Origin of the sequence: Pseudomonas sp. ANT_H4, from assembly GCF_008369295.1 — a bacterium.
GTDB lineage: Bacteria > Pseudomonadota > Gammaproteobacteria > Pseudomonadales > Pseudomonadaceae > Aquipseudomonas.
This window is the reverse complement of sequence record NZ_VOBG01000013.1, coordinates 1-55,991: the sequence shown is the minus strand read 5'-3', so window position 1 is coordinate 55,991 and position 55,991 is coordinate 1. Positions and strand designations below refer to the sequence as shown.

Sequence of the window (55,991 nt, the reverse complement as noted above, 5' to 3'; positions counted from 1 at the left end):
TACCACGGTGATCACGGCCAGCACGATACGTACGGTCAAGGCAGTGACGAGGCGGTTGGAGTTGCCCTCGTCCTTGACCAAAAAGAATAAGCCACTGAACAGGCTCACAACGGTAGCGATCAGCATCAGGGCAATAGCTGCTTTGAGCATGGTCTGGCTCCTGGACTCTTTATTTGGAGGGGCGGGCAATGAGATTCAGTATAGCCAGCGCAGTGTCGACCTTTGCGGCAACGCCATGAAACGTTTTCGCCCCGGGATTGCGCCGACGCTGGTGGTGTTTGTGCTGCTGCCTCTGATGGTGTGGCTCGGCTTCTGGCAATTGTCCCGTGGGCAGGAAAAACAGGTGCTGCTGGAAAGCTACGCCGAGCGCCGTGCTGGCGAGCCGATGAGCAGTGATCAATTGAGCGCCAGTGCTGATCCGGCCTTTCGCCGTGTACATCTGCGCGGACAGTTCGACGCCGCCCACAGCGTGCTGCTGGATAACCGCATGCGCGACGGCAAGGTCGGCGTCGAGTTGCTGCAACCCTTTCATGACCAGGCGAGCGGTCTTTGGCTGCTGCTCAATCGCGGCTGGCTGCCTTGGCCGGATCGACGCACGCCGCCAGCCTTCACCACGCCCGAACAACCGTTGAATGTCGATGCCTGGGTCTATGTTGCTCCTGGCGCGACCTTCCAGCTGCACGCGGACCCGGCGGGTGCGCAATGGCCGCGACTGCTGACAGCGCTGCATCCCGACACGCTATGGGCGGAGTTGGGGCGTAGCGGGTTTACCTATGAATTGCGGGCTGAAGAGGGTCCTGCGACCTACGAAACCAACTGGCCTGTTGTCGCCATGGGGCCGGAAAAACACCTGGGATATGCCGTGCAGTGGTTCGCCATGGCGGTGGCGCTGTTCGGTCTTTACCTCTACCTCGGATGGCACAACGCAAGGGAGAAGCACCATGGGAGCGGCCATGAATCCACTCAACATATCTGACGCGTCGCAGTTGCCCGGTCGTAGCAAGGGGCGTTGGCAACTGATCCTGATCGTGCTGATGGTGATCGGCCCGATGGTGCTGGCCACCTTCATGTACAAACTGCAGTTCTGGGTACCGGAAAACCGCAGCTATCACGGTGAACTGATCGGCAATGGCCAGACCCGCGCCGACATCGGTGTGCAGGCAAGCGAGGAGCGCTGGCAGTTGCTGGTCACCGCGCCTGCGGCTTGCGCTAACGATTGCCAGCAACTGGTGTACCTGGCGCGCCAACTGCAAATCGGCCTGGGTCGCGATGCCTCCCGCGCCAGTCATGCCTTGGCCGTCGCGCAACCGGTGAGTACCGAGTACGAGGCAAAGCTCAAGGTTGAGTACCCACAATTGCAGCGCTACCCGCTGGACCTGCCGACCTTCAACAAGGACGCTGCGGCCCAGGGCAGCGGTGATGCCCAACTGTGGGTAGTTGATCCCCACGGCAACCTGGTGTTGCGCTATGACGCTCGGGTCAAGGGCAAGGATTTACTGAACGACCTGCGCCTGTTGTTGAAACTGTCGAATATCGGATAAGGGCATCGTCATGGCCAAACCTGGATTTCGCCTCGCGTTGTTTGCCACCTTGCTCGCACTGATTGTGGTGCTGCTGGGTGCCTATACCCGGCTGACCCATGCCGGCCTTGGTTGCCCGGATTGGCCGGGCTGCTACGGCTTTATCAGCGTGCCGAACAGCGAAGCCCAACTGGCTCATGCCGAGCTGCATTTTCCGGACGCTCCAGTGGAGGCCGACAAGGGCTGGAACGAGATGCTCCACCGCTACTTTGCCGGCACGCTGGGGTTGTTGATCGCCCTGCTGGCCGCGCGCGCCTGGACCCATCGGCGTCATCCGGGGCAGCCATTGAAGTTGCCGTTGTTTCTGCTGGCGGTGGTGATCGCCCAGGCGGCGTTTGGCATGTGGACGGTGACCCTCAAGCTTTGGCCGCAAGTGGTCACCGGGCACCTGTTGGGTGGATTTGCGACCTTAAGCCTGCTGTTTTTGCTGACCTTGCGATTGTCTGGTGTGTTGCCGGCGCTGATTGTGCCCAGGCGCCTGCAATATTGGGCCACCGCCGGGTTGGTTCTGGTGATCGGTCAGATTGCCCTGGGCGGTTGGGTCAGCTCCAACTATGCGGCGGTGGCTTGTATCGACCTGCCCACCTGTCATGGGGAGTGGTGGCCGGCCGCTGATTTCGCCAATGGCTTTCACCTGACCCAGCACATCGGCCCCAATTACCTGGGAGGGCAACTGGACAGTGATGCGCGCACCGCGATTCACCTGACTCACCGGATTGGCGCCGTGATAGTCGCGGTCGTGTTGCTGGGTCTGGCCTGGCAGCTCAGGGCGGTCGGCATGACGCGCTTGGCTGGTCTGCTGCTGGTGGCGTTGACGGCACAGATCAGCCTTGGCCTGAGCAACGTCTATTTCCACTTGCCGCTGCCGGTGGCAGTCGCTCATAACGCCGGCGGCGCAGCTTTATTGCTGACGCTGGTATTGGTCAATTATCACGCACGAACCAGTCTGGTCCGGGTCAGGCATCAACTGCCGTGGGGCTGGCGCTTCAGCCCGCGTCGACAGGTTTCGGGCCTCATAACTATTAAAGGAGAGATGCCATGGCGACCTTGATCGGCGAGCGCCACAGTCAGGCGATCTGGCGTGATTACCTGGAGCTGACCAAGCCCAAGGTGGTGGTGCTAATGCTCATCACCTCGCTGGTGGGCATGTTCCTCGCCACTCGCGCCGGCGTGCCGTGGACGGTACTGATCTTTGGCAATCTGGGGATCGCCCTGTGTGCCGGCGGTGCGGCCGCGGTCAATCATGTGGTGGACCGGCGCATTGATGCGGTGATGGCGCGTACTCACAAGCGTCCGCTGGCCGAAGGTCGGGTATCACCGGCCGCTGCCCTGACCTTCGCCATGGCACTGGCGGTGGGTGGGCTTGCGCTGCTGCTGGCATTTACCAATCCGCTGGCGGCCTGGCTGACGTTGGCCTCGCTGCTGGGTTATGCGGTGATCTACACCGGCTTTCTCAAGCGGGCGACGCCGCAGAATATCGTCATCGGCGGCCTCGCTGGCGCCGCGCCGCCGCTGTTGGGTTGGGTGGCGGTCACCGGCCACGTCAGCGCCGAACCGTTGCTGCTGGTGCTGATCATCTTCGCCTGGACTCCGCCGCACTTCTGGGCCCTGGCGATTCATCGCAAGGAGGAATACGCCAAGGCCGATATCCCGATGCTGCCGGTGACTCACGGCGAGCACTACACCAAGGTGCATATCCTGCTGTACACCTTCGCGCTGTTGGCGGTCAGCCTGATGCCCTATGTCATCCACATGAGTGGGTTGCTGTACCTGGGATGTGCACTGGTTCTGGGCGGTCGCTTTCTGCAGTGGGCCTGGGTGCTGTACCGTGGTAGTCGGCCGCACGCGGCGATCAACACCTTCAAGTACTCTATCTGGTACCTGTTTTTACTGTTTATCGCCCTGCTCGTAGACCACTACTTATTGTTGAACCTATGACTCGAACTCAAAAAACTGTCTTTATTCTGGTGGCCCTGGTGGCGTTGATCATGGGCCTGACCGTTAACAAAGTACTGTCTGGCAAGGGCCAGGGCGATCCGACGGCGTTGATCGACGCAGGGATTATCCTGTTGCCGCAAAGTCGTCAATTGCCGCCCGTGACCATGACCAACCAAGACGGCCAGCCGGTGGTGATCAACGAGTTGAAGGACAAGTGGAGCCTGCTGTTCTTCGGCTACACCTTCTGCCCGGACATCTGCCCCACCACCCTCGCCCAGTTGCGGCAGATCAAGAGTGAGCTGCCCAAGGATGTGGTGGATAAGCTGCAGATTGTCTTGGTCAGCATCGATCCCCATCGCGACACTCCGGCGCAGCTCAAGCAGTACCTGGGTTACTTCGACCCGCAGTTCCTGGGTCTGACGGGCGCCAATGTGGACGATGTGCAGAAAGTGTCCAACGCCGTGAGCATCCCGTTTATTCCTGCTGATACCAGCAAGCCCAACTACACCGTCGACCACAGTGGCAACCTGGCGCTAGTCGGCCCGGACGGTACTCAGCGTGGCTTTATCCGGGCGCCGCTGAACAACCAGAAGCTGGTGGCGCAGTTGCCAGGTTTGTTGCAGCGTAAATAAACAAAACCCCATCCGACGTAAGTAGGATGGGGTTTTTGTTGTTTCAGCTTTGGATCAGAACGCTGGCAATACTGCGCCTTTGTACTTCTCAAGAATGAACGCTTTCACTTCTGGGCTGTGCAGGGCTGCGACCAGCTTCTTCATGGCGTCCGAGTCCTTGTCGTCCGGGCGCGCTACCAGGATGTTGACGTAAGGCGAGTCGCTACCTTCGATCACCAGGGCGTCCTTGGACGGGTCCAGCTTGGCTTCCAGGGCGTAGTTGGTGTTGATCAGTGCCAGGTCGACCTGGGTCAGCACGCGCGGGATGGTGGCGGCCTCCAGTTCGCGGAATTTCAGGCCTTTCGAATTTTCGGTGATGTCCTTGATGGTCGACAGGATGTTGGTCGAGTCCTTCAATTTGATCAGGCCGGCTTTCTCCAGCAGCAACAGCGCACGGCCGCCGTTGGTGGCGTCGTTGGGGATCACCACATTGGCGCCGTCTGGCAGCTCGGCCAGGGACTTGTATTTGCTGGAGTAGACGCCCAATGGCTCCAGGTGCACACCGGCAACGCTCACCAGGTTTGTGCCCTTGGCCTTGTTGAACTCATTCAGGTACGGCTGGTGCTGAAAGAAGTTGGCGTCCAGGCGTTTTTCGGCCACTTGCACGTTCGGCTGAACGTAGTCGGTGAAGACTTTGACCTTCAGATCAACGCCTTCCTTGGCCAGTGCTGGCTTGATGAATTCGAGGATTTCGGCGTGAGGCACCGGCGTCGCGGCGACTGTCAGGGTCTCGGCGGCGTGGGCGGAAAACGCGGCAACGGCGGCAAAAGCAACCAGTAGTTTTTTCATCCAGCAAGCTCCTTATTCGGACATTGGCCAACTTTTGGCCGGGAATGGCCGTTATTTTCGAGAAAAGTGCGTCACCAGCTTGTCGCCGATGGTTTGTAGAATTTGCACCAGCACGATCAGCATCACCACGGTGACAACCATTACGTCGTCCTGAAAGCGCTGATAACCATAGCGGATTGCCAGGTCGCCCAGGCCGCCGGCACCCACCACGCCCGCCATGGCGGTATAACCCACCAACGCGATGGCTGTGACGGTGATGGCCGCGATGATGCCGGGACGCGCCTCGGGTAGCAGGGCGTTCATGATGATCTGCCGGGTAGTCGCGCCCATGGCCTGCGTCGCCTCAATGATGCCTCGATCCACTTCGCGCAGGGCGGTTTCCACCAGCCGGGCGAAGAACGTCGACGCGCCGACCACCAGCGGTGGAATCGCGCCGGCCACGCCCAGGGAGGTGCCCGTAAGGAAGACGGTGGTGGGAATCATCACAATCAACAGGATGATAAATGGCAGGGAGCGTATCGCGTTAACCACGAAGGCCAGTACCGAGTAGGTAGTTTTCTGCTCCAGCAATTGTCGTGGGCTGCACAGGAACAGCAGAATGCCCAGCGGCAGGCCTACCAGCACGGTGAAGAGCAGGGAGGTACTGAGCATGAGCATGGTGTCGCCGGTGGCGACCCAGATGTCCGTCCAGTCAACCTGGTCGAAGTAATGCAGTAAATCGTCCATTAACGCAGGATCTCCATGTGGACATCGGCCGCGGTGAAGCGGGTGAACGCTGCATCCATGTCGCCGCCGGTGATGGCCAGGGTCAGTTGCCCATAGGGAGTGTCTTTGATGTGGTCGATACGGCCGGCGAGGATGCTGTAGTCCACGCCCGTTTCGCGAGCGACAGTACCGAGCAGCGGCGCGTAGGTTGCTTCGCCCTGGAACGTCAGGCGCACGATGCGGCCAGGAACGTGGGCGAAGTCATCACGCTGCTCGCCTTCGTTGACCTGTTCGGACTCTTGCACGAAGCGTTTGGTGGTCGGGTGCTTGGGGTGCAGGAATACGTCAGCCACGGAGCCTTGCTCGACGATGACGCCGGCGTCCATCACAGCCACCTGATCGCAAACCCGACGGATCACGTCCATTTCATGGGTGATCAGCACGATGGTCAGCTTCAACTCGCGGTTGATCTCGGCCAGCAATTGCAGGACTGAGGCGGTGGTCTGCGGGTCGAGGGCGCTGGTGGCCTCATCGCACAGCAGGATTTTCGGCTTGGTGGCCAGGGCGCGGGCGATGCCGACGCGTTGCTTCTGGCCGCCGGACAACTGGGCCGGGTACTTCTTGGCGTGGTCCGACAGGCCGACACGCTCCAGCAATTGAGCAACACGCTGGTTGATCTCGCGGCGCGACAATTCGCCCGCCAGGATCAGTGGCAACGCCACGTTGTCGGCGACAGTCTTGGAGGCCAGCAGGTTGAAGTGCTGGAAGATCATCCCGACCTGCTGCCGGAAACGGCGCAAACCGTTGGCATCCAAGGCGGTGACTTCTTCGTCATCTACCTTGATCTGGCCACCACTTGGCTCTTCCAGGCGATTGATCAGGCGCAGCAGCGTGCTTTTTCCCGCGCCAGAGTGACCAATCAGGCCGAACACCTGGCCATTCTCGACCCGCAGGCTGGTGGGGTGCAGCGCGGGGATATCCTTACCGGCGACCCGGTAGGTTTTGTGGACGTTATGAAACTCGATCACGTAGCGAACCTTGTGGGGCGCATTAAAAAGGGATCAGCGGTTAGCCGGGCGCGCATTTTAGCCTGTCCGTATAGAGGCTCTTAGCATTTATTTCGCATCCGACCAGCGATTTGGCAATAACACGATCAAAGGTCATAAAAAAGGAACGGTCCAAAACAGTGTCAGTCACTACTTAAGCAACTCGAAATACCCAGGTGCCGTGCCTGGGGTTTTGCTCAAAAAGAGCCGGGGATCGCTCTGGCCTACGCAAACGAGGAGTTTTTGTCTGATGAGCACTAAAAAACCAGTGACCCCGCCCAAGAGCGAACTGGCGGGTACCGACACCCTGGACCGTGGCAACACCAATGAGAAGCTGCGCAGCCTGGAAAAATTCCGCTCCGACGCAACGGGCCAGGCGCTGCGTACCAATCAAGGTGTAAAAGTCTCCGACAACCAGAACAGCTTGAAGGTCGGCTCCCGAGGCCCTTCGCTGTTGGAAGACTTCATCATGCGTGAAAAAATCACGCACTTTGACCATGAGCGCATCCCGGAGCGCATTGTTCATGCCCGTGGCACCGGTGCTCATGGTTATTTCCAGACCTATGAAAACCATTCGGCGCTGACCAAGGCTGGTTTTCTGCGAGACCCTGGCCATAAAACCCCGGTCTTCACCCGCTTTTCCACTGTGCAGGGCCCTCGGGGCTCTGGTGATACCGTGCGTGACGTGCGCGGTTTTGCGGTGAAATTCTTTACCGAAGAAGGCAACTTCGATCTGGTGGGCAACAATATGCCGGTGTTTTTTATTCAGGACGCGATCAAGTTTCCCGACTTCGTCCATGCGGTAAAGCCTGAGCCGCATAACGAGATGCCTACCGGCGGTTCGGCCCACGATACCTTTTGGGACTTTGTTTCGCTGCAGCCGGAATCGGCCCATATGGTGATTTGGGCGATGTCTGACCGGGCGATTCCAAAAAACCTACGAAGCATGCAAGGTTTTGGCGTTCACACCTTTCGTTTGATCAACGCTGAAGGTAAGTCCAGCTTCGTCAAATTCCACTGGCGGCCGACCGTTGGCACCTGCTCGCTGGTGTGGGATGAGGCGCAAAAGCTTGCAGGTAAAGATGCCGACTACCATCGTCGCGACCTGTGGGAGTCCATCGAGGGCGGCGACTACCCGGAATGGGAGTTGGGCGTGCAGATCCTCGCCGAGGAAGACGAGCACACGTTCGACTTCGATATTCTCGACCCAACCAAGCTGATTCCTGAAGAACTGGTGCCGATCACGCCGCTGGGCAAGATGGTGCTTAACCGCAACCCGGACAATTTCTTTGCCGAAGTCGAGCAAGTGGCGTTCTGCCCTGGGCATATCGTACCGGGCATCGACTTCTCCAACGATCCGCTGCTGCAAGGCCGGCTGTTTTCCTATACCGACACGCAGATCAGCCGACTGGGCGGGCCGAACTTTCATGAGTTGCCGATCAATCGCCCGGTATCGCCGTTCCATAACGGCCAGCGCGATGCCATGCACCGCACCACCATCGACAAGGGGCGCGCCTCCTACGAGCCGAACTCGATTGATGGCGGGTGGCCGAAGGAAACCCCGCCGGCTGCGCAAGACGGCGGGTTTGAAACCTATCCAGAACGCGTCGATGCCCACAAGATCCGCGAGCGCAGTGAATCGTTCAGCGATCACTTCTCCCAGGCCCGGTTGTTTTTCCGCAGCATGAGCAAGCCCGAGCAGGAACACATCATTGCCGCCTACAGCTTTGAGTTGGGCAAAGTGGAGCGCGAGTTTATCCGTGCCCGTCAGGTCAACGAGATCCTGGCCAATATTGACCTGGAACTGGCCAAGCGTGTTGCGCAGAACCTCGGCTTGCCAGTGCCGAAAAAAGGCACGCTGCCTGAGCGCAAGACGGCTCCTGAGCGTTCGCCGGCGTTGAGCCAGGCCAACTTGCTTTCGGGTGATATCAAGACCCGCAAAGTGGCGATTCTGGCGGCCAACGGAGTTGATGGCGCAGCAATTGATGCGTTGAAGAAGGCGCTGATGGCGCAAGGTGCACACGCCAAGCTACTGGGGCCGACGTCGGCACCGGTGACCACCGCCGATGGCAAGAGCCTGCCGGTGGATGCGTCGATGGAAGGCTCGCCGTCTGTGGCGTTCGATGCCGTGTTTGTGCCGGGCGGAGCGAAGTCGGTGCAGGCGTTGAGCGGCGATGGCGTGGCTCTGCATTACCTGCTGGAGGCGTACAAGCATTTGAAGGCGATTGCGTTGGCCGGCGAGGCGAAGCAATTGTTGGATGTGTTGAAGCTGGAGGTGGATGCGGGGTTGATTGTCGGCGGGGATGCCAAGGCGTTGAAGGCGTTTTTTGCGGCGATTGCCCAACATCGGGTTTGGGATCGGGAGCCTAAGGCCAAGGCTATTCCGGCCTAAACTGCGATTAAAACTGTAGGAGCGAGCAAGCTCGCTCCTACAGTGATTGGCGTCAGTCCGGCTTGCGCGGAATCAGCACAACCTGAGCTGGGATATTTTTCAGAATTTGCCGGTGAATCTTCAGGTCATACCCCGAGTCAATCCGTTTCACCCGTTTGGTCAGCAAGGTGGCCAGCCACGGGTAATCCTCGGTGCGCGGCGCCTGGATGCTGACGTCGCACTGGTAATTCACCACATCGGTGGCAATCGCATCCAGTTGATGGCGCAATTTCTCAATGTCGGTGAGGTTCAGTGCCACGGTAGTGCTTTCAGCGGCCGGGTCGATGACCTTGGCCGGTGGCTTGGCTTCGGCAGCCTTCAGCGCGGCTTCGGCTTTATCCAGTTCCGCTTTACGGGCGTGGGCGATGGCGCTGTTGACGCCACCGGTCAGCGCCGGTGCCTTGGGCATCAACGCCCGGGCGCGGCTCAGGGCCGTGGCTGCGGCGTTGACATCACCTTTTTGCAGGACGATCTGGCTGCGCTGCAAGTAGGCTTCGGCCAATTGACGCTGATAGGGTTCCAGCGTCGGATCGTTAGGCGATTGGGCCTGCAACGCGGCAAGTTGATCTTCGGCGGTAGCCAGTTCGCTGCTGGCGAGGTTTTGTTCCAGCTGTGCGATGGCCGTAGCCCGCGCATCCGGAACCTCGGGGGCGACGGGCGGTGTGTTTTGGCAGGCGCCCAGCAGCAGGGAAAATGCGGCAAGGAGCAGATAACGGGAGGTGAACGGCTTCATTCCTGCGACTCTCTAATTGCGCAAAAAGCGAGCAAGTCTACACCCCTCGACGGGGCAGGACAAAACTCAGCAGAAACAGCGCGGCTGCCGTGACCACAATCGATGGCCCGGCCGGTGTGTCCTTGAACCAGGACAGCGCCAGACCACCACACACGGCAATCATCCCCAGCACGCTGGCGCCGGCCGCCATTTGCTCCGGAGAGCGGGCATGACGTTGGGCAGCTGCCGCGGGAATGATCAGCAGCGAGGTGATCAACAATACGCCGACAATCTTCATCGCGACAGCAATCACCACGGCGATCAGCAACATCAGGGTCATGCGTAGCGCTGCGACGGGCAGTCCTTCGACGGTGGCCAGCTCTTCATGGACAGTGATCGCCAGCAATGGGCGCCACAGGGTCACCAGCAAAATGAGCACCGCGGCGCTGCCGCCGAGGATCCAGGCCAGGTCGGTAGGGCTGATCGCCAGCAGGTCGCCGAACAGATAGGCCATCAGGTCGATCCGTACTTCATGCATGAAGCTTAGTACCACCAGCCCCAGCGCTAGGGTGCTGGGGGCGAGAATTCCCAAAAGCGTGTCGGACGCCAGTGGCTGGCGCTGTTGCAAAGTCACCAGCAGCACCGCCAGCAGCAGGCAGCCGACGGTCACGGCGATGGTGGGGCTGACGTCCAGCAAAAAGCCCATGGCCACGCCCAGCAGAGCGGCGTGGGACAAGGTATCGCCAAAATAGGCCATGCGTCGCCAGACCACAAACGAGCCCAGCGGGCCCGCCACCAGTGCCAGAGCCAAGCCTGCCAGCAGGGCGTAGAGCAGAAAATCAGCCATGCTTGCAGCTATCTCCGTGAACGTGGGTGTGGGGGGCCGGGGTTTCGTCGACCACTGCGCCATTCAGGTCATGGGCGTGATCGTGGCGATGGTGGTAGACGGCCAGGCTCTGGGCGTTTTTGCCGAACAGCTCGACAAAGGCCGGGTCGCCGCTGACTTGTTCCGGGTGGCCGGAGCAGCAAACGTGACGATTGAGGCACACCACTTGGTCAGTAGTGCTCATGACCAGATGCAAATCGTGGGAAACCATCAGCACGCCGCAGCCATGGCGGTCTCGCAGGCGGGTGATCAGGCTGTACAGCTCGGCCTGGCCGGCGACGTCGACGCCCTGCACAGGTTCATCGAGTACCAGTAACTGGGGTTCGCGCAACAGGGCGCGGGCCAGCAGCACGCGTTGCATTTCACCGCCGGAGATACTTTGCACCGGGCTGTCGATCACTTGTTCGGCGCCGACTTCCTTCAGGGCAGATTGGACACGGGCGCGGTCCACGCCAGGCACCAAACGCAGGAACCGCAATACCGATAGCGGCAAGGTCGGGTCGACATGCAGCTTTTGCGGCATATAGCCCACACGCAGCTTCGGTTTGCGCCAGACGCTGCCACGGTCGGGCTTGAGCAAGCCGAGTACGGCGCGCACCAGAGTGGTCTTGCCGGCACCGTTGGGGCCGATCAGCGTAACGATCTGGCCTGGCTCGACGCTCAAGTGGATGTTGTCCAGCACGCTTTGCCCGGCGAACGTGACCCCGACCTGCTCCAGGCGGATTAGCGCAGTGCTCATCAAGCCCCCTGACAACCCGAGCAGATGCCGACCACTTCGACGGTTTGCCCTTCGACGTTGAAGCCGACATCACTGGCGCTTTTGATGATGGCGTCGCTGATGATTTTTTGCTCAAGCTCGATGGCAGCGTGGCATTCGCGGCAGATCAGGAACTGGCCCTGGTGGGCGTGTTCCGGGTGATTGCAGCCGACAAAGGCGTTCAGTGAGGAGATGCGATGCACAAGGCCGTTCTCCAGCAGGAAATCCAGCGCCCGATAGACCGTCGGCGGTGCGGCACGGCGGCCGTCCTGTTCGCTGAGTACGCCAAGAATGTCGTAGGCACCCAGCGGCTTGTGGCTTTGCCAGACCAGTTCCAGCACCCGGCGCCGCAAGGCGGTCAGGCGCAGGCCTTGACGCGCGCACAGGGCGTCGGCCTCTGACAGCGCGCTGTGGACGCAGTGAGAGTGGTCATGGGGACGGCTGGCAAGCGGTGTTTTGGGCATGAGCGGCGACAGATATTTGTGAGAGACGTTATTATGTTACCTGTTCCTACGCCCTTGAGTGGTTATCGTGTCCCGACTTTTTCCCATTTTTGTCGTTTTCGTCACCAGTTTATTCATTACTGGCACCGCTCAGGCCGAGGTTCGGGTGCTTACCAGTATCAAACCCCTGCAACTGATTGCGGCCGCTGTGCAGGACGGCGTGGCGGTCCCAGAGGTGTTGCTGCCACCGGGAGCATCGCCTCATAACTACGCGCTGCGTCCTTCCGACGTACGGCGTGTGCAATCGGTGGATCTGATTTATTGGATCGGTCCCGACCTGGAAGTCTTTCTGCCGCGAGTCCTGAAAGGTCGCAGCTTGCCGACCGTGGCCATTCAGGACCTCCCAGGGCTTAAACTGCGCCACTTCGCCGACGATGGCCACTCCCACTCCGAAGATGGCGACGATCATGATCACGATCATCGCCCTGGCAGCCTTGATGCCCATTTGTGGCTATCACCGATCAATGCCCGGGTGATCGCAACGCGCATGGCGGCGGACCTCAGCGCTGCCAATCCGGCCAATGCCGAACGTTATCAGAGCAACCTGCAAGCCTTTGACGGCCGTCTGGATGCCTTGGATGTGCGTTTGAAGGCGCGCTTGTCTGGCGTTGCCGGCAAGCCGTACTTCGTGTTCCATGAAGCGTTCGACTACTTTGAAGATGCTTACGGCCTCAAGCACACCGGCGTGTTCAGCGTGGCCGCTGAAGTGCAGCCCGGCGCACAGCATGTCGCGGCGATGCGTACCCGCTTGCAGGAAGTTGGCAAGACGTGTGTGTTCAGCGAGCCGCCATTGCGTCCGCGCCTGGCGCAAACGTTGGTGGCCGGTTTGCCGGTGAAGCTGGCAGAGCTGGATGCATTGGGAGGGTACACGCCGGCTACCGCTCAGGGTTATGAGCAGGTGCTGGAGAAGTTGGGGAATGATCTAGCGGGGTGCCTGGAGTTGTTGTAGGAGCCAGGCAGGCCCCTGCAAAATCGGTTTGTTACAGGGCGAACGGCAGCGGTGTATTGACCTGCTGGCGTTGCGCCAAGTGCTGCTGAAGCTCTCGCGGGTCATGAATCAGCACGTCCTGGCCGGCAAACGTCTCGGCGGCGATCAGGCGTGACAGCCAGAAGCGTACGCAAGCCACTCGCAACATCGTCGGCCACAACTCGGCTTCCTTGGCGGTAAACGGTCGCAAACCTGCATAGGCTCCCAGCATCGCCCGTGCCCGTTGGCCATCAATCACACCGTCGGCATCCGAGCACCAGTCATTCAGGGCAATTGCCACGTCGTACAGCATCGGCCCCGAGCAGGCGTTGTAAAAGTCGATCAGCCCGGTCAGGTGCGTACCTTCGAACATCGCATTGTCGCGAAACAGGTCGGCGTGGATATTGGCCTGGGGCAGCGCCAGGATCTGCGCCTTGCGCTGCTGGATTTCGTCCAGTGCGTCCTGCAGCAGGCGGCGCTGTTCCTCATCGAGGTGCGAGATCAGCTGTGCACCTTCGTCGAGCATCCAGTCCAGCCCGCGATCAGTCTTGCGCTCCAGCACCTTGGCCTGGGTTGCTTGGTGCAGATGACCCAGCAGTTCACCCACTTGCGCGCAGTGCTGGGCGTTGGCGTCCTTGATGTGCTTGCCTGCCAGGCGTGGTTGCAGAAGTGCCGGTTTGCCGGCCAATTCCCGCAAGGCCACGCCGTCGGTGGTGCGCAGGGCATAAGGCACCGGAAGGCCGGCCTTGTGGAGCACGTCCAGCAGCTCGATGAAAAACGGCATTTCCTGGACGGGGCCGCGTTCAACCAGGGTCAGGACAAACTCGCCCTTTTCCAGGCTGATGAAGAAGTTGGTGTTTTCGCTACCAGCGGCAATCCCCTGGAAGTCAAGCAGGCGGCCGAGCCCGTAAGGGGCGAGAAAGGTTTCCAGCTCGGGCCGAGCCAGGGGGGTGAACACAGACATGGTTAAAACTGCCAGTACGGGCGCCACAGTGCGCAGCGCCGATTAAAGTTAAGAAATCATTTCCATTCGAAGATCTTCCATGACGGGATCAGCATATCCGGCTGGTCCGAGCGGATGAAGTTCGCATCGGTTCCGTCCGCGCGCACCAGAAAATAGGGTGGGGCACCCTTGACGGTGACCTTGATCGCATACAGGAAGCCGTTTTGGCGGTACTCCCGAATCTCCTTGTCGCCTTCGGTGCGGATGGTAACGTCCGGGTCTCCCGAGGGGGCGGTGTCGGCCGCGATGGCAGCCATCGGAGCGATTGTAATCAAGCCGGTCAACAACAGGCGATTCAGTGCGCGCATGATAACCTTGTCCCTTTGTTGTCATTGGTCTGGCTATTCTAGCGCCTGACCCGCCGAAAAGGTTGATCCTGCTCATGAGCCAAGCCCCCCTCGTCCTGGTGGACGGTTCTTCTTACCTGTACCGCGCCTTCCATGCGCTGCCACCGCTGACCACCTCCAAAGGCCTGCCGACCGGTGCGGTCAAGGGCGTGTTGAACATGCTCAAAAGCCTGCGCAAGCAGTACCCGGACAGCCCGTTCGCGGTAGTGTTCGACGCCAAGGGCGGGACATTTCGCGATGACATGTATGCCGAGTACAAGGCCAATCGCCCGAGTATGCCCGATGACATGCGCGTGCAGATCGAGCCGCTGCATGCCAGCGTGATCGCCCTGGGTTTCCCCCTGCTGTGTGTCGAAGGCGTAGAAGCGGACGATGTGATCGGCACCCTGGCTCGCAGTAGCGCGGCCGCCGACCGGCCAGTGGTGATCTCCACCGGTGACAAGGACATGGCGCAGTTGGTCGACGGGCACATTACCTTGGTTAATACCATGACTGGTAGCGCCATGGACGTTGAGGGCGTGAAGGAGAAATTCGGTGTCGCTCCCGAGCAGATCATCGACTACCTGGCGCTGATGGGCGACTCGTCCGACAACATTCCAGGCGTCCCGGGTATTGGCCCCAAGACGGCTTCCGGTTTGCTGGTGGGGGTCAACGGTGGCTTGAAGGAGCTCTATGAGCAGCTCGATATTGTCCCGACACTGCCGATTCGTGGTGCCAAGGCCTTACCCGCCAAGCTTGAAGAGCATAAGGAGATGGCGTTCCTGTCCTACCAGTTGGCGACGATCAAGGTCGATGTGCCGCTGGATGTTGGCCTGGAAGACTTGCACCTGATCGAGCCGGATCGCGAGAAGCTGCTTGAGTTGTACACCTTGCTGGAATTCAAGAGCTGGTACGAAGATGTTCAGCGCGATGCCAAACGTGCCGGTCAGGACGTGATGGCACCAGTAGCTGACACAGTCGTTGTCGATACCGAGATCAAGTACGAAACCATCCTTGACCAGGCGCGTTTCGACGTCTGGCTGAAGAAGCTCGGCAGCGCCAAGTTGTTCGCCTTCGACACCGAAACCACCGGTATTGATGCGCAGCAGGCGCAACTGGTAGGCCTGTCTTTTGCAGTCGAGGCTTATGAAGCGGCCTACATCCCGTTGACCCACTCCTATATGGGCGTGCCTGATCAGCTGGATCGCGACACCGTGCTGCGCGCCTTGAAGCCCATTCTGGAAGACCCGGCCAAGCTCAAGGTCGGTCAGCACGCCAAGTTCGACATGAATATTCTGGCTAACTGCGCCATTGGCGGCGATCAGCGTTGCGGTATCACGGTGCAGGGCATTGCCTACGACACTATGTTGGAGTCCTACGTTCTCGACTCCACCGCGACCCGCCACGATATGGACAGCCTGGCCCTGAAATACCTGGGCCACAGCACTGTCAGTTTCCAGGACATTGCTGGCAAGGGTGCCAAACAGTTGACCTTTGACCAGATTTCCCTGGAGCAGGCCGGCCCCTACGCTGCCGAAGATGCCGATGTGACCTTGCGCTTGCATCAGACCCTGCATGCGCAACTGGCGGCGATCCCGAGTCTGGCAAGCGTGTTGTCGGACATCGAAATGCCGTTGGTGCCGGTGCTGGCACGTATCGAGCGCCAGGGCGCGCTGGTGGATGCCAAGTTGCTGGGTGTTCAAAGTGTCGAGCTGGGCGAGAAAATGGTCGCCCTGGAGCGCGAAGCCTTTGAAATCGCCGGTGAGGAGTTCAACCTAGGCTCACCTAAACAGCTGGGAGCGATTTTGTACGAGAAGCTCGGCTATCCGGTTCTCAGCAAGACTGCCAAGGGCCAGGCCTCCACCGCTGAAGCGGTGCTCGCCGAGTTGGCAGACCAGGATTTCCTGCTGCCCAAAGTGCTGATGCAATACCGCTCCATGAGTAAGCTGAAAAGCACCTACACCGACCGCCTTCCGGAGCAGATCAACCCGCGCACCGGGCGAATTCACACCTCTTATCATCAAGCGGTGGCGGCTACCGGACGCTTGTCTTCCAGCGACCCGAACTTGCAGAACATTCCCATCCGCACTGCCGAAGGCCGACGAATTCGTCAAGCCTTCGTCGCGCCCAAGGGCTACAAGCTACTGGCGGCGGACTACTCGCAAATCGAGCTGCGGATCATGGCTCACCTGGCCAAGGACGAAGGGCTGCTGCACGCCTTCCGCAATGACCTGGACGTGCACAAGGCGACAGCGGCGGAAGTGTTTGGCGTGGAACTGGACGCTGTTACCACTGATCAGCGTCGTAGTGCCAAGGCGATCAACTTCGGGCTTATCTATGGCATGAGCGCCTTTGGCCTGGCCAAGCAGATCGGCGTCGACCGCAAGCAATCGCAGGCCTATATCGACCGCTACTTCGCCCGTTACCCTGGCGTGCTGGCGTACATGGAGCGCACCCGCGCCCAGGCGGCCGAACAGGGTTATGTGGAAACTATTTTCGGTCGTCGCCTGTACTTGCCGGAAATCAACGCGAAAAACGCGGCCTTGCGCAAAGGCGCCGAGCGCACGGCGATTAACGCGCCAATGCAGGGCACGGCCGCTGACATCATCAAGAAAGCCATGGTGGCGGTTGATAACTGGCTGGCTGAGTCTGGCTTGGACGCCAAAGTCATCCTGCAAGTGCACGATGAACTGGTGCTGGAGGTTCGCGAGGATCTGGTGGACAAGGTTCGCGAGGAAATTCGCCTGCACATGAGCAGCGCAGCGACGCTGGATGTGCCGTTGTTGGTTGAAGTCGGGGTGGGCAATAACTGGGACGAGGCGCATTGATCAGTCGCCACGAAGGGCGTTTGCTGCGGCACGCTGTCGCGCAAACACGCCCTTTTGAGCTTTTTAGATCGGAAACAGCCGACGGTTATTTCCAATAGTTTCCCGGAGCGCCGGAACTTAACCAATGAAAAGTCACTCAGAGTTACTGAATGGGTGGTGAAGCCCTTCAATGCTCCTATGTTGTGTTAAGTGTTGGCAGATATCTGGATCCCGCCCTAGCGGTCCGGAACTTGGACCCCGAACTTCCCCTCCCCATGCGAAGTCCGGGGTTTTTTTTGCCTGTAGCTTTTACTCGCCAGCAGCTTCCGAACCCTTGTCCGCCAGCTCCATCCAGCCTGCCAGCACGGTGTAGGCGTCTTCCAGGCCCAGGCGTTTCGGCGCCGAGAACAGCTGGATCGTCACCGCATCACCCCAGCCTTTACGAATGTCCGCCTGCACTTTGAGCAGGGTGTTTTTTGCTGCGCCATAGGTCAGCTTGTCGGCCTTGGTCAGCAAAATGTGCATCGGCATGCCGCTGGCGACTGCCCAATCGAGCATTAGCAGGTCGAAATCGGTCATTGGATGACGGATGTCCATCATCAGAATCAGCCCCTTCAAACTCTCCCGACCACCCAGATAGGCTTCCAGGTGACGCTGCCAGTGCAGCTTCAGCGGGATAGGTACTTTCGCGTAACCGTAGCCCGGCAGGTCGACCAGACGCCGATCATCGTCTAGCTTGAAGAAGTTGAGCAGCTGTGTGCGCCCAGGGGTTTTCGAGGTGCGGGCCAGGCTGGCATGGGTCAAGGTGTTCAGCGCGCTGGATTTTCCGGCATTGGAACGGCCCGCGAAGGCGACTTCAAAGCCCTCGTCGTCGGGGCATTGGTCGACTTTGGCGGCGCTGAGCATGAAGGTGGACTGTTGGCACAGGCCGAGGATGGGGTTCTTGAGTTGCATGAGATTTCCGATGTGGGCGGTGCCGGGAATGGGTGCGGCAAGCGGTGTCGTTTCCGTTTCAGTAGCGCCAGTATATAATGCCGCAGATTTTGTGTGTGCTTTGTCCAAGCGAAGGATGAAGTTCGCGGGAGCGAAAGACCTATATTGCGCATTAGAACGCAAAACGCTCTCAAACCCTGTAAAGGTCGTCGTATGACGAAATGGCTGCTAGCTGCCGGTGTCTTGATGCCGTTTTACAGCGCTCAGGCTACACAGGATCCGGAAGCCATGTACAACCGCGCTTGCGTGGCCTGTCATGCCGGACAGTTGCCGACCGCCCCCAAACGGGGTGATCAGGCCGCTTGGGCGCCGAGACTGGCGCAAGGCATGGATACGCTGGTGCAGCACGTGACCCAGGGTTTCAAGGCGATGCCGCCGCGTGGTTTGTGCATGGACTGCAGTACCGAGGATTACCAGGCCATCATCCGTTGGATGAGCGAGTAAACCCGGTCCATAACTCTTTAACCCTTAGCCGTAGTTGGATTAGCTGATGAACAAACTGATCGTGAGTCTGCTGTTGACCTTGGGCATCACCGGTGTTGCCCATGCTGCAGGCGACGCCACTGCTGGCCAGGCGAAAGCCGCCGTATGTGGTGCTTGCCATGGACCGGATGGCAACAGCCCGGCGCCCAATTTTCCGAAGCTCGCAGGCCAGGGTGAAAAATACCTGACCAAGCAAATGCACGACATCAAGGACGGCAAGCGTACTGTCCTGGAAATGACCGGCTTGCTGACTAATCTCAGTGATCAGGATCTGGCGGATATCGCGGCTTATTACGCCAGTCAGGCAGGCAGTGTGGGTGCGGCCGATCCAAAAATTGTAAAACGCGGTGAGGCCTTGTTCCGTGGTGGTGATCTGGCAAAAGGCCTGCCAGCCTGCACCGGCTGCCATTCGCCGGACGGTTCCGGCAACGCTGCCGCAGGCTTCCCGCATCTGGGTGGGCAGCATGCTACGTACATTGCCAAGCAGTTGACCGATTTCCGCAAGGAAGACGGCGGCCGTGCCAACGATGGCGATGCTCAAACCATGCGTACTATCGCCCGTAAGCTGAGCGACGAAGACATCGCTGCGGTATCGAGCTACATCCAAGGCCTGCACAAGTAAGGCCGGGATGACTAAACGTTGCGGGGCTATGCATCTCTTGCAACGTTAACGCTCGATTAATCTATCGATGCGAGCATAAAAAGGGTGGCTTAGGCCGCCCTTTTTTGTGGCTGCTACCGTTACACTAACGAACTCATGCCCGTGTAGACCTGTCTGAATAAAGGTCGCGCGAGGCGACTTTATTTGTCCAGGAGTAAAGCATGCGTAATCTGATCCTCAGCGCCGCTCTCGTCACTGCCAGCCTCTTCGGCATGACCGCGCAAGCCGCCGATGTGCCGCTTGAGGCGGGTAAAACCTATATTGAGTTAAGCAACCCAGTGCCGGTTTCCGTGCCAGGTAAGATCGAAGTGGTGGAGCTGTTCTGGTATGGCTGCCCGCATTGCTACTCGTTTGAGCCGATCATCAATCCGTGGGTCGAAAAGCTGCCATCGGACGTGAACTTCGTGCGTATTCCAGCCATGTTCGGCGGCGCATGGGATGCCCATGGCCAGTTGTTCCTGACCCTGGAAGCCATGGGTGTCGAGCATAAGGTCCACAACGCAGTGTTCGAGGCCATCCAGAAAGATCGCAAGCCACTGACCAAGGTTGACGATATGGCTAACTTTGTTGCCACCCAGGGTGTCGACAAGGACAAGTTTATTGCGACCTTTAACTCCTTTGCCATCAAGGGTCAGATCACCAAAGCCAAGGAGCTTGCGCAAAAGTACGGCGTGCAAGGCGTTCCAACTATGATCGTCAACGGCAAATATCGCTTTGACCTGGGCACTTCCGGTGGTCCGGAGCAGACCCTGAACATTGCCGACCAACTGATCGCCAAAGAGCGCGCAGCCAAGTAAGGGGCTCGCCATGCGGCGTTGGGGTACCGAACGCGTCGTAGGCCTGCATGATCCGCAGGTCAACGAACACCATCTGGAATCCACGGGCCTGCCGGCAGACAGCCGGCTGCGCCTGCTCAGCTTCAATATCCAGGTGGGGATCAGTACCGAGAAATATCGGCATTACCTGACCCGTGGCTGGCAGCACTTGCTGCCCCACAATGGGCGTGCCGGCAATCTGCAAAAGATTGGCGATCTATTGGGTGACTTCGACCTGGTAGCCCTGCAGGAGGCCGACGGCGGCAGCCTGCGCTCCGGCTATGTCAATCAGGTCGAGCACCTGGCCCAGTTGGGCGCCTTTCCCTACTGGTATCAACAACTCAATCGCAACCTCGGAAAACTCGGGCAGCACAGTAATGGTGTGCTCAGCCGTTTGAAACCGTGGGCGATCGAGGATCACCCGTTGCCAGGCCCCAAGGGGCGCGGTGCGATTCTCGTGCGTTTCGGCGAAGGGCCGGAGGCGCTGGTGGTGGTGATGATGCACCTGGCGCTAGGGGCTCGAGCCCGGACCATGCAATTGGCCTACATCCGTGAGCTGATTGGCGACTACAAACATCAGGTGCTGATGGGTGACATGAATACCCATGCCAGTGACCTGCTACAGAATTCCCCGTTGCGCGACCTTGGGTTGCTGGCTCCGCAAGTTGAAGCCACATTCCCCAGTTGGCGCCCGCAACGTTGCCTTGATCACATCCTGCTGAGCCCTACCCTGACACTCGAAAGCGTACAGGTATTGGCGCAACCCATCTCCGATCACCTGCCGGTCGCGGTAGAGATTCGTCTGCCGGGTTCGCTCACGGCTGATGCATTGCCCGCGTTGAGCCCTGGCCCTCGCGGACCCCTTGCATGAGCGACGACGCCCAGCGCTGGAAAGAAAAGTACCTGTTAAACATCGAGCAACAAGAAAAGCTCGAACGCCGTTGGGCCGCTCGTCTCGACCTGTTGCGTCGTGGCCTGGTGCGCAGCACGTTGGCGGCCGAGGGGACTGATCGGGCGGTTGACCAGTGCATGAAGGAGATGCGTGACGTCGTTCGCACCGACGACATGGACGCAGCATTGGCTGCTTTGTTGCCGCGCCTGGAAAAAGCGGTGCTGGACTCCGAGCAGCGCCGCGAAACCCGTGTTGATCAGATCGGTACGGCATTGACGGCGTTGGTGACTCAATTGCAGGCGTTGCCCTTGCCCCGCGAAGTGAGCCGCCCGCTGAAGAGCTTCGCCAAGCAGTTGGACAGTCGCGTTGGCCAGGCTCGGGAGATTCCGCTGCTGCTCAGTGAGCTGAGTGGCCTTCAAGGCCAAGCCTTGAATAACCTGGAGGTGGATGGCGAACCCGATCGCCCTGGGCTGTTGCAACGCCTGTTTGGCGCGAAAGAGGCCGCAGGAGAGGCGCCGCAGGTGGCAACGGTGGCTTTGCCGCGGCCTCCTGCTGCCCAGCCACAGCCTGCCGCCGAGGTAAGCCGCCCGCCCAAGCCGGCCCTGGCGCCTGAACTGACACAGGCGTTGCGGGCCTTTGCCCCGCTACCGCTGGCAGTTGCGACGCCTGTGGTCGTTGAGTCGGTACCTGATGCTGCGCGTGTGCCGATGATAGACACGGTCAAGGTCGCCAGCGATGCGCCGCAAACTCCCCGACTCATTGCCGCCGCGCCCCAGGCACCGCTCATCGATGTGCCGGTGCACGTCGCCGAAGTTTCAGAACAGCAGCAACCTGTCGATGTGGCGACTGATCTGCCATCGCAGAGTACCCTCGCCGCCATGGCGCCACCGCTGCAGGTCCAGGCCAGCGTGCCGGAACTGACGGTGATCGGTAGCCTGTCCTTGCCGCCGGTAATGGCTGAAGAGTCGATCGAGATAGACCCTGAAGGGCCGCAGCCAGAGGTGATTTACGCCCTGCCGGACTCCCCTGAGCCTTCCTACAGCTCAGTGGCCAAACACATTGAAGATACCCTGCTGGGCCTGCTGGAAGACCTGGCCTTGCCTGAACGTTACCGCCCCCAGGCCGAAGCCATGCGCGAGCGCCTCACCCATGGACTGAATTGGTACGAATTGTTGCCGATCCTCGATGATTTGGCCGTATTGATGCTGGCCATCACCGACAGCGGTCAGCACGAGTTCGAGACCTACCTCAAGCAGCTTAACGAGCGTCTTGAAGCGTTTCAGGGCAACCTGCAGGCCGCCAGTGACGGGCACGCCGACAGCCGCACGGCGGCACGGGAGCTGGATACGCAAATTCGCGAGCAGGTGGATGGCCTGCAAAGCAGCGTCCAGGAAGCTGCTGACCTGGACAGCCTCAAGCATGTGCTGGAAAGCCACCTTGAAGGGTTGCTGGGCACTATGGACCAGCACCAGCAGCAGCGTGACCAGCGCGAGCACGAAGTCGCCGCGCGATTGCAGGGTTTGGCGGAACGAGTCGCCAACATGGAGCAGGAGGCCTTGGGCTATCGTGAGCACCTTGAGGTGCAGCGCCAGAAAGCCTTGATCGATCCGCTTACCGGATTGCCCAACCGCGCTGCCTGGAGCGAACGTCTGGAATATGAAGTCAACGCTTGGCATCAGTGCGGCAATAGTCTGTCACTGGCGATGCTGGACCTGGATCACTTCAAACGCATCAATGACAGCTACGGCCACCTGGCCGGCGACAAGGTGCTGAAAATCATTGCCAGCGTGCTGAGCAAGCGCTTGAGGCCAACTGACTTTATCGCGCGTTTTGGCGGTGAGGAGTTTGTCCTGCTGATGCCTGATTCAACCGTGGTCGAGGCGTTGGCGTTGGGTGAAACCCTGCGTGCTGCCATCGAAGCCTGTCCGTTTCACTTCAAGGGCGAGCGAGTGACAATCACGATGTCTATCGGCATGGCGCAGTTTCAGTCTGGAGAACGCAGTGACTTGGCGCTCAAGCGTGCCGACGAGGCGCTATACCGGGCCAAGGCCGCAGGGCGCAATCAGGTGCAGATGGCCTGAAAAATGTTCCATTTTGTATAAAAGCTGGCTTTTGGCTTCTTGGCGGCAAGCGGTACGTTACACTGTTGCATTATCGTCTTTAGTGTACTGTTTGCTGCCATGAAATTTCTGTGCTCTGCCTTTCTGTTTTTGATGCTCGCCGGCTGCGCGAGCGGTCCTCGCCTGGATACCAGCCATCCTTCGGCGAATTACGACAACCGTGTGCAGTTCGTCATCGTGCACTATACGTCGACTTCCTTGGAACGTTCGCTGGCGCTATTGACTCATGGCCAGGTCAGCAGCCATTACCTGATTGGCGACGATGCGTCTGCCACCATTTATAAGTTGGTGGATGAAAGTCAGCGTGCCTGGCACGCCGGAGAAAGCGAATGGCTGGGCCGCACTTGGCTCAACTCCAGCTCCATCGGAATCGAGATCGTCAATCAGGGTTATCGCGATACGCCGACGGGCCGTGTCTGGTATCCCTATTCCGAGGCGCAGGTCCAGTCGTTGGTGATCTTGCTCAAGGACATCAGCAAGCGGAACAAGATTGACCCGCGCTACATCATTGGCCATAGCGACATCGCGCCACTGCGCAAACTGGATCCTGGTCCGTTGTTCCCCTGGAAACGCCTGGCCGATGAAGGGCTTGGGGTTTGGCCGGACGCCCAGGTAGTCGCGGGCTTTCAAGCGCAGTATGCCAACGAGCTGCCGAGTATTACCTGGTTTCAGGAGGAGTTGGCGCGACTGGGCTACGCGACGCCGCAAACAGGCGAGCTGGATGTGGCCACGCGGCACGTGCTGGCGGCGTTCCAGATGCATTTCCGAGCGTCGCTGTTTGACGGGACACCGGACGCCGAAAGCGCGGCGATTTTGCAGGCGTTGAACGGGCGTCAGCTGCACGCTTCAAGCGGCACGCTATAAGCTTGAACCCTGCCGTTCAAGCTTATAGCGGCAACGCCATGTAAAACTGCGTCCCCTGCCCTGGCCGCGAGTACACCCCCATGCGGCCGCCGTGCAGTTGCACGATCTCCTTGCACAGCGCCAGGCCAAGGCCGGCGCCGCCTTTCTTGCGTCCCACCTGAACAAAGGGTTCGAAGATTCGCCCCTGCTGTCCATAGGCGATGCCTTCGCCATTGTCTTCGACGCTGACAATCACCCGCTCGCCATGGCGGCGTGCCTGCAAGCGGATTTGTCCGCCTTCGGCGGTGTGCCGTAAGGCATTGCCCAGAAGGTTGTCGAGCACTCGTTCCAACTGCGCTTGATCGGCGTGCAACCTGGGGAGTTGGGATTGCTCTTCGATCAGTAACTCAATGTTTTGCACATTAGCCTGCTCGGTAAACCGGGCGCGGGCATGTTCAAGCAGATCGGTGATATCGCAGGGCGCCAGGGTGAGTTTTTGCAGGCCGTTCTGGTAGCGGGAGAAGTTCAGCAAGTCGTTGATCAACTGCATCAGACGCTGCATTTCTTCATTCACCGTGCTCAGCAGGTCGGCTTCGCGAGACTCGGGAGGGAACTTCGCCCGCTCCTGGAACAGCCCGAACGCCATATGCATGCCGGTGACCGGTGTGCGCAACTCATGGGAGGCGCGCAACACGAATTCGCTGCGCACCCGCTCGAAGGCCCGTTGCTCGGTGACGTCATGCAGCACCATCACCGCTCCCAGGATATGCCCTTGGGTATGGCTGACGGGCGTCAGGCTGTAGGTCAGCAGACGCAGTTCACCTTCAACCTCTACTTCCAAGTCTTCAGGCGCCCGTTCCAGGTTGCCGCCGCGAAGTACCAAGTGCAGTTGTTCATCCAGCTCAGGACGCCCGAGAGCTTCGCCAAGGCTCAGTCCCAAGCGGTCTGCGTCCCAACCCAACTGGCGCTGTGCCACTGGGTTAAGGTGCTCCAGGTGCCCCTGGCGGTCAATCATCAACAAACCGTCGTCGATGCTGTCGAGAACCGCCTGCAGGCGTTGCTGACCGGCGAGCAGCTCATCGATGTTGGTTGCCTGATGCTGGCGCAAGGCTTCGGCCATGATGCCGAAACGCCGGGTCAGCAGGTTCATCTCTGCCGCCGAGGAGATGGGCAGCGTTACCTCGAAATTACCTTGGCCGATCTTGTCGGCGGCCTTGGCTAACGCCTCGATAGGCCCGCCAAAACGTTGGGCGATGCCGTGGGCGGTGATGAAGCCGATGATCAGCACGGCCAGCCCCACCAGCCCCAGTAGGCCAGCAATCAATAGCGCCCGTTCCCTTGACTGTTGTTCAGTATCGTTGATGTTTTCCAGGGCTTTCTTGTGTTCGCTGATCAGGCCGTTGCGCAACACGTTGAAGCTTGCGGTGAGCTTGTCGTTGTTGCGCAGCGATGGCGACGTATTTTCACTTTCTTCGAAGGCTTGCAGGAAGTTCAGATAATCGGTTTTAGCCTGGGTAAAGCTGTTGTTCTTGGCATCCTTGCGTTCGTGTTCGATGCCTTGCGCCAGCAGGGTGAAATACTGCTGCTTGGACGCTTGTAGTGTGGCCTGGTCCGGCCGCTCGTTGAGCATGATCATTAACTGGTCACCCAGAGTCTGGCGCAGCTTTAGCCCCAGGTCCAGGGTGATGAAGTTACTGCGGATCAGTGATTCCTGGGTCTTGGCCATTCGCATGACACTCACCAGACCCAGCAGCAACCCGAGCAGGGCAACGGTGATCAGAGCTGAAATACTCAAGAACAACCGAGTGCGCAGTTTCATCGCAAGCTTCATAGAGTACAGCTCACAGGTTGTATTGTTTGCGTTTGCGGTACAGCGTCGACGCATCAATGCCGAGGGTTCTAGCCGCCTGGTCAAGGGTGTCGCTGGTGGCCAGCACTGCACCGATGTGAGCTTTCTCCAGTTCATCCAGGCTCAGCGCTGCGCCGATGCGCGGTGAGTTGTTGGCCGGTTGCTCGGCCATTCCCAAGTGGCTGATCTCAACCTTTTCCTGGGGACAGATGATGCTGGCGCGCTCGACCACGTTGCGCAGTTCGCGGATATTGCCTGGCCAACGGTAGTTGAGCAGCGCCTCACGTGCTTCATCGCTGAAGGCCCGTGCCGGTCTTGCGTATTCCTTGACGAAGCGCGCGAGGAAACGCTCGGCGAGCGTGAGGATATCTTCACTGCGTTCGCGCAGGGGCGGCAGATGCAACGTGATGACGTTCAGGCGATACAACAAGTCTTCACGGAAACGACCGTCGCGGACCATGTCTTCCAGGTTTAGGTTGGTAGCGGCCAGAATGCGCACGTCGGCGCGACGGGTCACCGGATCACCGACTCGCTCATACTCCTTGTCCTGGATGAAACGCAGCAATTTTGGTTGCAACGTTAGTGGAAAGTCGCCGATCTCGTCGAGAAATAGCGTGCCGCCATCGGCCTGGTTCACACGGCCCAAGGTACTTTCGCTGGCCCCTGTAAACGCGCCACGGCTGTGACCGAACAATTCGCTTTCCATCAACTCGGCCGTCAGCGACGGGCAGTTGATGGTGACGCAGGATTTCTTCGCCCGTTTGCTCCAGCCGTGGATCGCTCGGGCCAGTTCACCTTTACCGGTGCCGGATTCGCCGAGGATCAGGATGTTGGCGTCGGTACCGGCCACCTGACGAGCAGTCTCCAGCACCACCATCATCGCCGGGCTATGGGAGTCGAGGCCGTCCTTGGGCTGGCGCACTTCGCCTTCCAGGGCCTCCAGGCGTGCCGAGAGTTGGCGCACTTCCAGTTGTTTAGCCGTGGCCAGGCGCAGTTGATCGGGGCTGCAGGGTTTGACGAGGTAATCGGCAGCCCCGGCTTGAATGGCGTCCACTGCGGTGTCGACAGCAGAGTGGGCGGTGACGATGACCACGCGCATCCACGGCGCCTGGATACGCATTTGCGCTAGCACATCAAGGCCGTTGTCTTCACCCAGGCGCAGGTCCAGGAAGCACAGGTCGAAAACTTGACGTTGCAGCAAGGCATCGGCCTGGGCCGCGCTGTTGGCGGTAGCTACGGTATAGCCTTCATCTTCCAGGCAGTAACGGAAGGTGCGAAGGATCGCGGACTCGTCATCCACTAAAAGAATGCGGCCTTGAAGTTCCTTGGCTGATTCCATGTGTCCCGCGCTCCTTTAAGAATGAGTGATCTTGTTTAGTCCCAGAATAATCGGGCAAGTTGCATGGTTTATTCTGATTGATTAAAAGCATTGCCGTGCAGCTATCTGCACCCTTTCCCACAGAGACGCCCGTTGATGGCGTTTTCAGCCTTTTTAGCCACTTCGGCAGCCAAACGTTCGTTTCCGCCCCGTTGATCCGACCACTGGCCATCGTGCATTTCGCACGATGTAGGTAGGGATATCGTGCAGGATGCTGGTGAGATGAAAACTATATTTTTTTTAACTATTTGATTTTGTTGATAATTTTCCAATAAAAAAACTGGCATGCACCCTGCAATATTTCTCACATAACCGTCATAAACGAATAATTAGAATGCGGGAGAGATTCAGGATGACTCGCCAACGCCTCACCCAATTGCGTGTATCGCCACTGCGTTTGCAGCAGGGCCTGTTTGCAAGTCTGGCCTTGATGGTCACCTTGATCGGTGGGCAGCAATTGCAGCGTTGGGAGCAGGGTCAGCAGCAAGTCCGGAATTTCGAGCGTCCGATGACGACACAGACCCATTTCCGTTCCGTCGGCAGCAGTGCCGCCGACGTGACAGCCCCGCAGTTGATGGCGGTTGAACAGGACATTGCCCTGAGCGATCAACCTCATCAAGAACGCTGGGTGTTCTAGGCATGAAACCGTGGCTCGATTGGGGCAACGGGGAAGTTTCACAGCAGTCACTCATATAGAAGAGTAAGGAGAGTTACCATGTTGAGCTGGGCAATCACATTCCTGATCATTGCCATTGTGGCTGCAGTCCTGGGCTTCGGTGGTATCGCGGGCACCGCCACGGGTATCGCCAAGATTCTCTTTGTGGTCTTCCTGGTGATGTTCATTGTTTCCTTCTTCTTTGGTCGTCGCGGCCGAGGCTGAACATGTTCAATTCGTCCCTTAAAGCCATTGCTGCTGCCCTGTTATTGGGCGGCAGTGGCCTGGTCATGGCGGCCAATGATGGTCAGTCCAGGGCCAACGAACTGCTGAGCGCGGACCCGCAGTACCGCGAAACCTGGCAGGGCGTGGTCAAGAAGGAAGAGCGCTTGCCAGATTGGATAATTAACCTCTCGGGCACCTCTGAACAAATGAATGCCGTTACCGAAGATGGCGACCAGTACCTTGTAGGACCGCTCTGTGAAACCGCAGAGACGTGCCTGAATAAGCGCCTGATCGTTGCTTTCAGTTTGGACAAGGAAGAAGCCTACGCGATGTTAGTGGAAGTCCCGGCCGGCCTGCCGGCGGACAAGTCGCCGACCCGGCACGCCGATTACCGCTTCCTCGGCAAACCGGACGAAGGCATGCAGAAGTTGTTGATGGAACAGCTCAAGAAAGACCCGAACTGGTACTAGGCCTGTTTGGCGGATCTAACGCCTATAGAAAGAAGCCAAACGCTTCTTTCTGTTTGCACCCCTGCCTGACAGTGGTGCATGACCTAGGGGCCGGGTCGCTCTGATCAAGGGCCGGGTCAGGAGAAAAGCTGCGCCGCAAGTTCGCAAGCCGTGATGGCTTGACGAACTTGCGGTGGGCTTGTTGCGGTCACATCCCTCTTATGCCGCGTATAGCGGAAATTTTCCTTTTTGCCCTCTCTTACCGTTTCGCGGTGTTTCCACACGACCATCTATCTAGAAAGTTCGCTGGCAGCAAGACGACTTTTTCAATGGTATCCGTAGGAATTTTCAAGAGTTTTTACGCACGGGTACAAATCCCCCTAAAACCCTGAGCGACGCTAAAATGGCCGGTTCACGGTATGTACGTGTGCCGAAATGTCGCATTTGATTTGACCATATGGACAGGTTTCCTCCTATAAACTCATGCCGATTCGGCATAGGGTAGTCGTTTACGGCATTAGACGTCGCCCCCTGGCATCGGAATAGTTGCGCCTTTTTTCGCCTGCCAGTGAGCCATATCGGCCATCTAGCGGTGACCTTCTACGGAGGCTGATGCACACACTTTTTCGCTTCCGGGCGTTCCAGCTGGCGCATCTGCCTGAGTCCACTTGAAGTAAGGGTAATGACATGAAGAAGGCAAAGCTAAGCCTCGCCTGGCAGATCCTCATCGGTCTGGTACTAGGGATTGCAATCGGTGCGTTGCTCAACCATTTCAGTGCCGAAAAGGCCTGGTGGATCAGCAACGTGTTGCAACCAGCCGGCGATATCTTTATTCGCCTGATCAAGATGATCGTGATCCCGATTGTGATTTCGTCGCTGATTGTCGGAATCGCGGGTGTTGGGGACGCGAAAAAACTAGGTCGGATCGGTGTGAAAACCATCCTTTACTTCGAAGTGGTCACCACCATTGCGATCGTCGTCGGTCTGTTGCTGGCTAACCTGTTCCATCCGGGTACCGGCATCGACATGAGTACCCTGGGTACCGTCGATATTTCCAAGTACCAGGCGACGGCCGCCGAGGTTCAACATGAGCATGCGTTTGTCCAGACCATCCTCAACCTGATCCCCTCGAACATCTTTGCCGCTGTGGCCCGTGGCGACATGCTGCCGATCATATTCTTCTCGGTGTTGTTCGGCCTTGGCTTGTCGAGCCTCAAGCCTGAGCTGCGCGAGCCGCTGGTGACGATGTTCCAGGGCGTGTCCGAGAGCATGTTCAAAGTCACCCACATGATCATGAAGTACGCCCCTATCGGTGTATTCGCCCTGATCGCTGTGACTGTTGCCAACTTCGGCTTCGCATCCTTGTTACCGCTGGCCAAGTTGGTGATCCTGGTTTACGTCGCCATCCTGTTCTTTGCCTTTGTAATATTGGGCCTGATCGCTCGCCTGTTCGGTTTCTCGGTGATCAAGCTGATGCGCATCTTCAAGGATGAGCTGGTGCTGGCTTACTCCACCGCCAGTTCCGAGACCGTATTGCCGCGCGTGATCGAGAAGATGGAAGCCTACGGTGCACCGAAGGCTATTTGCAGCTTCGTGGTGCCCACCGGCTACTCGTTCAACCTCGACGGTTCGACCCTGTACCAGAGCATCGCGGCGATCTTTATCGCCCAGCTGTATGGCATCGACCTGTCGGTTGGCCAGCAACTGATGCTGGTGCTGACCCTGATGGTGACTTCCAAAGGCATCGCCGGCGTTCCTGGTGTTTCCTTCGTGGTGCTGCTGGCGACCCTGGGCAGTGTCGGTATTCCGCTGGAAGGCCTGGCGTTCATCGCCGGTGTCGACCGGATCATGGACATGGCCCGTACCGCACTGAACGTGATCGGCAACGCCCTGGCCGTGCTGGTCATCGCTCGCTGGGAAGGCATGTACGACGATGCCAAGGGCGAGCGCTACTGGAATTCCCTGCCGCACTGGCGCACCAAGCAAGTGCTGCCGGCTGGCGAGACCACCCAAGGCTGATAATGCCTGCGTCAACGTGACCTGAACAAACCCCGGGAAATCCGGGGTTTGTCGTTTCTGCCAGCCCCGCTATCATTCGCCACATCTTCCGGGGGATTCAACTGATGCTCAATGGCCTGTGGCTTGGCTTCTTTATCGTTGCAATGGTTTCAGCACTGGCGCAGTGGCTGATTGGCGGTAACGCCGGGATCTTCGCGGCGATGGTCGAAAGCATTTTCGCCATGGCCAAGTTGTCAGTGGAAGTGATGGTGCTGCTGTTCGGCACCCTGACCCTGTGGCTGGGTTTCCTGCGCATCGCCGAGAAGGCCGGGATCGTCGAATGGCTGGCCAAGGCCCTCGGTCCGCTATTCCTGCGGCTGATGCCAGAAGTGCCTGCTGGTCACCCTGCCATCGGCTTGATCACCCTGAACTTTGCCGCCAACGGCCTGGGTCTCGATAACGCGGCCACGCCCATCGGCCTGAAAGCCATGAAGTCGCTGCAAGAACTCAACCCCATCCCCAACACTGCCAGTAACGCGCAGATCCTGTTCCTGGTGCTCAACGCGTCCTCCCTGACCCTGCTGCCGGTGACTATCTTTATGTACCGCGCGCAGCAAGGCGCGCCTGATCCGACGTTGGTATTCCTGCCGATCCTGCTGGCCACCAGTGCTTCGACCCTGGTAGGGCTGTTGTCGGTGGCTGTCATGCAGCGCCTGCGCTTGTGGGACCCGGTGGTACTGGCCTATCTGATTCCGGGCGCCCTGATACTGGGCGGCTTCATGGCGTTGCTGGCGACCTTGTCGGCCACGGCGTTGGCCGGTTTGTCATCGATCCTCGGCAACCTGACGTTGTTCGGCCTGATCATGTTGTTTCTGCTGATCGGCGCCCTGCGCAAGGTTAAGGTCTATGAAGCGTTTGTCGAAGGCGCCAAAGAGGGCTTCGACGTCGCCAAAAATTTGCTGCCGTACCTGGTGGCGATGCTCTGTGCAGTGGGCATATTGCGGGCCTCCGGGGCGCTGGATTTTGGCCTGGAGGGCATTCGTCATCTAGTGGCCTGGACCGGGATGGATACCCGCTTTGTCGACGCGTTGCCGACGGCGATGGTCAAGCCGTTCTCCGGCAGCGCGGCGCGGGCGATGCTGATTGAAACCATGCAGACCCAAGGTGTCGATAGCTTCCCGGCACTGGTGGCGGCGACGGTTCAGGGCAGTACCGAGACCACCTTTTATGTGTTGGCGGTGTACTTTGGCTCGGTGGGCATCCAGCGGGCGCGGCATGCGGTGGGGTGTGCGTTGTTGGCGGAGTTGGCCGGTGTCATAGCGGCGATTGCGGTGTGCTACTGGTTCTTTGGCTAAATCACTGTTTCTGTAGGAGCGAGCTCGCTCCTACAGAGGAGGGGCTATTTTTTCGCTGCTGTATTGCCCTGCCCCACCACCCAATCCACCACCTGCTTGTTCAACACATCCCCAGCCTGGCCAAACCCCGCCACCACAGCCGCAACCTTGGTGTCACTGCCCGGCTGGCGTACTTCAAAGCGCCGGCTGGCAATGATCCGCTGATCACTGCCGCGCACCAGCCGTGCATCCAGACGAATCACCACTTCAACTGCGCTGCCGCGATATTCGCTTTGAAACGCCTGCAACTGCCCGCCCAGCTCAAAGTCCGCCTGTAGGTTGGTGTCATCGGTGCTGAGCAACGTCACCCGTCCATCCCGCTGGAAACCATCCAGCAGCCGATTACGCAACAGCACCGGTGCTGGATCGCTCCAGCGTGAGTTCGCATAGCTGCTGATCAGGTCACCCTGGGGCACCACGGCGATGCGCGGGCTATCGAGGAACTCGCTAGTCTGTGGCTTTGCCAGGCGCAACGACCAGGCTACAGCGCTGGCTTGAGAAGTGGCCTGGGCCGAAGGCAGCCGATAGACGTCGGAGGGATCGGCCTTGGGCAAGATCGAACAGGCGCTGACTAATGCTAGAGCGACGGGGGCGATAATGCGGTAAGCACGCTTCATGGCGTGAACTCCTTGTTCTTGTCGCTGCCCAGCAGATACCCGCTGGGGTTGGCTTCCAGACGGCGGGAAATGGCCCGCAATGAACCGAGGGTGTCGCGCAGTTCGCGCACGGCCGGGGTCAGTTCATTGAGGCCTTGCATACCGCTGTTCAGGGAGCCCTTGTTGTCGGTCAGCAGACTGTTGATGGTCGCGGTGCTCTGTTCAAGCGAGTGCATGGCCTGTTCGGCACTGCCAAACATCTGCTTGCCCTGGTCATTGAGCAGGCCGTTGGCGTTACGCATAAGCGCGGTGGTTTGCTCTAGGGTGGCGCCGGCTTGCTTGCTGACCTGCATTAGCTGCTGCATGACCTGCTTGATATCTCCGCGCTGATCGGCGATGGCGCCAGTGGTCTGCTCCAGGTGTTCCAGGGTGCTGCTGAGGCGGTCGACGTTATCCGGGGAGAACATGCGGTTGGCGTTGTGCAGCAGCAGGTTGATGCTGGTCATCAAGTCGTTGCTGTTGTTCAGCAGGCGGGCGATGGGCGATGGCGAGGCAGTGATTTGCGGCAGCTCGCCATTCTTGCCCTTGAGTTTGGGGCTTTGCGGCGTGCCGCCACTGAGCTGGATGATCGAGGTGCCGGTGATACCGGTCAGGGCCAGCTTGGCTTGGGTGTCTTCCTTGATCGGTGTCTGGCTGGCCAGGCGGATGCGCGCCAATACCCGGCGTGGGTCCTTGGGGTCCAGGCGCAGGCTGGTGACATCGCCGACCTTGATCCCGCTGTACTGCACCGAGCTGCCCTGGGACAGGCCGCTGACTGCCTCATTGAAGATCACTTCGTAATCCTGAAAGGCGCTGTCGACGCTGGATTTGGCCAGCCACAGGCCGAACAGCATGGCGCCGACCACCACGATCACGCTGAACAGGCCGATCATCACATGATGGGCTCGGGTTTCCATGTCATACCTCGTTGAGCTGTTGAGCGGCATCCAATGCCGCGCGGCCTCGTGGGCCATGAAAATATTCGTGAATCCAGGCGTCGTCCGTTTCCGAGACGATGTCGATGGCATCGGCCACCAGTACTTTTTTCTGCGCCAGCACCGCCACCCGGTCGGTGATGGTGTACAGCGTGTCGAGGTCATGGGTGACCAGGAACACACTCAGGCCCAACGCATCGCGCAGGGTCAGTATTAGTTGATCGAAGGCGGCGGCGCCGATCGGGTCGAGGCCGGCGGTGGGTTCGTCGAGAAACAGAATGTCCGGGTCCAGCGCCAGGGCACGGGCCAGGGCCGCGCGCTTGATCATGCCGCCGGAGAGTGACGATGGATATTTGTCGGCGGCCGACAGTGGCAACCCGGCCAGGGCCAGTTTCACTGCAGCAAGGTGTTCAGCGTCGGGACGGCTGAGGCCGGCATGCTCGATCAGTGGCAAGGCGACGTTTTCCGTGACCGTCAGCGAGGAAAACAGCGCGCCCTTCTGGAACAGTACACCGAAGCGCCGTTCCACCATCGACCGCTCATGTTCCGACAGGCTCGGCAGGTCCTGGCCGAATACCCGCACCGCACCCTCACTGGGCTGGCGCAGGCCGATGATGCTGCGCAGCAGCACCGACTTGCCGCTGCCGGAGCCGCCGACCACGGCAAGGATCTCGCCTTTGTACAAATTCAGGTCGAGATTTTCGTGCACGCTCTGCTTGCCGAAACGATTGCACAGGCCACGCACTTCGATCACCGCCTCGGCGGGCGCACGGGGTAAACGACTCACCAGCCCATCTCCATGAAGAACAAGGCGGCCACCGCATCGAGCACGATCACCACGAAAATCGACTGCACCACGCTGGAGGTGGTGTGGGCGCCGACGGACTCGGCGCTGCCGCTGACCTTGAAGCCCTCCAGGCAACCAATGGCGGCGATCAGGAAGGCGAAGATCGGCGCCTTGACCATGCCTACGAGGAAGTGCTGCACGCCAATGTCCGACTGCAGCAGCGAGAGGAACATCGCTGGCGAGATATCCAGGGCCACTGCGCACACCACGCCACCGCCGATAATCCCGGAGATCATCGCCAGGAAGGTCAACATCGGCAGTGCCACCAGCAACGCCAGGACTCGGGGCAGCACCAACAACTCCATCGGGTCCAGGCCCAGGGTGCGGATGGCGTCGATTTCTTCGTTGGCCTTCATCGAACCGATTTGCGCGGTGAAGGCACTGGCGGTACGGCCGGCCATCAGGATTGCGGTGAGGAGTACTCCGAATTCGCGCAGGAACGAAAAGGCCACCAGATCCACGGTGAAAATACTCGCGCCGAAACGGGCCAGCACCGTGGCACCGAGAAACGCCACCACTGCGCCCACCAGAAAGGTCAGCAAGGCGACGATGGGTGCGGCGTCGAGGCCGGTTTGTTCGATATGGGCGACCATCGGGGTCAGGCGCCAGCGCTTGGGGCGGAACACGCTGCGGGCAAAAGTTTCGAGGATCAGGCCGATAAAACCCAGCAACTTCATGCCGTCTTGCCAGACGGTGTCCACCGCGCTGCCTATGCGTGCCAGCAGTTGAATGCCGGCGCCCTCTTCCGGTTCTTTGACTGGCACACAGAAGTCGTTCAGGGCGCGATAGACGGTTTTGAGCAGAGCCCGGTCGGCGGTGGACAGGCTGCAATCGGAATGTTCGGCGGATTGCTCAATGCGCTCGGGGCCGAGCAACTCGACCAGCAGCGAGGCGCCGGCCGTATCCAGGGCGCCCAGGCCGTTAAGGTCGATGCGCGTACCGGCGTCGTATTGGCCGTCGAGCTTTTGCGAAAGCTTTTTCAGGGAGGTGTAGTGGGCCAGCGTCCAGTCCCCTGTAACCCTGAGTTGTGGTGGGGTGGTGGACGTGTCCAGGTGAGCGGCTCCAGCCGTTGTGCTACTGGTCATAAGCTCCGAGCTTGTTTGGCTACTACACAGTTCCTACGTAATAGCACGATCCTGCCTACTTTGGCGCGTTCGCCGTCGCGGGGTCCTGACTGGCGTCAGTTACTGTGAAGCGCAACACGCCGATCACCTGCCCGTCTTCGGTCAGTACCCGCACCTGCCAGTGTCCCACCGCGTTCGGCGGGAAATTTTGTTTGTGGGTCCAGGCCCGGTAGCCTTCCTTGCGCCCGCCGTGAATATCCAGGGCAATGCGGTCGACCTCTTTGCCGTTGAATTTCCAGACATGGTAGATCCGTTCATCCAGCCCGCGCGGCGCGTTGATCGCGGTATAGGCGTACAGCCCGCTGCTGCGCAGTTGGCTGGAACTGACTTCCTTGAGGTCATCGCCGGGAGTGCGGTCTTGCAACTGGGTGCTGATGGCGACTTCGCTCATCCACAACGTGGCCGGCGGTACCCAGCTGCGCAGGAACCAGCCGGCGGCGCCAATGGCGGCGGTTACTCCCAGCAACATGACCCAGCCCCGCACACTGCGCAGCGGCAGGCTGACCGCCAGGCTGGGGATCGAAAGAGCCATCGCCACCCCGAGTGCCAGCTTGTAACTCTCGGCGGTGGTCAGGTGCAGGATGATCGGCAGCGCGGTCAGTAGGGCGGCGAACAGAGTTAGGGTGTGCAGCGCCAAGAACAGCGAGCGCTTGGGTGCCAGCCACTTGTAGTACAGCGGGTCGGTGATCGAGACCAGCGCTGCCGCGCCCAGCAGGCCGGTGAAGACCGATTGGCCGCTGTTCCAGGTGGTGGTGACAAAAAAGAACGGCAGGACGAAGAACAGGCTTTCCTGGTGGATCATCTGCGTGGCGTAGCGCAGCAGCGGTTCGGGGATTTCCCGCTTGAAAACTTTGCTGAATAACTGGGTGAAACTGTTTTCCAGCATCAGCCATAACCAGCTCACCAGCATGATGATGGCGATCCAGCTGGCCATACCTTGCTGGCGATCCACCAGGATGAAGCTGCTCACACCCGAGATAAAACCGCCGAGTGCAATCACACCTGGGTAGCGCTTCATCAGTTCGATGACGCGCTGTATGTAATGGGTCAGGTTAGGCATTCGGCAGTTCACAGTCTTTGTAGGGAAAAATCCCAGACAGAATAACGTCTTAGCCGTTTCATTGGGGTGTCATTGCGCAATCGCTTTGCGATAACGCCGCAGGCCCAGCAACACAATCGCGATCAGCCCCAGAACGCCTGCGCCGACCCAGTTGAGGGCGTCGTAGCTAAGCAGCGGTTTTTCGATGCGCCAGTAGCCGGTCTGGTTAAGGACCTGGCGCATGGCCTGGTTGGTCTGCTCCAGGTTGACCGCCTTGATGCGCTTGATCGGGTCACTGAAGCGCCCGTCGGTGTAGTCGCCCGAGGCGCTCCAGTAATAATCGGCCAGCGCGCTGTTGCCCTGCACGGCCCAGGCCTGGCGGGCGATGGCAGCCTGTTTCAGGCGAGCGAAGGTAGTCGGGTCGAGGCCGTCCTTGAGCAGTGTGGTCTTGAGGGTTTCCAGCACCTGCTCGGCTTCGGGCAGGTTGTCGCGTTCAAGGTCGGCGTTGAGGCTCAGGAAGCCAACGCCGCCGAGCACTTCTCGCTCGCTCCACGGGCCGTAGGACAAACCGTGCTTGAGCCGCAGTTGGCGATACAGCGCCCAGTCCATGTAGTCCTTGAGCAGGTCGTAGGTTTCGTCGTGTTGATCGTCCAGCATCGGTTCCGGAAACAGCCAGTGCAGCTTGGCGCCATCGCCGACCCAGCCGTGGATCAGATCCCGGTGAGTGGCTGCGGCGTGCTGAATCTGCGGCAGGGACCGATGTTCGCTGGGGTCTACCGGGTCGAGCTGTCCGTAGGTGCGTTCCAGGTAGGCCGGCAGCAACTTGTCCAGGTCGCCGACGATGATCAGGGTCATGTTGTTGGGTGCGTACCAATCCTTTCGTACCTTTTCCAGTTGGTCGCGGGTCAAGTCGTGGACTTCTGCCCGTTCGGCGCACTTGATGCCTAACTCTACCGCCAGTTGATTGCTGGCGCTGTGGCCCAGGTCCTGGCGATCCAGCAGGCGTTGCAAGTGGGAGTAATGGCCGCCATCTTCGCGCTCGACCACTTGCTTGGCGGCAGTGATGGCGGCGTCGTTCAGCTCGGTTCGGGTCAGGATCGCCAGCAACAGGTCCAGCACCTTGCGCTGGTTGTGTGCCGGTGCTTCGATGACGAAGGTGGTGTCTGCGTTGCTGGTGAAGGCGTTCCATTCGCCGCCCAGGGCTTGCATCTGCTCTTCCAGAGCCCCTTCGCCGCCGCCGTCAATACCGCTGAACAGCAGGTGTTCCAGCAGGTGCGGCAGTTCCTTGTCTTGGCAACTGAAGTCGTCCAGACCAACGCCGACCACCAAACGAATGGCCACGTGCCCGCGCTCAGTGCCCGGCTTGAGCAGTAATTGCAGACCGTTGGGTAACATATAGCCTTCTACCTGCAAGCGATCAAAGGCAAAGGCATGTACCGAGCCCATGAGCAGGCAGGCGAATAACAGGCGACGCATAACAAGCTTCCTGGCGAGTGAGGTCCGTTTTAACTGACTTCACGCACCGCCGTACGTTCAGGGCGAATGGGTGATATCGGCAATATTATCCGCCGCCAGTGCGCCGGTTTCGCAGGTTTCCAGAACCACATAGGCGCTGCTGCAGAACAACGAGTTCAGGCGCTTCATGTCGGCGATCAACTCCAGATGCAGGGAGCTGGTCTCGATGCTCTGTACGATCTTGCGTTGCAGGCGGCTGACGTGGGCGTGGGCCAGGCGTCGTTCCTGGGCGCGGAAGCGGCGTTTTTCACGCAGTAATTGCCGGGCGCTTTCCGGGTCGGCACTGAGAAACACCGAAAGGCCCAGGCGCAGGTTGGCGATTAGTTGGCTGTGCAGGCCGGCCAGCTCTTCCAGGCCAACTTCGGAAAACGAGCGGCGCTGGGAGGTCTTTTGCTGCTGGACCTTGCGCAGCATGCGCTCGATCAAGTCGCCAGCCAGTTTCAGGTTGATCGCAAGTTCAATGATCTCGGCCCAGCGGCGGCTGTCCTGTTCGCTGAGGTCTTCGCGAGGCATCTGCGCCAGGTAGAGCTTGATGGCGCTGTAGAGGGCTTCGACATCGTCGCTGAGGCTGCGCATTTCCTGGGTGATTGCGGTTTGATTGCCCCGCAGTACTTCCAGCATTGAGGTCAGCATATTGTCGATCAAGTCTCCCAGGCGCAGGGTTTCCCGCGCGGCATTGGCCAGCGCCAGACTTGGGGTGGCCAGTGCCGTCAGGTCGAGGTGACGGGGTTTGGCCAGGCCGTTGACCTCCGGCCGCTCCGGCAGCAGCCAGGCACACAAACGCGCCATCGGGCCGATGGTGGGCAACAGGATCAGGCAACGGGTGACGTTGTAGAGCAGGTGAAAGGTGATGACCATGCCTTGGGTGCTGTAGTCCAGGGTGTCCATCCACTGCACCAGCGGATCGAGGACCGGAATAATCAGCAGCAAGCCGATCAGCTTGTACAGCAGGCTGCCCAGCGCGACCTGGCGCCCGGCGGCGTTCTGCATGCTGGTGCTGAGAAAGGCCAGCACGCCGGAGCCGATGTTGGCGCCGATTACCAGGCCTATGGCCACGTGCAGGCCGATCACGCCGGCGCCGGCCAGTGTGGCGGTCAGCAGCACGGCAGCCAGGCTGGAGTAGGAAATCATCGCGAACAATGCGCCTATCAGGGCATCGAGCAGAATGTCGCCGGTCAGCGAGGCGAACAGCACCTTGACGCCCTGGGCATGGGTAATGGGCCCTGCGGCTTCGACGATCAATTGCAGCGCGAGGATGATCAGGCCCAGGCCGATGCCGACGCGGCCCATTTGTCCGATTCGCGTTTGTTTGCGGGACAGGAAGAAAATCACGCCAAGAAAAATCAGCAGCGGCGACAGCCAGGACAGGTCGAGGGTCAGCACCCGGGCCATTAACGCGGTACCAACGTCGGCGCCGAGCATGGTCGCCAGGGCGGGCGTCAGGCCCATCAGGCCCTGGCCGACAAATGAGGTCACCAGCATCGCCGTGGCGTTGCTGCTTTGCACCATGGCGGTGACCAGTATCCCGGCGATGAATGCCAGCCAGCGCTTGGACATGTTCTGCCCGATCACCTGGCGCAAGTTGGAGCCGTAGACCCGCAGGATGCCGGTACGGACGATGTGCGTGCCCCAGATCAGCAGGGTCACCGCGGAAAGCAGATTGAGCAGGGTCAGCATGCTCGGCCCCCTGTGTTGGTCGTGCTCCAAAGGAGCAAATGGTTGGTGCCGCGTATCGTTCTACGTTGTGTACTTAAGCTGTAGTTGGCGAATGGGCTGCGCGCCAGCATCGCATAGCTAAAGAAGGGATTGAAACAAAACTGTCATGAAATCAGCTTTTTGCAGATGAAAAAAAGAGGCCCGAAAGCCTCTTTCCTGTGGAGCGAGAACGCCTACATTTTGGTCTGCGCAAGTTTATTGACCCGGAATATCCTTGCGTAGTTTCACAGGGACCTGCTGTTTTTTCTTTTTCGCGATGGCGGTGCGCATCTTGATGTTCACCGCTTCCACAGCCAGCGAGAACGCCATGGCGAAGTAGACGTAGCCTTTTGGCATGTGAACGTCGAAGGCTTCGGCGATTAATACGGTACCCACTACCAGCAGGAAGGACAGCGCCAGCATCTTCAGCGACGGGTGTTTGTCGATGAAGTCGCTGATGGTGCCAACCGCCAGCATCATCACCAGTGCGGCGACGATGATCGCCGCCACCATCACTGGAACATGGGAAACCATGCCCACGGCGGTAATGACCGAGTCCAGCGAGAAGACGATGTCGATGATCGCAATCTGGATGACGGTGTAGATGAACTTGCCACCCTTGCCTGTTGGCTCGTCGTGGGTTTCGTCTTCACCTTCCAGCGCGTGATACATCTCTTGGGAGCTTTTCCACAGCAGGAACAGGCCACCGAAGAACAGGATCAGGTCGCGCCCGGAAACGCTGTGGCCGACCACCGTGAACAAGTCACCTGTAAGGCGCATGACCCAAGTGATCGACAGCAGCAACAGGATGCGCGTGATCATGGCCAGGGCCAGGCCGAAGATTCGGGTGCGCGCCTGCATATGCTTGGGCATACGGCTGACCAGGATCGAAATCATGATGATGTTATCGATGCCCAGGACGATCTCAAGAGCCGTCAGGGTGAAGAAGGCAATCCAGATTTCCGGATTGCTCAGCCATTCCATGTGTATTCCTTTGAGCGAGTGCTGGGCCACGCCAACCCTCAGGTCAGGTCGGCGCAGTGAGTTGTACGATTATAGAGTGCTGTACAGCGGAAAAATCCCCATCAGCAACGCGGCAACCATTATGCACAGGCACACCAGCACTGCCCACTTGAGGGTGAAACGCTGGTGATCGCCAAATTCGATACCGGCCAGGGCCACCAGCAGGTAAGTCGACGGCACCAGCGGGCTGAGCAAGTGTACCGGCTGGCCAACGATCGAGGCGCGGGCCATTTCTACGGCGGTGATACCGTAGTGGCTGGCGGCTTCGGCCAGTACCGGCAGTACGCCGTAGTAGAACGCATCGTTGGACATGAAGAAAGTGAACGGCATGCTCACCAGTGCGGTGATTACGGCAAGGTAAGGGCCCAGGGCATCGGGAATGACCGCCAGCAGGCTCTTAGACATTGCATCGACCATGCCGGTGCCCGACAGGATGCCGGTGAAGATACCGGCGGCGAAGATCAACCCGACTACCGCCAGGACGCTACCGGCGTGGGCGGCGACGCGGTCTTTCTGTTGTTGCAGGCACGGGTAGTTGACGATCATCGCGATACTGAAGGCCACCATGAACAGCACGGGCAGCGGCAACAGGCCTGCGATTAGTGTGCACATCAGGACCAGGGTCAGGGCGCCGTTGAACCAGATCAGCTTCGGACGGCGGGCGTCCGGGTATTGCGAGACGCTGATTTCGCTGTGGTCGATTTCATCGCCTAGCAGGTGTAATTCGCCGAGACGGGCACGTTCGCGTTTACCGTACATGTAGGCAATCACCAGGATAGCCACCACGCCTGCGAGCATCGCCGGAATCATGGGTACGAAAATGTCCGATGGGTCCACATGCAGTGCGCTGGCAGCACGGGCGGTCGGGCCGCCCCATGGCGTCATATTCATCACACCGCCGGCGAGGATGATCAGGCCGGCCATGATCCGCGGGCTCATACCGATGCGCTTGTACAGCGGCAGCATGGCGGCCACGCAAATCATGTAGGTAGTGGCACCGTCACCGTCCAGGGACACCACCAGCGCCAGCACCGCAGTACCGACCGAGACTTTCAGCGGGTCGCCCTTGACCAGCTTGAGGATCTTGCGCACGGCCGGGTCGAACAGGCCAGAGTCGATCATCAGGGCAAAATAGAGGATGGCGAACATCAGCATCACGCCGGTTGGCGCCAGCTTGGTGATGCCTTCGAGCATCATCGGGCCGATTTTCGGCGCAAAGCCGCCGAACAGCGCGAACAGGATGGGGACGATGATTAGGGCGATCAGCGCGGACAGGCGCTTGGTCATGATCAGGAACATGAACGTGATGACCATGGCAAAGCCAAGGAAAGTCAGCATAGGAATACTCCAGGCGTAGCGCGGCTAGGGAATGGCGAACCGAGGGTTGGTCAGCGCAGAACGAAAAGCACGAGGCGTACGGGAGGAGTCGGGACAAGCAGGCGGGTACGAGCAGACATCAGAATCACCATTGTTGTTGTTAATTGGGCCGTTGGGCGTCGGAACGCTCAGGCAGGCCTGCCGGTCTATTGCCGGAAGTGGGGGCGATCCTAATCGCGCAAGCTTTCAGCCAGCTTTCGCTGAAGAAACAGGCGACGGGGAGTAATCTGCTGGCATAGAGCATCCAGGGGCTTGGGATATGAGCGATTTGCATGCAGGCGGCTGCCATTGCGGCAGGGTGCGTTATCAGTTCAGCGGGCCGCTGGTGGATATCGCCCATTGCCACTGTTCGATTTGCCGCAGGGCCAGCGGTGGGTTGGTGACCACCTGGATCACCCTGCCCCGTTCAGCGTTTGCCTGGGTGACAGGGCTGCCTGCGCAGTACGACTCTTCTGAGAGTTGTATGCGGTATTTCTGTTCTCACTGTGGTGCGCAGTTGGCGCTGGTGACGCGGCTGAGCCCGGAAAGTATCGATGTGACCATCGCGACCCTGGATCATCCGGAAGATGCACCAGCGGATCGGCATATCTGGGTGACGAGCCGGTTGCCGTGGGTGCATCTGGATGAGCAGTTGCCGCAGGAGGATGAAGAGCAGCTCTAAGGCAACTCCAATCCACCGGCGGCCTTGTGCAAGGCCCGCAGGTGTTCGCCAACCTGCTTGAGATTGGCCTCGCACTCGGCAATCTCTGCTGCCCTTGAAGGCTCCAGCAGCGCTCTCACTTCCTTGTCCAGTTCGCCGGTTAGCGATTGCAGCTGCTTCTGGCGCAGGCTGCTCTCAGACTCCAGGCGCTTGGACTCCACTGGCTGCGGCAATCCATAGCCGCTACTGCCCAGCAGCTCTGCCGGGCGACTAAGAAAGCCGCTGTTGGCGAGGATTTGCTGCAAGGTGGCGTTGGCCTTGTCCATGCCGCCGTTCTTCAGCTCGCGAGCACCCAGGTAGCGTTGTTTGACTTCGTCCTGAGCCAGCATCAGCTGTCGCCGGAAGCTCGCCTGCTCCAACAGTAGCAACGCGGCGCTGGTACGCAGGTCGGCCTGGGCGAACCATGGGCGGCGTTCCTTGGCACTCAGTGCCAGCCAGTCTTCGACTTGGGCTTGCTTGATCGGCAGGTGCTTCTTCAGCACCTCGAACATCGCCTGGTAGCGCTCGCGGAAAGAGTCGAAGTGATAGCCCAGGCGCAGGGCCTCTTTGGGGTCGTCCAGCACGCTGGTATCGGCCAAGCCCCGGCCCTTGAGCACTTCCAGCAGGCCGTTGGGGGTGATGTTGTCCAGGCCGGTCAATTGCGGGTTGGCGCTGCCACTGCGTAACAGTTTCAGGCTTTCCACCGCGCAGTTGTTGGAGATGAAGTAGTAATTGCCGTCGTAGCTCCAGTGCATCTCGGCGGCATGCTCGACGGTGTCGTTGATCTCTTGTCGCGTCAGGATCAGCGGCACAGAAGCCAGGCCGCGCAACTCGGTCTTGGTGTACTCATCGATGACCTGGGCCAATGGCAGTACGAACAGTCGTGACGGGTACTTGCCCACCAGGCCATCCCAGCTCGACAGCTGTACGTCACCCACGAAGGCGCGGTAGGACAACACCAGGTGCTGATCCAGATCCAGCCGGCAATCCGGACCCCGTGGCCGGCCCGGTGCGCAGATCACCAGGCGCAGCATGCTGTGGCCCCAGCGGCTGACCAGGTTCTGGTTGGCTTCGGCCAGCAGGTAATCGATGGCGTAGACCCGTTCTGGGTCAACCTGGCCCAACGGGGTCTTGGCGAAATCGTTGCCGGCGTTGAGGAAGGCGAAGGTCTTGGCGCAGTTGTCCTTGACTGGCGGCGCCCAGCCAAAGTGCTCCTTGTAATAGCGGTACAGCGAGGGACGGCGGCAGGCGTAGCTCGGGTCGAGGAGGAAATACTCCATGTTGACCGCGACGTACTCCTTGGGATTGGTGATTTCGTAGATGTCGGGGCTGCGGGCGATCTGCCGGTTGTGCTGTTCGCGCTCGCCACGCCGGCCGACGTATTGCGGCCAACCAGCCAGGTCCAGCAGGCGCGGGTCGTCGCTTAGGGTGAAGCGGCGGTCATTCTGCCCGCGGCATTGATCGGGTAGGCCAATCAGGCCGGTGATGCTGTTTTGGCGGCTGCAGCGCTGGATCAGCGCGCGGTCAGCGTTGGGCCACAGGCGGGCGCGGTCGTAGATGTGGGTCAGTTCATGCAGCACGGTGGCGAGCATTTCCCGGCGTACGGTGCCGTGGGGGCGATTGGTTTTTTTAGTGGCAGCCGTGCCGTCGGTGAGGCTGGCCAGCAGGTTGCGATTGAGGTCCAGTTCGGACACCAGGGATGCCTGGCCGTAGGCATTGCTGGGCATGTCATTGGTCCAGCCGACGTCTATGCGCCGGTCCAGCTGCTCAATGAAGCGCGGTGGCAAGGCCTGCATGGCTTCATCGAGTAATACCTGGCTAGCCTGCTGTTCGGCCGGGCTCAAACCGTCGGTCTTGAGCCGCAGTTGCAGGCTAGCTTGGGCGGTGTTGCCACACAGCAGTACAGTTGCGGCCAATAGCCAGGCGGCAAGGCGCCTCACAGTGCGAGGATGGCTTCGGCGAGTACCTGGTCACTAGCGTCACGGGCTTCTGGCACGCGGGTACGCAGGGTATTGAAGGCTGCTTCCAGTTGGGCGCCGCGAATGTTGCCATCGCTGGCGACGAAACTGGCGGCATCATCGTGGGCTTCGCGCACAATTTTTGAATCTCGGATTGAGGTGGTGGTGTCCGAGGTGAAATCAATGGTACGGCCAGAGGCCCGGACGATGATGTTACTGGTGGCCACCAGGGTTTGTGCCTGGGCAACATCGACCAACAACAGCAGACCGAGGGCGGCGGCGATCAGCGGGCTACGCATGGAATAACTCCGTAAGACAAAGATGATTATTGGACGAGAATTGCCTGAGCCAGTTCAAGGTCGCTGGACTTAAGTTTTGGCTGGGTACGACGTAGATAATCCAACGCTGATTCCAGCTGGGCTCCCCGCCATTGGCCGTCAGTGGCAATGAAAGCAGCAGCGTCATCCTGGGCGGCCAGTATCAATTTATTGTCGAACGGGGCGGAGGTCACTTTGCTGGTGGCATAAGCGCTGACTACGATGCTTTGGGTGGACAGGTCAAAGGCCAGGGCCAAACCGGACCAACAGCCAGCAAGCAATGCAGGGACAATCAATAAGCGGTATGAAAAAGCCATGGGACTCGACAACTGAAAACGAGTGTCAAGGCTAGCGCAATGCCCGGGCGAGAGCCAGCGCCGAGGTCTCAGGGAACGGCTGGCGCTCCCTTCGTCCCGGTTTGCGGTCAGATCGCCAGGATGGCTTGGGCCAATTGCGCGTCGGTCGTTGTATTGAGTTGTGGCGCTTGCTGGCGGATCTGTGCCAGGGCGCTTTCCAGTTTCACGCCACGAATGGCGCCTTCGCTGGCAACAAAGCTGGCCGCGTCGTCGCGGGCGGCGCGTACGACCTTGTTGTCACGCAGTGAGGACGTGGCATCGGAGGTGGCGTCGGAAGTAGCTTTTAGCGCGCCGACGATCGAATCGGTGGTCACGATCAGGCTGGTAGCGCTTGCGTTGGCGGCCAGGACCAGCAGGGCTGCAGCGCTCAGCAGACGAAGACGGGACATGGGGTGACTCCTGTGAATGAACTAAGAAGGTGGCGCAGAGCCGCCGCTGTAAGCTGGGCGTTGTTGCCGTTGGGCATCAGACGCGCGTTCTATAGGGCTCGCCACGTGGTAGCAGGATATTAGCTGCCACTTATCTGTTCGGATAGCCTGTCCCGGCGGTAGGCGTGATTACTCTCTCCAGAAGGGCTTGGACAGTTCGGCCATTCGGCTGCCATGGCTGATACCTGCATCTGACAATTCTCGTGGGTCGAGCTCGGCCAACTGGCGCCGCGTGCGGGCGCGCCGTGCCCATTGGGTTAATGTGTAGGCGGCGCGGCGCAGAAGGCGTTTAAAAAGATTACATCGTGCAAAGGTGGCGAGGGTATTTGGCAAGGGGTTCATGGCGAGCGTCTTTCTTGGTGTTCTGGAGCACCATGTTGGGCTTGTCGCTATTACCGGTACAGATACACCAATAATAAATTGTACTGTTTAATTGTTTTGTTTTTTTAACTGTACTGATCTTTTGATAGGCCTTCTGTGTGCTGTCTGAAATCGAGGTCTCAAAAACAACAAAACCCGCCTCCAGTCACCTGGGGCGGGTCTTGCTATAACAATTCGGGATGCTGGCGGTGGACCCAGTGGGTTCGGGCCAGCGGGCGCTACATTAGCGCCAGAACGGCTTGCTCAGCTCTTCGTAGCGTTGAGCTTCGCTGATCCCTGCATCAGCCAGCAGACGCGAATCCAAGCGAGCCAATTGATGGCGGCTGGAGATGCGGCGCTGCCACAACATCAGGTTGGCGATAACGCGTAAAGGCAGGGAAGCCTGGGTGTTTACAGCTTTGTCTTCGAAGAACAGTTCGGAACTGAGTGTACGTTCCATGGTGACATCCTTCCGCTTGTGGCGGGATTAGGTAGTGGTTTAACTGATGCCAATGATCCTCCTCCGGCACAAGACTCTCTAGATACAGTTCATCTGTATTGTGAGGGGCCAGTTAACTGTTTATAGCGGCTGTACTGTACGGAAATGAGGAAACTGTACCTGTAGGCACTTAAATGGTGCGTTATAGGTGTTTGTGAGGGTGATTGTAGGATTTTTCGGTAGGGAATGACCGGTACAGCAGTACAGTTTTTTGCGGAATCTGCGCTGGCAATCCAAGGCTGATGAAACTGTATTTGCATCAGCCCGGATCTGTATCAATTACGCTTTCAGCATATGCCCGGTTTCTTCCAGGTTGATGTGCCAGCTCAGTGCGTCGCGCAGGATGTGCGGGGTATGCCCACCCAGGGTACAGGCTGTAGTGAAGTAGGTGTTCAGCGCATCGCGGTAGGCTGGATGTACACAGTTATCGATGATTACCCGTGCCCGTTCCCGTGGAGCCAGGCCCCGCAGATCTGCCAGGCCCACTTCGGTCACAAGGATGTCGACATCATGTTCGGTATGGTCGACGTGGCTCACCATGGGCACCACGCTGGAAATCGCCCCGCCTTTGGCAATCGACTTGGTGACGAAGATCGCCAAGTGCGCATTGCGGGCGAAATCGCCTGAGCCGCCAATGCCGTTCATCATCCGCGTGCCGCAGATATGGGTGGAGTTGACGTTGCCGTAGATGTCGAACTCCAGCGCGGTATTGATGCCGATGATGCCCAGGCGCCGCACCACTTCCGGGTGGTTGGAAATTTCCTGTGGGCGCAGCACCAGTTTGTCCTTGTAGCGCTCCAGGTTACCGAACACATCAGCGTTCCGACGTTCCGACAAGGTGATTGAGCTGCCTGAGGCAAAGCTCAGCTTGCCTGCGTCGATCAGGTCGAAGGTCGAGTCCTGAAGCACTTCCGAATACATGGTCAGGTCTTCAAACGGAGAGTCAATCAAGCCGCACATCACCGCGTTGGCAATGTTGCCGATACCCGCTTGCAGCGGGCCGAGCTTGTTGGTCATACGGCCGGCATCCACTTCCTCTTTGAGGAAGTGGATCAGGTGATTGGCGATCGATTGAGTATCGCTGTCGGGCGCCGCCACGGTGGACGCTGAGTCTGCCTGGTTGGTGATGACGATGGCGACAATCTTTTCCGGCGGAATCGGGATTGCGGTGCTGCCAATACGGTCGTCTACCTTCACCAGTGGGATCGGTGTGCGGGTCGGGCGATAGGACGGTATGTAGATGTCGTGCAGGCCTTCCAGGTTTGGGTTGTGCGCCATGTTGATCTCGATGATCACTTGCTTGGCGAAAATCGCAAAACTGGCCGAGTTGCCGACCGAGGTTGTCGGCACGATGTGCCCTTGCTCGGTGATGGCGACGGCTTCGATGATGGCAATGTCCGGCAGCTTGAGTTGCTTGTTGCGCAGCAGCTCGACGGTTTCCGACAGGTGCTGGTCGATGAACATCACTTCGCCGGCATTGATGGCCTTGCGCAGGGTGCTGTCGACCTGGAACGGCATGCGGCGCGACAGTACGCCGGCTTCGGTCAACTGTTTGTCCAGGTCGTTGCCCAGGCTCGCGCCGGTCATCAGGGTGATTTTCAGCGGCGAGGTCTTGGCGCGCTCGGCCAGGGCGTGGGGCACGGCCTTGGCTTCACCGGCGCGGGTGAAGCCACTCATGCCGACGGTCATGCCGTCCTGGATCAGGGCGGCGGCATCGGCAGCGCTCATGACCTTGTTCAACAGCGAAGGCAAGCGGATACGATCACGGTACATGGATTGTTATCTCGGGCAACGGAGGCAAGGTGGGCAGTCTAGTGATTTCAAAAAGTTTCGTCCCGCTACCATGGTCGAATGCAGGGCAGCGATTTAGAGCCTTTGGTCGGGTTTTTCCCGACAATAAAAAACCCCAGCCTACTAAAGGCCGGGGTTTAGGGTATTGCGCTGGAGCAGTGTTTATTCGACAGCCTTGACCATGGCTTCGATGACTTTCTTGGCGTCGCCGAAGACCATCATGGTTTTGTCCAGGTAGAAGAGTTCGTTGTCCAGGCCGGCATAGCCGCTGGCCATCGAGCGCTTGTTGACGATGATGGTCTTGGCCTTGAACGCTTCGAGAATCGGCATGCCGGCGATCGGCGATTTCGGATCGTTCTTGGCGGCCGGGTTGACCACATCGTTGGCGCCAAGCACCAGCACCACGTCGGCCTGGCCGAACTCGGAGTTGATGTCTTCCATCTCGAACACCTGGTCGTAAGGCACTTCCGCCTCGGCCAGCAGCACGTTCATGTGGCCAGGCATACGACCGGCGACCGGGTGGATCGCGTACTTCACGGTCACGCCACGTTGGGTCAGCTTCTCGGTCAACTCTTTGAGCGCATGTTGTGCTCGTGCTACCGCCAGGCCGTAGCCGGGAACGATGATCACGGTGTCGGCGTTGGTCAGCAGGAAGGTGGCGTCATCGGCCGAGCCAGATTTCACCGGGCGCGCCTCTTTCGAGCCTGCCGGGCCGGCGGCCTCTTTCGTGGTGCCGAACCCCCCGAGCAGCACATTAAAGAAGGAGCGGTTCATCGCCTTGCACATGATGTACGAGAGGATCGCGCCGCTGGAGCCTACCAGCGAGCCGGCGATGATCAACATCGAGTTGTTCAGCGAGAAGCCGATGCCCGCTGCTGCCCAGCCGGAATAGCTGTTGAGCATCGATACGACCACCGGCATGTCGGCGCCGCCAATCGGGATGATGATCAGCACGCCCAACACGAACGCCAGGGCCAGCATCAGAGCAAAGGCGCTGAGGTTGCCGGTGAGCATGAAGGCCAGGCCAAGGCCCAGGGTCGCCAGGCCCAGCACCAGGTTCAGCTTGTGCTGGCCAGCGAACTGTACTGATGCGCCCTGGAACAGGCGGAACTTGTATTTGCCTGACAACTTGCCGAAGGCGATTACCGAGCCGGAGAAGGTGATGGCACCGATGGCAGCACCGAGGAATAGCTCCAGACGGTTGCCGGCAGGGATCGCATCTCCCAGCTGTTTGACGATACCCAAGGACTGCGGCTCAACCACAGCGGCAATGGCGATAAACACCGCAGCCAGGCCGATCATGCTGTGCATGAAGGCTACCAGCTCCGGCATCTTGGTCATTTCCACTCGCTTGGCCATGATTGAGCCAGCGGTACCGCCTACCAGCAGGCCGACAATCACGTAGCCGATACCTGCGGTGGCCAGTTCAGCGCCCAACTTATAGATGAGGCCCACGGTGGTGAGTACTGCCAGCGCCATGCCGAGCATGCCGAACAGGTTGCCGCGCCGGGATGTAGTTGGGTGCGAGAGACCTTTGAGGGCCTGAATGAAGCAGATCGACGCGATCAGGTAGAGCGTCGTGACAAGGTTCATGCTCATTACTTAGGCGCCTCTTCTTTTACGGCTTTCGGGGCTTTTTTCTTGAACATCTCAAGCATGCGTCGGGTGACCAGGAAGCCGCCGAACACGTTGACCGCAGCCAGAGCCACGGCAAGAGTGCCCATGGTCTTGCCCAGCGGAGTGACGGTCAGTGCTGCGGCGAGCATGGCGCCGACGATCACAATCGCCGAAATGGCGTTGGTCACCGCCATCAGGGGGGTATGCAGTGCGGGAGTGACGTTCCAGACCACGTGATAACCGACATAAATCGCCAGCACGAAGATGATCAGGTTGTAGATACCGGGGGAGATAAGCTCTTCCATCGTCTGAATCCCTGCTTAGGCGTTTTTGCGGATGACTTGGCCGTCGCGGCACATCAGGCACGCGGCGACGATGTCGTCTTCAAGGTTGATTTCAAACTGCCCTTCCTGGGTGAAGACCAGCTTCAGGAAGTCCAGCAGGTTGCGTGCATACAGGGCCGAGGCATCAGCGGCGACGGCACCAGCCAAGTTGGTCGGGCCGCAAATGGTCACTCCGTTTTCCACGACCACTTGATCGGCCACGGTCAACGGGCAGTTACCGCCTTGGGTTGCGGCGAGGTCGATGACCACTGAGCCTGGCTTCATCTGCGCGACGGTTTCGGCGCTCAGCAGGGTCGGTGCCTTGCGACCGGGGATCAGTGCAGTGGTGATGACGATATCGGCCTGCTTGGCGCGCTCATGCACTGCGAGGGCCTGGCGCTGCATCCAGCTGGTTGGCATGGGGCGAGCATAACCACCGACGCCGACGGCGCATTCGCGCTCTTCATCGGTTTCATACGGCACATCGACGAATTTGGCGCCGAGGGATTCGATTTGCTCTTTCACCGCGGGGCGCACGTCGGATGCTTCGATCACTGCACCCAGCCGTTTCGCTGTGGCAATCGCCTGCAGGCCAGCAACGCCAGCGCCGAGAATCAACACGCGGGCGGCTTTCACTGTTCCCGCGGCGGTCATCAGCATCGGCATGAAGCGTGGGTAGTGATGAGCGGCCAGCAATACAGCCTTATAGCCGGCGATGTTGGCCTGGGAGGACAGTACGTCCAGGCTTTGCGCGCGAGATGTGCGCGGTGCCGCCTCAAGGGCGAAGGCGGTGATACCGCAGTCGGCGAGTTTGGTGATGATTTCGTTGCTGAACGGATTGAGCATCCCCACCAATACGGTGCCGCTTTTGATCAGCGTCAGTTCGCTGTCGCTGGGGGCGACCACCTTGAGGATAAGCTCTGCGCCAAATGCATCGCTGGCACTGCCAATGGTTGCGCCTGCCGTTTCATAGGCACTGTCGACGATGCTGGCGTTAATGCCTGCCCCGCTCTGTACAGTGACCTTATGGCCCTGGCCGATCAGCTTCTTGATGGTTTCCGGGGTTGCAGCAACCCGCGTTTCACCGGTCTGGGTTTCGAGAGGAACACCAATGTGCACGTCAAATCTCCTGCGTGATCTTTTTGCTTTTGATCTTTTTGTAAAAAGGCCAGCGCGCCATGGAGGGCGTGACTGGGGCGGCCGATCAGCACGATCCCGCCGAAATGACAGCGGGGCGCGGCATTTTGCAGGCGAACTTTACGAGCATCAAGGGATTATGACGGGTGACGAAAAATTAACTACAAGTCACCCTGTGACTGATTGTCGCAATATCCGTAAATAACTACGCCAAATGCAGGCTTCTAAAGGCATAAAGGCGAAAATAAGGGGTTTCGCCATCGTTGATGTGAATAAGGGAGTATCGGGCTTGATAAGGAGCTGTAGGCCACGTAAGTCATGGCTTAAAGTCAAATTTAAGACTGATAGGTACAGTCTGTCGAATTGCGACATATATGTATATCTGTAGGATTCAATATTAATTGACTACAAGGTCAACAAGGTGCAGCGCCTGCTTAAACATTAGGGTTGTAGCGCTGTGACTGGTCGATCAGCCAGTCTCTGAACGCATGCAGGGAGGCTGATTCGACTTTCCTTTCGGGAATCATCAGGTAATAGGCCTTTGAGCTTGCGAGGACCTGAGGGCTGGCAACCACCAACTGGTGCTCGCTCAATTCCCGTTGAATGAGGAACGGCGGGATCAGCGCGACACCCATGTCATGCATGGCTGCCTGGGACAACATGGAGAATAGCTCGTAACGGGGCCCTGTCATGTCGCGGGGGACGTTCAGTTGCTGCGCGTTGAACCACTGGCGCCAAGCGTAAGGCCGGGTGGTTTGCTGCAGAAGGGGCATTTCGGCGATCTCTTGTGCACTGAAGTGTGTGCGGTCACCCAGCAATTTTGGGCTGCATACTGGGAGTGGGTTTTCTCCCATCAATCTGTGAGATTCAGTACCTGACCAGTCGGCGTCTCCAAAGTAGATCGCCGCGTCGAATTCGGTATCGGCAAACAGAAAGGGCCGTGTGCGGTTGGTGAGGTTTACGGTGACTTCCGGGTGCTGCTGCTGGAAGTCCTTGAGACGTGGAATCAGCCATTGGGTGCCAAAGGTCGGGACCACCGCCAGTTCGATGACATTGGTACCTTGCTGGCCCATCACTGACAGCGTATCGCGCTCCACTGCATCCAATTGAGTCGCCACTCTGCGGCTGTAGGACAGGCCGGCTTCGGTCAGCTTCACCCCGCGGCGCGACCGCCGAAATAGCTCGACACTCAAAAAATCCTCAAGGCCGGCGATCTGTCGACAGATGGCGCCTTGAGTGATGGAAAGCTCCTGCGCCGCCTTGGTAAAGCTCTCGTGGCGGGCTGCGGCCTCAAAACTGACCAGCGCTGTGGTGCTGGGTATCTTCCTGCGCATGTACCGTACCCTCACTAATAAAAGGCATATATGCCCTTCTGAATCGTTACGGAGTGATAAATTAGCACAAGGCCATGCAAAAACCTCGTTTGCTCTCCTCGCCTGCCCGGCCTAGGCTCCATGCACGACTTTTGATCTACTTCGCGAGGACTCACTCATGGGCGGTAAGGCAAGCTTCAACTGGATCGATCCACTGTTGCTGGATCAGCAGCTCACCGAAGAAGAGCGCATGGTGCGCGACAGTGCCGAGCAGTTCGCCCGGAACAAGCTGGCGCCGCGCGTTCTTGAAGCCTTCCGCCATGAAAAGACTGACCCTGCGATCTTCCGTGAAATGGGTGAAACAGGTTTGTTGGGAGCAATGATTCCCGAGCAGTACGGCGGCAGCGGTTTGAACTACGTCAGCTATGGCTTGATCGCTCGTGAGGTCGAGCGTGTCGACTCCGGGTACCGTTCGATGATGAGTGTGCAGTCGTCTTTGGTCATGGTGCCTATCAATGAATTCGGCACTGAAGCACAAAAGCAAAAGTACCTGCCCAAGCTGGCGTCCGGCGAGTGGATTGGTTGTTTCGGTCTGACCGAGCCTGACCATGGTTCCGACCCGGGTGCGATGATTACTCGTGCGCGCAAGGTGGATGGCGGCTACAGCCTTACCGGCAGCAAAATGTGGATCACCAACAGCCCGATTGCTGATGTGTTTGTGGTTTGGGGCAAGGACGATGCGGGCGACATCCGCGGTTTTGTTCTGGAAAAAGGCTGGAAAGGCCTGAGTGCCCCGGCGATTCACGGCAAGGTCGGTCTGCGCGCCTCGATCACGGGTGAGATCGTTATGGACAACGTGTTTGTGCCGGAAGAAAACATCTTCCCGGATGTCCGTGGTTTGAAGGGGCCGTTCACTTGCCTCAACTCGGCGCGTTATGGCATTTCCTGGGGGGCGTTGGGTGCTGCGGAGTTCTGCTGGCACACGGCTCGCCAATACACCCTTGATCGCCAGCAGTTCGGTCGTCCGTTGGCCGCTACCCAGCTGATCCAGAAGAAGCTGGCGGACATGCAGACCGAAATTACCTTGGCCCTGCAAGGCTGCCTGCGTTTGGGGCGCATGAAGGATGAGGGTACGGCTGCGGTCGAGATCACCTCGATCATGAAGCGCAACTCGTGCGGTAAATCGTTGGATATTGCCCGTATGGCTCGCGACATGCTCGGTGGGAACGGTATCTCCGACGAGTTCGGAATCGCCCGTCACCTGGTCAACCTGGAAGTGGTGAACACTTATGAGGGTACTCACGATGTGCATGCGTTGATTCTGGGGCGCGCCCAAACTGGTATTCAGGCGTTCTATTAATAGGAGGACGACCATGGGCGCGCTATCGCATCTGCGGGTACTGGATTTGTCGCGAGTGCTGGCGGGCCCTTGGGCCGGGCAGATTCTAGCGGACCTCGGGGCTGAGGTGATCAAGGTCGAAAGGCCTGGCAATGGCGATGATACCCGCGCCTGGGGCCCGCCCTTCCTTAAGGACGCTTATGGCGAGAACACCAGTGAGGCCTCGTATTATTTATCGGCCAATCGTAATAAAGAGTCGGTAACCATCGACTTCACGCGGCCGGAGGGGCAGAAGCTGGTTCGCGATCTAGCGGCGAAGTCGGACATTCTGATCGAGAACTTCAAGGTCGGTGGCCTGGCGGCTTATGGCTTGGACTATGAGTCGCTCAAGGAAATCAATCCGGAGCTGATCTATTGCTCGATCACTGGCTTTGGCCAGACAGGTCCTTATGCTAAGCGGGCTGGATATGACTTCATGATTCAGGGGTTGGGCGGGCTTATGAGCCTGACCGGTCGACCTGAGGGCGATGAGGGCGAAGGGCCGGTCAAGGTAGGTGTTGCCTTGACCGATATCCTGACGGGGCTTTACTCCACCGTTGCGATTCTGGCGGCCATGGCACACCGCGATCATGATGGTGGTGGGCAGCATATCGATATGGCCTTGCTGGATGTCCAGGTGGCTTGTCTGGCCAATCAGGCGATGAATTACCTGACTACGGGTGTGTCGCCCAAGCGGCTAGGCAATGCGCACCCTAATATCGTGCCGTATCAGGACTTTCCCACGTCCGACGGGGATTTCATTCTGACCGTGGGTAATGACGGGCAGTTTCGCAAGTTTGCTCAGGTCGCTGGGCAGTCTCAGTGGGCAGATGATCCTCGGTTTACCACCAACAAGCTGCGGGTGGCCAATAGGGCGGCGCTGATTCCTTTGATTCGTCAGGCGACTGTCTTCAAGACCACGGCCGAGTGGGTGGCACAGCTTGAGAAGGTTGGCGTGCCTTGTGGGCCGATCAATGATTTGGCGCAGGTGTTTGCTGATCCTCAGGTTCAAGCGCGGGGATTGGCTATCGAACTGCCTCACGCGTTGGCTGGAATGGTTCCACAGGTTGCCAGTCCTATTCGCCTTTCCAAGACGCCTGTTGAATACCGCAGTGCGCCTCCCCTGTTGGGCGAGCATACCTTTCAGGTGCTGCAGCAGGTGCTGGGGTTGTCTTCGTCAAGTGTTGCAGCGTTGAAGGAGTCAGGCGTTATCTGAGCGCCTTCTTCTATATGAGTGCGAGAGCCCTTCTATATAGAAGAAGCGGCGATCGATTTTTAGCCAAGTCGACCTTATTGATAGAAAGCCGAAATTAAGGGTTGACGGCAGATCCTGGAAGTCTATAATTCGCCCACTTCCGGCGCAGTCGAAACGGAAAACTCCTTGGTAAACAAAGAGTTATGTAGGTTTCGATAGCGAGTTGCTTCAGTTCATCGAAGCCCAGAAGGAGTTGATAAGGTCGTGTTGTTTGACCCTATTAACGTTTCGATCTTCTCGGTCGAAAGCGGAGAAAAAGAGGTGTTGACAGCAGCGAGTAACGCTGTAGAATTCGCCTCCCGCTAACGAGAGATCGGAAGCGCAAGTGGTTGAAGTTGCAGAGGAAACTTTGAAAACTTCTTAAAATAACCGCTTGACAGCAACAGGGGCTGCTGTAGAATGCGCCGCTCGGTTGAGACGAAAGATCTTAACCAACCGCTCTTTAACAACTGAATCAAGCAATTCGTGTGGGTGCTTGTGGAGTCAGACTGATAGTCAACAAGATTATCAGCAT

General features: G+C 59.0%; 55 protein-coding genes (1 of these 55 running past the window's edge). 22 read left to right on the top strand and 33 right to left on the bottom strand.

Going from position 1 to position 55,991, the window contains the following annotated elements:
- Positions 1–150, bottom strand: partial view of a twin transmembrane helix small protein gene (locus FQ182_RS17620; protein WP_149412771.1) — the 5' portion only. 54 nt of this gene lie to the left of the window's left edge; only the first 150 of its 204 coding nucleotides appear in the window; it begins with the start codon at positions 148–150; its stop codon lies off the left edge, out of view.
- An 85-nt stretch (positions 151–235) separates the two neighbouring features.
- Between FQ182_RS17620 and FQ182_RS17615 the strand changes: the two genes are divergently transcribed.
- The 5 genes from FQ182_RS17615 to FQ182_RS17595 are packed head-to-tail and all read left to right on the top strand — an operon-like array spanning position 236 to position 4,150.
- Positions 236–976: an SURF1 family protein gene (locus tag FQ182_RS17615; protein ID WP_149412770.1), complete on the top strand. Its 741-nt coding sequence runs from the start codon at positions 236–238 to the stop codon at positions 974–976.
- Positions 942–1,541, top strand: coding sequence for a hypothetical protein (locus tag FQ182_RS17610; protein WP_149412769.1), 600 nt, complete (start codon positions 942–944; stop codon positions 1,539–1,541). Before FQ182_RS17615 ends, FQ182_RS17610 begins: the two co-directional genes overlap by 35 nt.
- Before the next feature lie 10 nt (positions 1,542–1,551).
- A complete protein-coding gene (locus tag FQ182_RS17605) occupies positions 1,552–2,631 on the top strand; it encodes a heme A synthase (protein ID WP_149412768.1) in 1,080 nt (359 codons plus the stop codon).
- Complete coding sequence (gene cyoE / locus FQ182_RS17600) at positions 2,619–3,518, top strand: heme o synthase (RefSeq protein ID WP_133100573.1); 900 nt, start codon at positions 2,619–2,621, stop codon at positions 3,516–3,518. Before FQ182_RS17605 ends, cyoE begins: the two co-directional genes overlap by 13 nt.
- Positions 3,515–4,150, top strand: coding sequence for an SCO family protein (locus FQ182_RS17595; protein WP_149412767.1), 636 nt, complete (start codon positions 3,515–3,517; stop codon positions 4,148–4,150). The genes cyoE and FQ182_RS17595 overlap by 4 nt, the downstream gene beginning before the upstream one ends.
- 54 nt (positions 4,151–4,204) lie before the next feature.
- Here the strand turns inward: FQ182_RS17595 and FQ182_RS17590 are convergent, their stop codons facing one another.
- The 3 genes from FQ182_RS17590 to FQ182_RS17580 are packed head-to-tail and all read right to left on the bottom strand — an operon-like array spanning position 4,205 to position 6,711.
- Complete coding sequence (locus FQ182_RS17590; RefSeq protein ID WP_149412766.1) at positions 4,205–4,978, bottom strand: MetQ/NlpA family ABC transporter substrate-binding protein; 774 nt, start codon at positions 4,976–4,978, stop codon at positions 4,205–4,207.
- A 51-nt stretch (positions 4,979–5,029) separates the two neighbouring features.
- The gene (locus tag FQ182_RS17585; protein ID WP_149412765.1) at positions 5,030–5,704 is read right to left on the bottom strand and encodes a methionine ABC transporter permease; all 675 of its coding nucleotides are present in this window, start codon (positions 5,702–5,704) and stop codon (positions 5,030–5,032) included.
- Positions 5,704–6,711, bottom strand: a complete 1,008-nt coding sequence (locus FQ182_RS17580; RefSeq protein WP_149412764.1) for a methionine ABC transporter ATP-binding protein — start codon at positions 6,709–6,711, stop codon at positions 5,704–5,706. Before FQ182_RS17580 ends, FQ182_RS17585 begins: the two co-directional genes overlap by 1 nt.
- A gap of 268 nt (positions 6,712–6,979) precedes the next feature.
- Between FQ182_RS17580 and katE the strand changes: the two genes are divergently transcribed.
- On the top strand, positions 6,980–9,121 hold the full coding sequence (gene katE / locus FQ182_RS17575; RefSeq protein ID WP_149412763.1) for a catalase HPII: 2,142 nt from the start codon (positions 6,980–6,982) through the stop codon (positions 9,119–9,121).
- A 52-nt stretch (positions 9,122–9,173) separates the two neighbouring features.
- On the opposite strand, the gene FQ182_RS17570 is transcribed toward katE, so the two are convergent.
- From FQ182_RS17570 to zur, 4 genes are read right to left on the bottom strand one after another with little or no spacing between them, the layout of a single operon-like run.
- Positions 9,174–9,893, bottom strand: coding sequence for a PA5502 family lipoprotein (locus FQ182_RS17570; protein ID WP_149412762.1), 720 nt, complete (start codon positions 9,891–9,893; stop codon positions 9,174–9,176).
- 37 nt (positions 9,894–9,930) lie between these two features.
- Positions 9,931–10,719: a zinc ABC transporter permease subunit ZnuB gene (gene znuB, locus FQ182_RS17565; protein ID WP_149412761.1), complete on the bottom strand. Its 789-nt coding sequence runs from the start codon at positions 10,717–10,719 to the stop codon at positions 9,931–9,933.
- Complete coding sequence (gene znuC, locus FQ182_RS17560) at positions 10,712–11,497, bottom strand: zinc ABC transporter ATP-binding protein ZnuC (RefSeq protein ID WP_149412760.1); 786 nt, start codon at positions 11,495–11,497, stop codon at positions 10,712–10,714. Before znuC ends, znuB begins: the two co-directional genes overlap by 8 nt.
- Positions 11,497–11,979 (bottom strand): zinc uptake transcriptional repressor Zur, encoded by a 483-nt coding sequence (gene zur / locus FQ182_RS17555; RefSeq protein ID WP_149412759.1) that lies wholly within the window; start codon positions 11,977–11,979, stop codon positions 11,497–11,499. Before zur ends, znuC begins: the two co-directional genes overlap by 1 nt.
- A gap of 58 nt (positions 11,980–12,037) precedes the next feature.
- Between zur and FQ182_RS17550 the strand changes: the two genes are divergently transcribed.
- Complete coding sequence (locus FQ182_RS17550) at positions 12,038–12,967, top strand: zinc ABC transporter substrate-binding protein (RefSeq protein ID WP_149412758.1); 930 nt, start codon at positions 12,038–12,040, stop codon at positions 12,965–12,967.
- 31 nt (positions 12,968–12,998) lie between these two features.
- Here FQ182_RS17550 and FQ182_RS17545 read toward each other — a convergent pair whose 3' ends face one another.
- Both FQ182_RS17545 and FQ182_RS17540 read right to left on the bottom strand, forming a co-directional pair.
- Positions 12,999–13,949: a homoserine kinase gene (locus tag FQ182_RS17545; protein ID WP_149412757.1), complete on the bottom strand. Its 951-nt coding sequence runs from the start codon at positions 13,947–13,949 to the stop codon at positions 12,999–13,001.
- A 56-nt stretch (positions 13,950–14,005) separates the two neighbouring features.
- Positions 14,006–14,296, bottom strand: a complete 291-nt coding sequence (locus tag FQ182_RS17540; protein ID WP_149412756.1) for a DUF2782 domain-containing protein — start codon at positions 14,294–14,296, stop codon at positions 14,006–14,008.
- A 74-nt stretch (positions 14,297–14,370) separates the two neighbouring features.
- On the opposite strand from FQ182_RS17540, the gene polA reads away from it, so the two are divergent.
- Positions 14,371–17,142: a DNA polymerase I gene (gene polA / locus FQ182_RS17535; protein ID WP_149412755.1), complete on the top strand. Its 2,772-nt coding sequence runs from the start codon at positions 14,371–14,373 to the stop codon at positions 17,140–17,142.
- Positions 17,143–17,430: 288 nt separating this feature from the next.
- Here the strand turns inward: polA and yihA are convergent, their stop codons facing one another.
- Positions 17,431–18,075 carry a ribosome biogenesis GTP-binding protein YihA/YsxC gene (yihA, locus tag FQ182_RS17530; RefSeq protein ID WP_149412754.1) on the bottom strand — a complete coding sequence of 215 codons (645 nt, stop codon included), beginning with the start codon at positions 18,073–18,075 and terminating at the stop codon, positions 17,431–17,433.
- A gap of 192 nt (positions 18,076–18,267) precedes the next feature.
- On the opposite strand from yihA, the gene FQ182_RS17525 reads away from it, so the two are divergent.
- The 6 genes from FQ182_RS17525 (at position 18,268) to FQ182_RS17500 (ending at position 23,949) form a co-directional block, all read left to right on the top strand.
- Positions 18,268–18,558, top strand: coding sequence for a cytochrome c5 family protein (locus FQ182_RS17525; protein WP_133100558.1), 291 nt, complete (start codon positions 18,268–18,270; stop codon positions 18,556–18,558).
- Between the two features lie 46 nt (positions 18,559–18,604).
- Positions 18,605–19,219: a cytochrome c4 gene (locus FQ182_RS17520; RefSeq protein WP_149412753.1), complete on the top strand. Its 615-nt coding sequence runs from the start codon at positions 18,605–18,607 to the stop codon at positions 19,217–19,219.
- A 200-nt stretch (positions 19,220–19,419) separates the two neighbouring features.
- The gene (locus tag FQ182_RS17515; protein ID WP_149412752.1) at positions 19,420–20,055 is read left to right on the top strand and encodes a thiol:disulfide interchange protein DsbA/DsbL; all 636 of its coding nucleotides are present in this window, start codon (positions 19,420–19,422) and stop codon (positions 20,053–20,055) included.
- Between the two features lie 10 nt (positions 20,056–20,065).
- Positions 20,066–20,944: an endonuclease/exonuclease/phosphatase family protein gene (locus tag FQ182_RS17510; protein WP_149412751.1), complete on the top strand. Its 879-nt coding sequence runs from the start codon at positions 20,066–20,068 to the stop codon at positions 20,942–20,944.
- Complete coding sequence (locus tag FQ182_RS17505) at positions 20,941–23,046, top strand: GGDEF domain-containing protein (RefSeq protein ID WP_149412750.1); 2,106 nt, start codon at positions 20,941–20,943, stop codon at positions 23,044–23,046. Before FQ182_RS17510 ends, FQ182_RS17505 begins: the two co-directional genes overlap by 4 nt.
- Positions 23,047–23,145: 99 nt before the next feature.
- Positions 23,146–23,949, top strand: coding sequence for an N-acetylmuramoyl-L-alanine amidase (locus tag FQ182_RS17500; RefSeq protein ID WP_149412749.1), 804 nt, complete (start codon positions 23,146–23,148; stop codon positions 23,947–23,949).
- Between the two features lie 22 nt (positions 23,950–23,971).
- Here the strand turns inward: FQ182_RS17500 and FQ182_RS17495 are convergent, their stop codons facing one another.
- Positions 23,972–25,759, bottom strand: a complete 1,788-nt coding sequence (locus FQ182_RS17495) for a KinB sensor domain-containing domain (protein ID WP_149412748.1) — start codon at positions 25,757–25,759, stop codon at positions 23,972–23,974.
- A 10-nt stretch (positions 25,760–25,769) separates the two neighbouring features.
- Positions 25,770–27,116, bottom strand: coding sequence for a sigma-54-dependent response regulator transcription factor AlgB (gene algB / locus FQ182_RS17490; protein WP_149412747.1), 1,347 nt, complete (start codon positions 27,114–27,116; stop codon positions 25,770–25,772).
- A 391-nt stretch (positions 27,117–27,507) separates the two neighbouring features.
- On the opposite strand from algB, the gene FQ182_RS17485 reads away from it, so the two are divergent.
- From FQ182_RS17485 to FQ182_RS17465, 5 genes are all read left to right on the top strand, one after another.
- On the top strand, positions 27,508–27,792 hold the full coding sequence (locus tag FQ182_RS17485) for a hypothetical protein (RefSeq protein WP_149412746.1): 285 nt from the start codon (positions 27,508–27,510) through the stop codon (positions 27,790–27,792).
- A 78-nt stretch (positions 27,793–27,870) separates the two neighbouring features.
- Positions 27,871–28,035, top strand: coding sequence for a DUF1328 domain-containing protein (locus FQ182_RS17480; RefSeq protein ID WP_084378456.1), 165 nt, complete (start codon positions 27,871–27,873; stop codon positions 28,033–28,035).
- A 2-nt stretch (positions 28,036–28,037) separates the two neighbouring features.
- Positions 28,038–28,505: an inhibitor of vertebrate lysozyme family protein gene (locus FQ182_RS17475; protein ID WP_149412745.1), complete on the top strand. Its 468-nt coding sequence runs from the start codon at positions 28,038–28,040 to the stop codon at positions 28,503–28,505.
- A gap of 666 nt (positions 28,506–29,171) precedes the next feature.
- Complete coding sequence (gltP, locus tag FQ182_RS17470; RefSeq protein WP_149412744.1) at positions 29,172–30,503, top strand: glutamate/aspartate:proton symporter GltP; 1,332 nt, start codon at positions 29,172–29,174, stop codon at positions 30,501–30,503.
- Between the two features lie 104 nt (positions 30,504–30,607).
- Entirely contained in the window at positions 30,608–31,837 is a 1,230-nt protein-coding gene (locus FQ182_RS17465; protein WP_149412743.1) for a nucleoside recognition domain-containing protein, read from the top strand.
- Between the two features lie 44 nt (positions 31,838–31,881).
- Here FQ182_RS17465 and FQ182_RS17460 read toward each other — a convergent pair whose 3' ends face one another.
- From FQ182_RS17460 to FQ182_RS17420, 9 genes are all read right to left on the bottom strand, one after another.
- Positions 31,882–32,493, bottom strand: coding sequence for an ABC-type transport auxiliary lipoprotein family protein (locus FQ182_RS17460; protein ID WP_149412742.1), 612 nt, complete (start codon positions 32,491–32,493; stop codon positions 31,882–31,884).
- Entirely contained in the window at positions 32,490–33,428 is a 939-nt protein-coding gene (locus FQ182_RS17455; protein ID WP_149412741.1) for an MlaD family protein, read from the bottom strand. Before FQ182_RS17455 ends, FQ182_RS17460 begins: the two co-directional genes overlap by 4 nt.
- A gap of 1 nt (position 33,429) precedes the next feature.
- The gene (locus FQ182_RS17450) at positions 33,430–34,233 is read right to left on the bottom strand and encodes an ABC transporter ATP-binding protein (RefSeq protein WP_149412740.1); all 804 of its coding nucleotides are present in this window, start codon (positions 34,231–34,233) and stop codon (positions 33,430–33,432) included.
- Complete coding sequence (locus FQ182_RS17445; protein WP_149412739.1) at positions 34,230–35,378, bottom strand: ABC transporter permease; 1,149 nt, start codon at positions 35,376–35,378, stop codon at positions 34,230–34,232. The genes FQ182_RS17450 and FQ182_RS17445 overlap by 4 nt, the downstream gene beginning before the upstream one ends.
- Before the next feature lie 55 nt (positions 35,379–35,433).
- Positions 35,434–36,477, bottom strand: coding sequence for a DUF5924 family protein (locus tag FQ182_RS17440; protein ID WP_149412738.1), 1,044 nt, complete (start codon positions 36,475–36,477; stop codon positions 35,434–35,436).
- Positions 36,478–36,546: 69 nt separating this feature from the next.
- Positions 36,547–37,932 (bottom strand): pitrilysin family protein, encoded by a 1,386-nt coding sequence (locus tag FQ182_RS17435; protein ID WP_149412737.1) that lies wholly within the window; start codon positions 37,930–37,932, stop codon positions 36,547–36,549.
- A 57-nt stretch (positions 37,933–37,989) separates the two neighbouring features.
- Positions 37,990–39,648, bottom strand: a complete 1,659-nt coding sequence (locus FQ182_RS17430; RefSeq protein ID WP_149412736.1) for a Na/Pi cotransporter family protein — start codon at positions 39,646–39,648, stop codon at positions 37,990–37,992.
- A gap of 234 nt (positions 39,649–39,882) precedes the next feature.
- Entirely contained in the window at positions 39,883–40,650 is a 768-nt protein-coding gene (locus FQ182_RS17425) for a TerC family protein (protein WP_149412735.1), read from the bottom strand.
- A 69-nt stretch (positions 40,651–40,719) separates the two neighbouring features.
- Positions 40,720–42,027: a CitMHS family transporter gene (locus tag FQ182_RS17420; protein WP_149412734.1), complete on the bottom strand. Its 1,308-nt coding sequence runs from the start codon at positions 42,025–42,027 to the stop codon at positions 40,720–40,722.
- Between the two features lie 298 nt (positions 42,028–42,325).
- Between FQ182_RS17420 and FQ182_RS17415 the strand changes: the two genes are divergently transcribed.
- Positions 42,326–42,727, top strand: a complete 402-nt coding sequence (locus tag FQ182_RS17415) for a GFA family protein (RefSeq protein WP_149412733.1) — start codon at positions 42,326–42,328, stop codon at positions 42,725–42,727.
- Here the strand turns inward: FQ182_RS17415 and FQ182_RS17410 are convergent.
- From FQ182_RS17410 to FQ182_RS17360, 11 genes are all read right to left on the bottom strand, one after another.
- Complete coding sequence (locus tag FQ182_RS17410) at positions 42,724–44,685, bottom strand: DUF4105 domain-containing protein (protein ID WP_149412732.1); 1,962 nt, start codon at positions 44,683–44,685, stop codon at positions 42,724–42,726. The two genes, FQ182_RS17415 and FQ182_RS17410, sit on opposite strands and share 4 nt — an antisense overlap.
- On the bottom strand, positions 44,682–45,002 hold the full coding sequence (locus tag FQ182_RS17405) for a DUF2388 domain-containing protein (RefSeq protein ID WP_149412731.1): 321 nt from the start codon (positions 45,000–45,002) through the stop codon (positions 44,682–44,684). Before FQ182_RS17405 ends, FQ182_RS17410 begins: the two co-directional genes overlap by 4 nt.
- A gap of 26 nt (positions 45,003–45,028) precedes the next feature.
- Positions 45,029–45,337: a DUF2388 domain-containing protein gene (locus FQ182_RS17400; protein WP_149412730.1), complete on the bottom strand. Its 309-nt coding sequence runs from the start codon at positions 45,335–45,337 to the stop codon at positions 45,029–45,031.
- 107 nt (positions 45,338–45,444) lie between these two features.
- Complete coding sequence (locus tag FQ182_RS17395; protein WP_149412729.1) at positions 45,445–45,765, bottom strand: DUF2388 domain-containing protein; 321 nt, start codon at positions 45,763–45,765, stop codon at positions 45,445–45,447.
- Between the two features lie 168 nt (positions 45,766–45,933).
- On the bottom strand, positions 45,934–46,146 hold the full coding sequence (locus FQ182_RS17390; RefSeq protein WP_149412728.1) for a DUF1127 domain-containing protein: 213 nt from the start codon (positions 46,144–46,146) through the stop codon (positions 45,934–45,936).
- Between the two features lie 262 nt (positions 46,147–46,408).
- Positions 46,409–46,624, bottom strand: coding sequence for a DUF1127 domain-containing protein (locus tag FQ182_RS17385; protein WP_007911656.1), 216 nt, complete (start codon positions 46,622–46,624; stop codon positions 46,409–46,411).
- A gap of 318 nt (positions 46,625–46,942) precedes the next feature.
- A complete protein-coding gene (locus FQ182_RS17380; protein ID WP_149412727.1) occupies positions 46,943–48,436 on the bottom strand; it encodes an acetyl-CoA hydrolase/transferase family protein in 1,494 nt (497 codons plus the stop codon).
- Between the two features lie 180 nt (positions 48,437–48,616).
- Positions 48,617–50,053, bottom strand: a complete 1,437-nt coding sequence (locus FQ182_RS17375; protein ID WP_149412726.1) for an NAD(P)(+) transhydrogenase (Re/Si-specific) subunit beta — start codon at positions 50,051–50,053, stop codon at positions 48,617–48,619.
- On the bottom strand, positions 50,053–50,376 hold the full coding sequence (locus FQ182_RS17370) for an NAD(P) transhydrogenase subunit alpha (protein WP_003187010.1): 324 nt from the start codon (positions 50,374–50,376) through the stop codon (positions 50,053–50,055). The genes FQ182_RS17375 and FQ182_RS17370 overlap by 1 nt, the downstream gene beginning before the upstream one ends.
- A gap of 15 nt (positions 50,377–50,391) precedes the next feature.
- Positions 50,392–51,513 carry a Re/Si-specific NAD(P)(+) transhydrogenase subunit alpha gene (locus tag FQ182_RS17365; protein ID WP_149412725.1) on the bottom strand — a complete coding sequence of 374 codons (1,122 nt, stop codon included), beginning with the start codon at positions 51,511–51,513 and terminating at the stop codon, positions 50,392–50,394.
- 452 nt (positions 51,514–51,965) lie between these two features.
- Positions 51,966–52,865 (bottom strand): LysR family transcriptional regulator, encoded by a 900-nt coding sequence (locus FQ182_RS17360; protein ID WP_178114476.1) that lies wholly within the window; start codon positions 52,863–52,865, stop codon positions 51,966–51,968.
- A gap of 157 nt (positions 52,866–53,022) precedes the next feature.
- Here FQ182_RS17360 and FQ182_RS17355 point away from each other — a divergent pair, with 157 nt between their 5' ends.
- Positions 53,023–54,204, top strand: a complete 1,182-nt coding sequence (locus FQ182_RS17355; protein WP_149412723.1) for an acyl-CoA dehydrogenase — start codon at positions 53,023–53,025, stop codon at positions 54,202–54,204.
- A gap of 13 nt (positions 54,205–54,217) precedes the next feature.
- Complete coding sequence (locus FQ182_RS17350) at positions 54,218–55,438, top strand: CaiB/BaiF CoA-transferase family protein (RefSeq protein WP_149412722.1); 1,221 nt, start codon at positions 54,218–54,220, stop codon at positions 55,436–55,438.
- The last annotated feature ends 553 nt before the right edge of the window (positions 55,439–55,991 follow it).

What these genes read in the sequence shown, in the direction of transcription:
- FQ182_RS17610 (WP_149412769.1), top strand. Translation starts at nt 942, where the DNA reads ATGGGAGCGGCCATGAATCCACTCAACATATCTGACGCGTCGCAGTTG.
- FQ182_RS17525 (WP_133100558.1), top strand. Translation starts at nt 18,268, where the DNA reads ATGACGAAATGGCTGCTAGCTGCCGGTGTCTTGATGCCGTTTTACAGC.
- katE (WP_149412763.1), top strand. Translation starts at nt 6,980, where the DNA reads ATGAGCACTAAAAAACCAGTGACCCCGCCCAAGAGCGAACTGGCGGGT.
- FQ182_RS17435 (WP_149412737.1), bottom strand. Translation starts at nt 37,932, where the DNA reads ATGCGTCGCCTGTTATTCGCCTGCCTGCTCATGGGCTCGGTACATGCC.
- FQ182_RS17440 (WP_149412738.1), bottom strand. Translation starts at nt 36,477, where the DNA reads ATGCCTAACCTGACCCATTACATACAGCGCGTCATCGAACTGATGAAG.
- FQ182_RS17400 (WP_149412730.1), bottom strand. Translation starts at nt 45,337, where the DNA reads ATGGCTTTTTCATACCGCTTATTGATTGTCCCTGCATTGCTTGCTGGC.
- FQ182_RS17370 (WP_003187010.1), bottom strand. Translation starts at nt 50,376, where the DNA reads ATGGAAGAGCTTATCTCCCCCGGTATCTACAACCTGATCATCTTCGTG.
- FQ182_RS17405 (WP_149412731.1), bottom strand. Translation starts at nt 45,002, where the DNA reads ATGCGTAGCCCGCTGATCGCCGCCGCCCTCGGTCTGCTGTTGTTGGTC.
- FQ182_RS17605 (WP_149412768.1), top strand. Translation starts at nt 1,552, where the DNA reads ATGGCCAAACCTGGATTTCGCCTCGCGTTGTTTGCCACCTTGCTCGCA.
- FQ182_RS17545 (WP_149412757.1), bottom strand. Translation starts at nt 13,949, where the DNA reads ATGTCTGTGTTCACCCCCCTGGCTCGGCCCGAGCTGGAAACCTTTCTC.
- FQ182_RS17360 (WP_178114476.1), bottom strand. Translation starts at nt 52,865, where the DNA reads ATGCGCAGGAAGATACCCAGCACCACAGCGCTGGTCAGTTTTGAGGCC.
- FQ182_RS17510 (WP_149412751.1), top strand. Translation starts at nt 20,066, where the DNA reads ATGCGGCGTTGGGGTACCGAACGCGTCGTAGGCCTGCATGATCCGCAG.
- znuB (WP_149412761.1), bottom strand. Translation starts at nt 10,719, where the DNA reads ATGGCTGATTTTCTGCTCTACGCCCTGCTGGCAGGCTTGGCTCTGGCA.
- FQ182_RS17540 (WP_149412756.1), bottom strand. Translation starts at nt 14,296, where the DNA reads ATGCGCGCACTGAATCGCCTGTTGTTGACCGGCTTGATTACAATCGCT.
- polA (WP_149412755.1), top strand. Translation starts at nt 14,371, where the DNA reads ATGAGCCAAGCCCCCCTCGTCCTGGTGGACGGTTCTTCTTACCTGTAC.
- FQ182_RS17505 (WP_149412750.1), top strand. Translation starts at nt 20,941, where the DNA reads ATGAGCGACGACGCCCAGCGCTGGAAAGAAAAGTACCTGTTAAACATC.
- FQ182_RS17480 (WP_084378456.1), top strand. Translation starts at nt 27,871, where the DNA reads ATGTTGAGCTGGGCAATCACATTCCTGATCATTGCCATTGTGGCTGCA.
- FQ182_RS17395 (WP_149412729.1), bottom strand. Translation starts at nt 45,765, where the DNA reads ATGTCCCGTCTTCGTCTGCTGAGCGCTGCAGCCCTGCTGGTCCTGGCC.
- FQ182_RS17590 (WP_149412766.1), bottom strand. Translation starts at nt 4,978, where the DNA reads ATGAAAAAACTACTGGTTGCTTTTGCCGCCGTTGCCGCGTTTTCCGCC.
- FQ182_RS17460 (WP_149412742.1), bottom strand. Translation starts at nt 32,493, where the DNA reads ATGAAGCGTGCTTACCGCATTATCGCCCCCGTCGCTCTAGCATTAGTC.
- FQ182_RS17355 (WP_149412723.1), top strand. Translation starts at nt 53,023, where the DNA reads ATGGGCGGTAAGGCAAGCTTCAACTGGATCGATCCACTGTTGCTGGAT.
- algB (WP_149412747.1), bottom strand. Translation starts at nt 27,116, where the DNA reads ATGGAATCAGCCAAGGAACTTCAAGGCCGCATTCTTTTAGTGGATGAC.
- FQ182_RS17500 (WP_149412749.1), top strand. Translation starts at nt 23,146, where the DNA reads ATGAAATTTCTGTGCTCTGCCTTTCTGTTTTTGATGCTCGCCGGCTGC.
- FQ182_RS17520 (WP_149412753.1), top strand. Translation starts at nt 18,605, where the DNA reads ATGAACAAACTGATCGTGAGTCTGCTGTTGACCTTGGGCATCACCGGT.
- gltP (WP_149412744.1), top strand. Translation starts at nt 29,172, where the DNA reads ATGAAGAAGGCAAAGCTAAGCCTCGCCTGGCAGATCCTCATCGGTCTG.
- FQ182_RS17515 (WP_149412752.1), top strand. Translation starts at nt 19,420, where the DNA reads ATGCGTAATCTGATCCTCAGCGCCGCTCTCGTCACTGCCAGCCTCTTC.
- FQ182_RS17350 (WP_149412722.1), top strand. Translation starts at nt 54,218, where the DNA reads ATGGGCGCGCTATCGCATCTGCGGGTACTGGATTTGTCGCGAGTGCTG.
- FQ182_RS17465 (WP_149412743.1), top strand. Translation starts at nt 30,608, where the DNA reads ATGCTCAATGGCCTGTGGCTTGGCTTCTTTATCGTTGCAATGGTTTCA.
- FQ182_RS17430 (WP_149412736.1), bottom strand. Translation starts at nt 39,648, where the DNA reads ATGCTGACCCTGCTCAATCTGCTTTCCGCGGTGACCCTGCTGATCTGG.
- FQ182_RS17375 (WP_149412726.1), bottom strand. Translation starts at nt 50,053, where the DNA reads ATGAGCATGAACCTTGTCACGACGCTCTACCTGATCGCGTCGATCTGC.
- zur (WP_149412759.1), bottom strand. Translation starts at nt 11,979, where the DNA reads ATGCCCAAAACACCGCTTGCCAGCCGTCCCCATGACCACTCTCACTGC.
- FQ182_RS17390 (WP_149412728.1), bottom strand. Translation starts at nt 46,146, where the DNA reads ATGAACCCCTTGCCAAATACCCTCGCCACCTTTGCACGATGTAATCTT.
- yihA (WP_149412754.1), bottom strand. Translation starts at nt 18,075, where the DNA reads ATGCAACTCAAGAACCCCATCCTCGGCCTGTGCCAACAGTCCACCTTC.
- FQ182_RS17385 (WP_007911656.1), bottom strand. Translation starts at nt 46,624, where the DNA reads ATGGAACGTACACTCAGTTCCGAACTGTTCTTCGAAGACAAAGCTGTA.
- FQ182_RS17445 (WP_149412739.1), bottom strand. Translation starts at nt 35,378, where the DNA reads ATGACCAGTAGCACAACGGCTGGAGCCGCTCACCTGGACACGTCCACC.
- FQ182_RS17455 (WP_149412741.1), bottom strand. Translation starts at nt 33,428, where the DNA reads ATGGAAACCCGAGCCCATCATGTGATGATCGGCCTGTTCAGCGTGATC.
- FQ182_RS17615 (WP_149412770.1), top strand. Translation starts at nt 236, where the DNA reads ATGAAACGTTTTCGCCCCGGGATTGCGCCGACGCTGGTGGTGTTTGTG.
- FQ182_RS17495 (WP_149412748.1), bottom strand. Translation starts at nt 25,759, where the DNA reads ATGAAGCTTGCGATGAAACTGCGCACTCGGTTGTTCTTGAGTATTTCA.
- znuC (WP_149412760.1), bottom strand. Translation starts at nt 11,497, where the DNA reads ATGAGCACTGCGCTAATCCGCCTGGAGCAGGTCGGGGTCACGTTCGCC.
- FQ182_RS17485 (WP_149412746.1), top strand. Translation starts at nt 27,508, where the DNA reads ATGACTCGCCAACGCCTCACCCAATTGCGTGTATCGCCACTGCGTTTG.
- FQ182_RS17570 (WP_149412762.1), bottom strand. Translation starts at nt 9,893, where the DNA reads ATGAAGCCGTTCACCTCCCGTTATCTGCTCCTTGCCGCATTTTCCCTG.
- cyoE (WP_133100573.1), top strand. Translation starts at nt 2,619, where the DNA reads ATGGCGACCTTGATCGGCGAGCGCCACAGTCAGGCGATCTGGCGTGAT.
- FQ182_RS17585 (WP_149412765.1), bottom strand. Translation starts at nt 5,704, where the DNA reads ATGGACGATTTACTGCATTACTTCGACCAGGTTGACTGGACGGACATC.
- FQ182_RS17595 (WP_149412767.1), top strand. Translation starts at nt 3,515, where the DNA reads ATGACTCGAACTCAAAAAACTGTCTTTATTCTGGTGGCCCTGGTGGCG.
- FQ182_RS17415 (WP_149412733.1), top strand. Translation starts at nt 42,326, where the DNA reads ATGAGCGATTTGCATGCAGGCGGCTGCCATTGCGGCAGGGTGCGTTAT.
- FQ182_RS17425 (WP_149412735.1), bottom strand. Translation starts at nt 40,650, where the DNA reads ATGGAATGGCTGAGCAATCCGGAAATCTGGATTGCCTTCTTCACCCTG.
- FQ182_RS17420 (WP_149412734.1), bottom strand. Translation starts at nt 42,027, where the DNA reads ATGCTGACTTTCCTTGGCTTTGCCATGGTCATCACGTTCATGTTCCTG.
- FQ182_RS17380 (WP_149412727.1), bottom strand. Translation starts at nt 48,436, where the DNA reads ATGTACCGTGATCGTATCCGCTTGCCTTCGCTGTTGAACAAGGTCATG.
- FQ182_RS17475 (WP_149412745.1), top strand. Translation starts at nt 28,038, where the DNA reads ATGTTCAATTCGTCCCTTAAAGCCATTGCTGCTGCCCTGTTATTGGGC.